The following is a 57,671-nucleotide window of genomic DNA, read 5'->3' as shown; positions in this document are numbered from 1 at the left end:
GCCGCCTCACGGAACCCTAGAAAACTATGTATGTCATATATCATTACTTGCACTTTGAAAAGTGAGAACCATGATGTCGAAATGTTAACTATGCGTGATGCATGTAAGTTAATATAACACAACATTGATGGAGTGGGAAGTATTTTGAGTAAAAAAGGAAAAAATGCTTGAAACGATTGACACATTCATTAGTCGGTGTTATGTTTAATAACACAAACGAATACGATTGTTTACTAGGGTTCCGCGAGATAAGGCCACGAACGATTGCCTTCTGTCTCGGGCTGGTCCGAGAGTAAACCGTTCCTGTAACGGGAGCGACACGGAAGGATAAAAACCTGGGAGATATCATCAAGACGATTTATGTCTTGTGATGTCTCCCTTTTTGTTTAACCAGATAACGAAGGAGATGGCAGAGATGGCGAACGTGTGGCACAAGACGATAAGCCCGGGAGGTAAGTGGTCGGGAGTGATTGGCAAGGGGAAGTTGATCCGTTTTACGGCGCTGGACGCGGGTGCGAACTTGGCGATACAGCTGTTCCATGCGAGGGATTTGACGGAGCGCTACAATATGCCGGATACGCTGAAAGCCCAATACACCGCACATCTGACCCGAGGACATGTGCTCATGAGCGATAACGGCAGGGTGCTCGCAAGCATTGTGGAGGATAGCGTCGGCTGGCACGATCCGCTCGGCGGGTACACGAGCCGTGCAGCGACGGACGCCAAATACGGGGCCACGAATTATCAGCAGCGGCGCAACGAATGGCTGCGGAGCGGACAAGAGAACTTCGCCGTGGAGCTTGTGCGAAGCGGACTTAGCATGAGAGATATGATGCCTGTGCTGAATTTGTTTTCCAAAGTGTACTGCGATGAAGAAGGGGATATGCATTACGGTTTGGATCACTGTCCGGCGGGAGCGACCGTGACGCTGCGGACGGAGATGGATACGCTGCTCGTTTTGTCCAATACGCCGAATCCGTTGGATCCCAGGAAGGTTTATCCTTCCGTGCCCGTTCGAATAGAAGTGCTGCAAGCCGAACCTGTAGGTGAGGACGATGTTTGCGTTAACTTCCGTTCGGAGAATCGCCGGGCTTTTGAGAATACATGGGAATACCACGCATTGCTTGGACAGTGAAAACACGGAGGAGGAACGGTTATGGCGGTATTTAATCGAGTGGAAAGCCCTCGCGGCGTCGAGGAGGCCATCTATAGCGAAATCATTCAAGCGGGGGACGGGTGGATGCGCGAGCTGAAACCGGGCCAAGTGCTGCGTATTGTCGATCTGGAAGGGAATCAGGCGGCGGATACGCTGTTCTACGATGCCGAGAATCCGGAGGATCATTACAGTGCGACGGCGACGATAGCGGGTCAAGGGAACATCTATCTAACCGCAGGCTCCGTGCTGCGGGCGGAATCGGGCAAGGAGCTGCTGCGTATCGTAGCCGATACGTGCGGACGTCATGATACGGTCGGCGGCTCGTGTTCGGCGCAAAGCAATACCGTGCGTTACGCTCACGAGAAGCTGTCGATGCACAACTGCCGAGACACCTTTATGCTGCAGCTGGCTAAGCATGACGGCAGATATACGAAGCGGGATTTGGCGCCGAATATCAACTTCTTCATGAATGTTCCAGTAACGGCGGAGGGCGGCCTGAAATTCGACGACGGCGTATCTGCACCGGGCTGCTATGTGGAGGTGGAGTCGCTCGGCAGCTCCATGGTGCTGATCAGCAACTGCCCGCAGCTGAACAATCCTTGCAATGCGTACAATCCGACGCCGATTCAGGTGTTCATTTGGGGGAAATAGACAGGACGAAGGGGAGTGGGTTGGATGTTTACCAAAGTGCTTATCGCGAATCGCGGTGCCATCGCCGCTCGTATTGAGCGTACGTTAAAGAAGCTGGGAGTCCGATCCGTGGCGGTATATACGGCTGCGGACCAAGATAGTTTGCATGTGGACGGAGCGGATGAGGCGGTTCTGATCGGTGAGGGGCCGGCGAAGGACAGTTATCTGAATATGGAACTGATACTACGAACGGCGCGGGAAACCGGCGCGGAGGCAATCCATCCGGGATATGGCTTCCTGAGCGAGAACGCCGACTTCGCCAGAGCTTGCCGCGAGCAGGGAATTGTGTTCATCGGGCCGACGCCGGAGCAAATGGAGATGTTCGGTCTCAAGCATTCCGCCCGGGAAATCGCAGAAAGAGCGGGCGTGCCGATGCTGCCGGGAACACCGCTGATTACGGAGCTCGAAGAAGCGCTGTCCCAAGCTGCGCGGATCGGGTATCCGGTGATCCTCAAGAGCACGGCCGGCGGAGGCGGCATCGGAATGCGCGTCTGCGCGGACGAGGCGGCGCTGCGAGCCGCTTATGACGGCGTCCGCCATTTGGCGGAAACGAATTTCAAGAACGGCGGCATGTTCCTTGAGAAATATATCGCCCGGGCGCGCCATGTCGAGGTGCAAATATTCGGCAACGGCTTCGGGGAGGTGGTGGCCCTTGGCGAGCGCGATTGCTCCATTCAACGCCGGAATCAGAAGGTCATTGAAGAGAGCCCGGCGCCGAACTTGTCGGACGATGTCCGCGAGGCGATGTTCGCTTCGGCGAAGCGCTTGGCGGCGGAGGCCGGTTACCGCAGCGCGGGCACGGTGGAATATTTGTACGATCCGGAGACGTGCGAGTTCTACTTCCTGGAAGTGAATACAAGACTTCAGGTGGAGCACGGTGTCACGGAGGAAGTGCTGGGAATCGATCTGGTTGAATGGATGGTGCGCGAAGCGGCGGGTGAGCTTGCCGATCTGCAGTCCTTAGTCCGTAAGCCGTCGGGACACAGTATTCAAGCGCGCATATACGCGGAGGATTGCCTGCAGCAGTTCCGCCCGAGCGCGGGACAGCTGGACCGGGCGGTATTCTCAAGCGGGGCGCGCAACGAAACGTGGGTCAGGGACGGTCTGACGGTCACGACCTTGTACGATCCGATGCTGGCCAAAATTATCGTCCACGGCACGGACCGCCGGGACGCGATCCGCAAGCTGATCGCAGCGTTGTCCGAGACGCGCATGTATGGCATTACAACGAACCTGCAGTATTTGCAGGCTCTCCTGCAGGAACAGGACTGCGTGGACGGCAACGTCTACACGCAATTATTGACTGCGTTCGAGCCTGCCATGCGGGCGCTCGAAGTCGTCGACGGCGGCATCCAGACAACCGTGCAGGATTTCCCGGGGCGCATTCGCCATTGGGATGTGGGGGTGCCGCCTTGCGGACCGATGGATCCGTTCTCGTTCCGGATCGGCAACAAGCTGCTGGGCAACGCGGACGATGCGCCGGGATTGGAGTTGACGCTGCGCGGAGGGTCTTACATATTCCGCAGCGGGATGTGGTTCTGCGTTACCGGGGCGGATATGCAGGCTGAGCTTGATGGAGCTGCTGTCCCGATGTATACCCCGGTGCAAGCGGCTCGCGGCCAAGTGCTCAGCTTCGGCGAGGCCAAGGAAGGAATGCGGACCTATCTGTTGGTCAGCGGAGGCTTCGATATGCCGAAGATTCTCGGCAGCTCCTCGACATTCACGCTCGGAGGTTTCGGCGGGCACGGCGGTCGTGCTCTCCGGACAGGAGACGTGCTCGAGGTGAATGCCGGCGGCAGTCCGGTACAGGAAGCGGCAGTGCTTGCAGGACGGCATCGTCCTGCGATGACCCGGGAGTGGACGATCGGCGTCATTCCGGGACCGCACTGCACGGGAGAATTCCTTCGTGAGGAGTACCTCGAGCAGTTGACGGCAACGAGCTGGGAAGTGCATTTCAACTCCTCGCGAACAGGCGTTAGGCTGAAAGGTCCGGCACCGCTGTGGACGCGGGAAGACGGAGGCGAAGCGGGGCTTCATCCTTCCAATATTCACGATAATGCCTATGCGATCGGTACATTGGATTTGACGGGGGATATGCCGATTCTGCTAGGACCGGATGGTCCTAGTCTAGGCGGGTTCGTATGTCCGGTGACGACGGCTTCGGCGGAGTTCTGGAAGCTGGGACAGCTTCATCCGGGCGATACGATTCGGTTCCGGCTGCTGACGCTTCCGGAAGCGGAGGTGCTGCGCGAGGAGCAGGAGAGCCTGCTTGCGGCTATCGGCAGGGGGCAATTCGAGCAGCTGCCGGCTATCGACCTGCCTGCTGTTCATGGTGACATTACGCCGGAATACCCTCGTCTCTATCACAGAGCCGCAGGACGCAGGTTCCCGATCACGATCCGCTGCTGCGGCGATCAGAACTTGCTCGTGGAGTACGGCGAGCTGGAATTGGATCTGCTGCTGCGCTTCCAGGTGCAGGCTTTGATGCAAGCCATTGTGGAAAGCGGTGTGATTCCTGTCCTGGATCTAACGCCTGGCATTCGTTCTCTGCAAATTCATATTGATCCGTCGCAAATCACCGTCAGCGAGGCATGCGCCAAAGTTGTCGAGATCGACGCCGCGCTGCCGCCGCTGGAACAGTTCCGCGTGCCGTCGCGTATCGTGCGGCTGCCGCTTTCGTGGGACGATCCGGCGACACAGCTGGCCATTCAGCGCTATCAGCAAGGGGTGCGCCCGGATGCGCCGTGGTGTCCGAGCAATCTGGAGTTCATTCGCCGCATTAACGGGCTGGACACGATTGATGACGTGAAAAAGATCGTCTATGACGCCAATTATTTGGTCTTAGGGCTTGGTGACGTTTATTTGGGCGCCCCGGTAGCCACTCCGGTCGATCCGCGTCACCGGCTGGTTACGACGAAATATAATCCGGCACGCACCTGGACGCCGGAAAACGCCGTAGGTATCGGCGGTGCCTACATGTGTGTATATGGAATGGAGGGTCCGGGCGGCTACCAATTCGTCGGACGGACGATTCAGATGTGGAACCGACTGAGGTCCACAGAGAGCTTCAAGGCGGGGAAACCATGGCTGCTCCGGTTCTTTGACCAGATTCAATTCTATGAAGTTAGCGCCGATGAGCTGCTGCAGCTGCGTGAAGATTTCCCTCGGGGCAGGTTCGAAGCCGACATTCAGGAAACGACTTTCGATCTCGGGGAATATCTGCAATTCCTGACATCCATTGAGGACGGCACGGAAGAGTTCCGCAAGAATCAGCAATCTGCTTTCAGGGAAGAGCGTGAAAGCTGGAAAGCGCAAGGTCTCGCGGAATACGTATCCGAACAGGAGAGCGTCAGCGTGCAGCCGGAGAATGAGCTGCCGGCAGGCACGGTCGCCGTGCGGGGCATCATGCCGGGCAGCGTGTGGAAGGTGCTTGTTGCTCCAGGTGAGCAAGTGAAGAAGGGCGACCAACTAGCGATTCTCGAAAGTATGAAAATGGAATTCCCGCAGCATGCGCCGTGCGACGGGTATGTGTCGATGATTCAAGTGAAGCCGGGGGATCAAGTCCATGCCGGGCAGCTGATTCTCGGCATCGCCCAATCTGCTTAAGGAGAGGTGTTCATAATGACGAAAGCCGATGAGAAAGAACTTCCCGAGCAGCTGACGATCGCATGGCTTCGGGATAACTATGAGCTTGGCGCATGGTCGCCGCTAGAGGTTGTCGCTGCGATCATTCAGCGGGCGGAGAGTGAAAGGGAGATGAATATCTGGATTACGCCGCCTTCCCTGACGCACATCCAGCCTTACTTGGACCGATTGATCGATATAAATCCGGCGGATGCGCCGCTCTGGGGCATTCCATTCGCCATCAAGGACAACATCGATCTGGCCGGCGTGCCGACGACGGCAGGCTGCGCGGCCTACGCCTATACGCCGGAAGAACACGCCGGCGTTGTGGAGAGATTGATTGCCGCAGGAGCGATCCCGGTCGGCAAGACGAATCTAGACCAGTTCGCGACGGGTCTGGTCGGTGCGCGCAGCCCTTACGGAGATACGCATAACGCGCTGCGTCCCGAATTGATCAGCGGCGGCTCGAGCTCCGGCTCCGCCGTTGCCGTGGCACGCGGCCAAGCAGCCTTCTCGCTTGGCACGGATACGGCAGGCTCGGGCCGTGTGCCGGCCGCATTGAACCGGCTGGTTGGCTATAAGCCGAGTCTCGGCGCTTGGCCAACCACAGGAGTCGTGCCGGCCTGCGCAAGTTTGGACTGCGTCACCGTCTTCGCGCACAGCCTGGAAGATGCGCTTGCCGTGGACGAAGCGGTGCGCGGTCTTCATGCTGACGATCCTTGGTCGCGCAGCGTTGACAGGGAAGCTTCACGACTGCCGCAAGCTTTGCTGCTGCCGGACGGGCCGCTTACCTTCTACGGTCCATATGCTTCTGAGTATGAAGCGGCATGGGGCCGCGCGGTGGCTCGACTGAAGGAGCTGAATCTGCCCATCGCTTACGTGGATGTCGCTATGTTCGCCCAAGCGGCGGCCATCCTGTACGAAGGGCCGTGGGTTGCGGAACGTTGGGCGGCGCTTGGTGCATTCGTCGATGAGAACCCGGACGCCATCTACCCTGTGACAGAGCGAATTCTACGCTCCGGCGCGGCTGCTGAACACGATGCCGCATCGGTATTTCGGGCGATGCACCGGCTTCAGCGGATCAAGCTAGAGACCCGCAAGCTGCTGCGCGGAGCCGTGCTGGCCATGCCGACCTGCGGAGGGACGTGGACCCGCGAACAGGTGCTGGCTGACCCGATTGCGACGAATCGGGATATGGGGCGCTATACGAATCATTGCAACCTGCTCGATTTGTGCGGGGTGGCCATACCGGCGGGCGAGGCGGCGCCGCACACGCCGTTCGGCATCACCCTCTTCGGGCTTGCCGATGAGGAGAGCTTGATCTGCGGCGCGGCCGAGCTGATCTTGGCGGACGCGAGCGCATCGGCGGAGGCGGCAGCAGTCGCATGTGCGAGCGCTGCTCCGGCGACGACTCTCGTCGCCGTCTGCGGCCTGCATATGCGAGGCTATCCGCTGGAGTGGCAGATGCTAGGCTGTGGAGCGCGGTTCATCCGTGAGGATGAAACCGCCGCGAAGTACAGCCTCGTGAAGCTGCCGACGACCCCGGCGAAGCCGGGGCTCGTGAAGCGGGAGCAGGGCGGCGCGGCGATCGCCCTGGAGGTTTGGGAGATGCCGCTGGATGCCTTCGGCGGCTTCGCGGCGGCGATTCCGGCTCCGCTCGGGATCGGCAAGGTTGAGCTCCGGGACGGTACGGAGGTCCCGGGCTTTGTGTGTGAAGCTTACGCGGCTGCGGGCGCGGAAGATGTGACGGCGCTTGGCGGCTGGCGCCAAGTGGTGCCGCTTTAGGCCGGCGGGCGGGACCGGTCCGCTTCCTCTAACGGACTTCACGATGGTCACTTACTGGTTTTGTGCTGAGTGCAGCCGATTTCTAATGAAAAGCCTCCATATCCACGAACTGTGGACTTGGAGGCTTTTGTCATAAGGTCCAGAGCTTGTGTTGCTTCGACTGCGACGGACGGGCGAATGACATAACAGGTTAGGCTCAAGGTCAAAATAAATGAAAAGAGGTTGGAGTGCGGCATTATTATTTAAGTTGACACTTAATTAAGTATATGCTAAATTAATGCCATGATCGATAAAGCCATCCACGCAATAACGGAGCCAAGGCGCCGGGACATTTTACGTCTCGTCCGTGAAGGGGAGCTGACCTCCAGCGCCATTGCATCGCATTTTGACATTTCAGCACCGGCAATATCACAGCATCTCAAAGTTCTTGAAGAGGCCGGACTCGTCGTTGTCAGACGGGCCGGTACCAAACGATTCTACGGCATTAGGAGGGAAGGATTCGCCGAATTGATGCAATATATCGAGAGCTTCTGGGACGACAGCTTGCTGCGTCTGAAGGAAGCCGCGGAAGAGGAAGAGAGGAGAAAATATGGAAACAACGAGCAGTCAAAACACGATTAAGAAGGAGATTTTCATCGAATGCCGGCCGGAGACTCTGTTCTCTTTTTTCACGGATCCGGAAAAATTGGTTCGTTGGATGGGCCGCCACGTATTGCTCGATCCAAGTATCGGAGGCAAATACCGGATCGATGTCAATGGAAGCGACATCGCGATGGGAGAATACAAAGAGATTATCCCCAATGAGAAGATTGTTATGACTTGGGGGTGGGAACGATCCGGAGTCGTTCCTCCCGGCTCCAGCACCGTTGAATTTCGGCTGACACCCCAAGACAGCGGCACACTGCTGGTTTTGACGCACTATAACTTGCCTGCGACAGAAGTTGCTTCTCACGTACAGGGTTGGTCGCATTACATGCCTCGCTTGCAGTCGGCGGCGCAAGATCAGGATCCGGGTAAGGATCCGTGGTCTGAGAAAGCTATGCACTAAACACTAATAAATTGAATGTGGAGATAAGGAGAATGAATAGGATGAACACATTAGTTTGTAACTGCGGATTTCAAATAACGGACGATAACAAATATAAAGTCGAGGCCGCGATGTGGCACCACGCTATCCAGGATCATGGCGATATGTTGAAGAGCATGACGGTTGAGATGCTGGAACAATGGCTGATGAACAAAGACGAGCAGCTCAAAGTCGGTGCCTAGGACGTACGTGGTCGACGTTTTTACGGAAATCAGGATTAATCGCCCTGCCGAACAGGTCGCTGCTTTCGCCTCGGATCCGGATCATGCTCCAGAATGGTATGTTAACATTCAATCAGCCGAGTGGCGAACGCCGAAGCCATTGAGAGCAGGCTCGAAGGTTGCGTTCAAGGCAGCTTTCTTAGGCAAGGAGCTGTCTTATGTGTATGAATTTGCCGAGTATATACCTGGCAGCAAGCTCGTGATGCGCACGGTTGACGGCCCTTTTCCGATGGAAACGACGTATACGTGGGAACCGGTTGGCGAGCGGATTACTCGAATGACGCTGCGCAACAGGGGGAATCCCTCGGGGTTCTCGGCCGTCTTCGCTCCTTTCATGTCTTTGATGATGAAGCGAGCGAACAAGAACGATTTGCGAAAGCTGAAGGCTTTGCTGGAGAATTAAAGAACTTGCATCTCATCATTAAACAGTTGGGAGGTTCACGTGCCGCCGCAAGGTGTCGGGTGCCTCCCTCTTTTTCACGTTTCGACGTTGATGTTCGCCGCACATTCAGTTTCCCGCACTTGCCTCCGCATCTTCGCTCCTTGATGTACGTTCACCGCCTCCCCTCCTCAGGGCCTTCAACAGATCACTCCAACCTGCCTGCTTCCTCCCTCTTTTTTCCGGCTCCACTCACAAGCTATACACATTTATCCACAAAGTTACTCACAGTATCAACAAGTCCACAATCCCCAGTACGGAAAAGGTGTGAGCCGCGTTGTACACATATCCACAGAAAGGGTTATCCACATGGGGGTACGTGTTTTTCGGGAATTGCGAACAAGCGGTTTGCATGCGTACGAACGACTCCGGTTACATTAATAACCAAATGCCAAGGGATGGTGGAGCGCGATGAAAAAAGTTTGGAGCATCTATCGGACAGATTTGACCAACTTGTGGAGGGTGCCTACAGGTCTTCTCCTCATCGTTGCGCTTGCTATTCTGCCGTCTGTGTATGCATGGATTAACCTTGAGGCGATGTGGGATCCGTATGCGAATACATCGGGAATCCGAATTGCGGTAACGAGCAACGACAAGGGGGCAACGGTCGAGGGCAAGACGATCAATATCGGTAATGAGGTTGTGGATAATTTAAAAAGCAATCATACGCTCGGCTGGACCTTCGTGGACGATCAGACGGCGCTGCGCGGCGTGGAGCACGGCGATTACTACGCCAGTCTGATTATTCCGGAGGATTTCTCGCGCAAGATCACGAGCATTATCGACGGATCGTTGGAGAAACCGGAAATTGTATATACGGTGAATGAGAAAATCAATGCGGTAGCGCCCAAAATCACAAGTAAAGGCGCATCCAGCGTCACGGAGCAAATCAGTGAGAATTTTATCAAAACGGTAAGCACTTCGATTCTGACGCGCATGAAAGAGATCGGCGTCGATTTGGAGAAGGAGCTGCCGACGATTCGGAATATAGAGGGCAAAGTCCTGGAGCTGGAGAAGCGCCTGCCGGATCTTACAGCAATGGGGGAGAAGGCGCTGGCGCTGGAGCAGAAGCTGCCTGAGATTCGCGAGAAAGGGCAGAAGATCGTCCAGCTCGAGCAGAAAATCCCGGATATCAACCGTGCGGCGGACACGGTGCTGAAGATCGAGGAACGTTGGCCGAAGATTGCGGCTGTCGCACAGGAGGTGCTGGTGATCCAGCAGAAGCTGCCGGACATCCAGAAGGCTGCCAGCCGCATCGCGGAGCTGGACCAGAACTTCGGCCAAGTCGAGGAGGTGCTGAATACCGCCGTCGACACCTCTCGAAGAGCTGACGAAATCGTCAGCTCGGCCTTGAATACGCTGCCTAGAATAGAGGCGATTGCGGAGCAAGGGGGCGCTTTTGCCGAAGGGCTCGCGAATTTTTTGCAAAAGAATGAGGGCGCCTTCCAAGCTTTGATTCCGGTGGTCAAGCAAAATTTGATCCTGCTGCAGCAAACGGCGGACGCGGTCACTCAACTGACAGGTGTTCTCCAGGATGCCAATGTCGACCCTCAGAAGGCGCTGGCTGCGCTAGCTCTGGTTACCGAGCGATTGTCGGCAGGCTCATCTGTACTCGACAGCATGATTGATCTGTTCACACGCTTGAACGCGTATTTGCCCAATAGCCCGTTCACCGATGCGATCTCACGGCTTAAGAGTGTGCAGTCGAATATAGCGAACCAGATTCAAGCTGTGGATAAGCTGCAATCCGCCATCAGCCGCGGCGAACAGCCGGCCAAAGAGCTTGTGAATCATTTGAACCTGTTATCCAAAGAGGCGAGCGCAGCTCTTGGCGGCCTGCTCGCCAAGTATGACACGGAGATCGTGCCGAATATGACCAAGGCGCTGGCTCAACTGCTGAGCATCGCCCAGAACGCAGGCAGCACGCTTCAAACGTTGAAGGGGCAGCTGCCGAACATCAAGCAAATTTTGACGGATGCGCAGAACGGCATTCATTATGCCCAGACCCAGCTCGATGCCCTGCAGAAAGAGCTGCCGCAAATCCGCGCCAAGGTGCACGAGGCGTCAACGGCGCTTCAGAGCAAGCTGGACGCCTTCGTCACCGGTATGAACGAGGCGGCCCCGTTCATCCGCATTGACTTGCCCCGCATTGAGCAGAAGCTGCATGAAGCCGCGAATTTCATTCGAAGCGATCTGCCCGCAGCGGAGGAAGACATCCGCAGGGTGGCGGATCTTTACCGGACGAAGCTGCCGGAGGTGGAGGATGCCGTGCATCTGGCGGCCAATCTCGTGCGCAGCGATCTGCCGGAGTTCGAAGCGGCCGTGCACAAAGCGGCGGATCAAATCCGCAAGGTGCAGGGAAGCGGCAGTGTCGAGGAGATTCTCCGGCTGCTGCAGAACGATATCCAGAAGCAGAGCGATTTTCTTGCGAGTCCGGTGCTCATTAAGGAGGACAAGAAATTCCCCATCCCGAACTACGGCTCGGCGATGTCGCCTTTTTACACGACATTATCCCTGTGGGTGGGAGCGATGCTGCTCGTCTCTCTGATGAGAGTCGATGTGGATAACTTGGATGACTCGTTCAAGACGCACCATGTATATTTTGGGCGGATGATGATTTTCCTTACGGTCGGCTTTTTTCAAGCTCTCATAGTCACCATTGGGGATATGTATCTGCTGGGAACGTATGTTGTGGATAAGGTTTGGTTTGTTCTGATCGCGCTGCTGGTCAGCGCAGTGTTCATCACGATTACGTACACGCTTGTCTCCGTGTTTGGGAATATCGGCAAAGGGATCGCGATTATTTTCCTTGTCCTGCAGTTCTCAAGCTCGGGAGGGACGTTCCCGGTAAGCACGGCTTCGCCTTTCTTCCAGAAATTGAACCCCTTTGTGCCGTTCACTTATGCGGTCGGGGCGATGCGTGAGGCTGTAGGCGGAATGCTGCTTGGGGTTGTACTGGAGGATATCCTCTATCTCTGCCTGTTCATCCTCGTCTGCTATGTGTTGGCGTTAGCCCTGAAAAAGCCGCTCAGCGGCTATACGAAGCGGGTTGCCGAGAAGGCGAAACGAACCAAACTGATTTCTTGAATATCCTGCCCTCACCATGCAACAAAGCGTGCCGGATTGCGTCTTTGATGGTAGAGGACGGTGATGTGATGAGAATGAGATTCCACATGTTGTTGATTGCGATGGTCATCTGTGCCGCGCTGCTGCCTGACCGGGCTTTCGCCTTATCCTGCGCGGCTCCGCGCTCCATTGAAGAAAGTTATGCGTACTATGATGCGGTTGTGGTGGCTAATGTCGATGAGGTGCATGAGCGGCGAAGCGGCAAAGAGCTGAAATTGACCGTGCTCGCCAGCTTCAAAGGGTTGGAAGAGCGAAACATTACCGCCATGGAGGATCTTACTTGGGGAACGAGCCGGCGGGGGACGCAGTATCTTTTCTTCTTGAAAAAGAAAGACGCAGACTGGGAACATCCCTTATGTTCGCCGACCAAAATGACGGCAGATGCTGCCCGGGAGCTGGAATATCTGAAGGAGAGGGAAATTCCCATTCCGGACGACGCCAAGCAAGGAACGGCAGATGGGAATACGCCTATGAATGGCGCTGTGGTGCCTATCGTTGCCGCATGCCTGCTGGGGGCGCTGTTATATGGAGGTGTGCGTTTCATCAAGCGAAAGTAAGGGAAGAATGGTTAGCGAGAGCACGGAATAACCCGAGGTATGTGCCTTGGGTTTTTGCTATGCGAAGGCTGCCTATATGACTTGTCCGGGCATTTAGAACTTAGCCTTTGGTCTAGGTTTTATCAAGACTTTTGGCTAAAGAAAGACAGTACCTTAGTGCGTTTAGATGGCGGCGGTTCTCCTTTATCATGAAGATAATATGAAGGAGAGCGAGTGATTGGAGTGAGAATAAGTTCGTTGTGGTCTTATTGCTTGGCCTGCAGCATGCTGCTGCTGATCCCGTTGGTAGGCCTGATCTATGTGGAGCTGAACCACGGCGGGGATGGTGCTTACAGCCTGGTCACGGACCTGGATCGGCAAATCCCTTTTCTGAAAGCTTTTGTTGTCCCTTATTTGTCCTGGTATCTGTTCCTGTTGGCCGGATTTCTGTATATGGCGTACAAGGATCGCCGGAATTACTATAGAACAGTTGTAGAATTCGTGATAGGCTTATTGCTTTGCTATGGCGTGTATGCCATATATCAGACTACTGTACCTCGGCCGGAGCTAACCGGCAGCGATTGGCTGCTGCGGATGGTAGAGTGGGTGTACCGGGCGGATCAGCCGTTCAACTGCTTCCCAAGTACGCATGTGCTGACCTCGTACCTGATGATGAAAGCGTATTTGCGATCCAGACAGGCGGCGAGAATTTCAAAAATAATAGTTTCTTGTATGGCGGTGCTCATTATCCTATCCACGCAATTCGTGAAACAGCATGTTCTGCTGGACATTGCAGGAGCCATTCTTGTAGCGGAAGGCGTGATCTATATCTTGGAACGTGCAAGACGAGGCTGGCTGGCACAGCCTTCTATTCCGGCCGCAACACGGCAAAGCAAGCTTGAAGGAGGACTAAGAAGATGAAACGCAGGGACAAACTCTTGATCCTGACAGGCAGCCTGGGGGACGGACATAATAAAGCGGCGCAAGCTATTCTCGAAGCGACTCGCTTTCATAGGCCGGATGCGGATGTGAAAGTCGTGGATTTCCTGGAGTGGACACACCCTTATCTGCATGGGGTAGGCAAATACTGCTATATGCAGTGGGTGAAGAGCCTGCCGTCGCTCTATGGCTTCTTGTACCGCAAGACGCGCGAGGATAACACCATCTCCCATCTCTTCAAAAAAATGAAGTCGTTCAGCACGGATCGCATGCTGGAGCTGCTGCACGAAGAGGAGCCGACGGAAGTGGTCTGCACATTTCCTGGAGCCGCCGCGGCGATGTCGTATTTGAAATGCAACGGATGGACTACGGTACCCACGGTGACGGTAATGACCGATTACACGGATCACAGTTATTGGGTTCATCCGGGAACGGATCGCTACCTGGTCGGAGCGGAGCATGTGAAGAAAGCGCTGTTGCGCTACCGGGTGCCGGAGCAGCGAATTGTCGTGACGGGCATTCCGCTGCGAATGCCGTTCACTCGCGAGTACGACCGGATGGCGCTCCGCGACAAGCATGGGCTGCACCGGGAGATGCCGACTGTGCTCGTCATGGGCGGCGGACACGGCTTGATCGGCAAGCAGTTCAAGTCCGTGCTGCAGTCGGAGGAGCTGACGGCGCCGGTACAGTTTATTTTCGTATGCGGACGCAACGAGAAGCTCAGGCTGCACCTGGAGGAGGAGCTGGGCAGTATGAAGATGCGCCATCATGTGAAGATAACGGGCTTCGTTGATTACGTTCACGAGCTGATGGCTTTATCGGACCTCATCATCACGAAGCCCGGAGGCCTGACGATTTCTGAAGCGATGGCGCTGGAGCTTCCGATGATGCTCTATAAGCCGATCCCCGGACAGGAGCAGGAGAACGCTGCCTATCTGGTTGGCCTCGGAGCGGCGATTCAAGCGAAGAACGCGGAGGAATTGAAAAACCAGCTGCTTGAAGTGATCGCGAACCGGTCCTTGTTGTCCAAGTTGAAGGAGAACGTGAAGATGAGCCAACAGCAAGGGGATGCCTTGCATATGTTGAATGCGATCTTCGAAACCCGGCACCACTTCATTCCGCAATCGGAAGACATGCGCTTCTCCTATGCCAATGGCTGATCATTGACTTTTTGGTGGTTCCTCCCTCTTTTTGTCCTGCAAAACGATGCGAGATGTTGGCGAAAATACTCGGTTGCTTGGTGCTGTCAAGTTTGCTGTCAACAAGTCATTGTGGGGCGGGAAAAAGAGTTTGCCGGGAATCGGCGGCTGTTGTACTTGACGATTATAGGTCGTAAAGCTTATTTGTCCTCATGCATCGAGACGACGATATCCTGTGCGTAGTTGCCGAAGCTTTTGCCGAATAAGGTGATGCCTCCGCAGTTGGCGGAGCTCTCCAGCGACGCGATGCGGAAGGTGATATCCTTGCCGAAGGCGACGGACAGGTCTTGGATCGTCGTGTCCGATATTTGGGTGCCGTCCAGATAGGAGCCTGTGGGGCTGACGGTGATCACTTTGAACAGACCGTGCTGCGTATTGCTGCTGCTCCACCAATCGGGCGTCAGAATTCCCCGCTGCGCCCCGAAATCGCCCGGACTCGTCCAGTAACCGAGGGGAACGTCATTGATATAGAACGAGATGTCCGACGGCCAGTTCTCGTTGTACCCCGGTGCTTCGGAGCAGATTTCGAAGGAGATCTCCAGCGTGCGCAGCTTCTGATTGCTGTGCAGGAAGTTGGGAATGCGGTACTCCACGTAGCCGCTGGCGAACCACAGAATGCCGGCGTGCACATGACCGGGATCGGCGAAATACCGCGGATCGTCCAAGACGCCGATCAGTTGGGTCGAAGAGGCGAGTCCGCAGGTGGGCTTGACCTCGAAGGAGGCGTACTGGCCGACCGGGATGGCGATCGTGTTGGTCGGGAGCTCGCTAGGCTTCTTGGGCCTGAATTGCAGGACCGCTTGCTCCAGGTTAAGGTGGCAGATCTTCTGGGTTCCTCGAATGCCCGTCGTATTCTCGGAGACGAGGATGCCGGCTTGCTCGAGCTTCTGAACGTGCTTGGTTACGATGGCCGAGGAAATATCGAGCTTCTGCGAGAGCTGCTTGATATTGAGAGACTCGTGCTGCAGGAGCTCGATCATTTTTACGCGTGTTTCCGAGGAGAAACATTCGAGAAAAGCCATATTTTTGGTAGAGACTTCGATATGCATAGAGATAACCTCAATCTTAATGTTTTAGTTTATTGTATAACTTGCAGGTTAATTTAACAATGGCCGAGGCTTTAGAATCACTGCCCCAAAAAAAGAACGTCCCCCGCGCATAGCCCGAGGGACGTTCTTCGTAGTCTCCGCCTGACGATCAGATCCGCCGGCAAGAATCCCGCTCGATCAGCTCGCCGAAGACGGCTAGTTTCGCCGGACTGCCGCCATGCTCGAGCTTCCGGATCAGGACGTCCACGGCCTCGCGGCCCAGCTGCTCGCGCTGCACCCGGATGGTCGTGAGCCGGGGCATGATAAGCTGCGCGGATTCGATATCGTCGAAGCCGGCGACGGACACATCCTCCGGCACGCGGATGCCCTTGGCCGATAGCAGCTGAATGAGCGCGATCGCCAGCCGGTCATTCGCGCAAAACCACGCGGTAGGCAGGTCGTCGGGCTTCAGCGCATTCACATATGAAGCCAGTTCCTCTCGCGCTGCGTCCGTCATTTCGTACGCTCTGGAGGCAGAACCGGGATGGCAGTGCGCTTCATCGGCGGCCAGTCCGGCATCGGCGAGAGCGTTGTTGAACCCGTACCAGCGGTCCCTGATGCTCTTCGTCATCGGGGATGCGCCAATGAAGCCGAGCCGCCGGTGGCCGAGCCGGATCAGGTGCGACGTCATCTTGTAGGCTTCTTCCGCGTTGGCGGTTACGACGGCGTCCAGCTGCAGGCCGTCATAGCTATGATCAACCGTGACAAGCGGCAATCCTGCGGCACTGAGTTTGCGAATATAGTCCGGGTGGAAGGCGCCGACGATCAGCATGCCGCCGAACGCGATCTCGTAATAGAGATCAGGCAGGGCAAGGCGTTGTTCCATCTCCTTGGTTACGCCGCTAATAATGGTGGTATAGCCGAGGTCTTTGGCTCTCTGCTCGATCGACCAGAACACTTGATAGTAGCAGCTCTTGTCGTTCTGGATGGATTCGGGCACCAAAACGAGCAGATGGCTCATTTTCTTCTTGGGCTTGGCCTCAGCCGGATAATGCAGCGCTTGGGCGGCTTCGAATACCCGCATCCGCAGCTCCTCGCTGACGCCTGGCTTATGATTCAAGGCCAACGAGACGGCATTCTTGGATATGCCGAGCCGATCGGCAATGTCTTGCATGGAAGTTTTGGCGTTCATATGAATAATAGCCCCTTGAGCAGAAAGATTTGTTACTTGAATTTTATCCGTCATGAGGAATTTTGTAAAGTTGAGTTCTAGGATGATTGCTTTACATTTATTGTATTGTCAATTTAAATGTCAATCTTCCTGGGAACCGATTCTTTTGTCCGTCCCATTCGTCCATCATTTCCCAATAAACGTTTCGAGCTTTGCAAGCTTGTCCGGCGAATACGGTCCCGAGTTGTCAAAATAGAGCAGCGATGCCGCATCTAGCGGCCACTTGATTTCATTTCTCTGCAGCGCAGGCCGGAACTGCTCCCAATTGTCCAGCTTCCAGACGTCCAATGCCGAGCCTCTCGCGCGAATTCGCGCTTGGTAAGCTTCGTCGGATGGAAGGTAAACGTATATGGCCTTCACTTCAACCGCTCCAGCCGCTGCAGCCCCGATGCGCGCAAGCTCCCGGTCGAGCCAAGCGGGATCGCCGATTTCGCGGGTGAAAGGTCCGATCACGATGGCGTCCAAGCCCAGGGCGGCATTCTCAAGCGCAGCGTCCATCGTGATGCGATAGCCCAAATCGCGGCAGTGCTGCTTATAAAACGGGGAATCCCGGTCCTCGGGATCTTTCCCGGCCAAGGTCATAATGGCCGCCGCCGCCGGACGCAGCAGCGTGTCCATATCGAGAAAGGCGCCGCCATGCTTGCGCGCCCATGCCTCCGCCAGTGTCGTTTTGCCTGCTCCCGCAGGTCCTAAGAAAAAGATCAGTTTGCTCATGTCATCCTCCGAAAGGGTTCCCGTGACGGGAAGTCGTTACGCATATTGTAACATAAGAGCGGTTACGGCCATGATTTCAGCTTATGTTCAGCTTAAGTTAAGGTTTTATTAAGCTTTTCGTCATATTTGCTTCATACTTTTCATGTAAGCTAGGAAGAAAAGAAAAAGAGGGTTAAATCCAAACGGAAGGATAGATAGAGATGTCCGGAACCCCGCAACCTACATGGAAGTCGGAAAGTAAAACCATACTGTCATCAAACGCACAAAAGTCGACCGCGGCATATTGGCCGACCGCAGGTTGGAGAACGAGCACGCCGGAAGCGCAAGGCATGTTCTCAGGAACGCTGGCCAAAACGTTGGAGATGTTCGGCAGCCAAGGCGTACATAGTGTTGCTGTGATCCGCAACGGGTATTTGGTTGCCGAGGCTTACAATGCGAGCACGCAGGAGGATGTGCCGCAGGATCTCAAATCCGTAACCAAGAGCGTGACCTCCGCGCTGGTCGGCATTGCTTTACATGAACGGAAGCTTATTAGCGCGGACCAGAAAGTGGCGGAGTTCTTCCCGGAGCTGGCCAATGACCGGTTGAAGTCCAGAATGACGATCAAGCATCTGCTCAGCATGACGTCAGGCATAGCTTGGGATAATACGAACGAAAGCTCCTCTACCGAGATGATGTATTCTCCGGATTGGGTGCAGTACATTACAGGACGCCCGGGCTATGTCGAGCCAGGCTCGCTATTCAATTACAGCAACGGCGATGCGCACTTGGTGTCAGCTGTACTGTACAAGGCAACGGGCCAATCTATGCTGGAATACGCGAAGTCCCGCTTGTTCGGTCCGCTGGGCATCGATCAGGTGAGTTGGAACGAGGATCCGCAGGGCCGAACCATTGGCGCGTGGGCGTTGGCTTTAACGCTGCGGGATATGGCCAAGATCGGCTATTTGTATTTGAAAGAAGGCGAATGGGACGGTCAAACGATCATTCCCAAAGCGTGGATTCGGGATTCGCTGCAGAAGCGTGTCACCCTTAATTACAGCAACGGCACACAGGGCGGTTATGGATTGTATTGGTGGTCCAAAACGCTCGAGAAGGGGCTCGTACGAGGAGGCAAGAAGCCGTACAATCTGTACTATGCCTCCGGCTCAGGCGGCAGACGGATCTTTGTGATCCCCGAGCTGCAGCTCGTCGTGGCGGCCACCGCCAATTCGCCGGACGTGGATATGCCGGAATATTTGCTGCTTCATGTGCTGCAGGCGATCAGATCGGATAAGCCGCTGCCTGAGAACCAAGAAGCCTGTGCCAAGTTGGAGCAGGCTGTGCAGTCTTTTAGACATGAATGAAAAAGGGTAGAGAGAAAACGGAGGGGCTGCCGCGGCAGCTTCTTTTTTATTTGACTAAGCAGAGGCTCGTGTTCTACCAAGATAAAAGTAAGCGGAGCGTGGAGGCGATGCGGTGCAGCCGCGCGTCGAGCGCGATTACGCCATCGACCGCAAGCGGCAGGCGATACTCGGCCACTCGCTGGGAGGGCTATTCGTTCTGCAGACGTTGTTCACAAGACCTCAGACGTTCCAGACATATGTGGCCGGGAGCCCTTCGATCCATAGGAATCCCAGGCTGATCCGCGAGCAGGAAGATTGGTTCCGAATCTATGCGGAGCAAGTCGATGAGAAGCTGAAATCACGGCAGGCGAACTGGAGGGCGCGCACCCTAGCCGTATGACCGAGAATACCAGGGCCCTATACGAGCGCCTGGTGCTGCTGCCGAAGGATGCGCTGCAAGTGGCGTATAAAGAGTTTGAGGGGGAAGGCCATGTATCCGTTCTTCCCGGACTTATCAAGCCGGGCATTGCGGCACATGTGACAGATATGAAGCCATCCGAAGCGCGTTTGCTGCTTCCGGTGGCTTTTTTGGCAAGATTATGAGATAGTTGGGAAAAATAAAGATGATTCCGGGGGAGATCATGATGGATGAATTTACGAAAAGACGTCTCGATAGCATACTAAAAAGATATGTTGACCAGAAAATACCCAAAGCTTATAGAGATCAGATAAGGTTGGCGTACAAGTTTAGAGGTAACAGTGTGACGCTCGTCGAGGAGAGACCTCCTTATATAGGTACGGAGTGGACCAAAAGAGATTTCGCGCAGTTCAGAATGGAAACCGATAAATGGTCGCTTTATTGGAAAGACAGCAAGAATAAGTGGCATTATGTTGATCATATCGCGCCGGATTCTGATTTTGAGAAGCAGCTGCAGCTCGTCGATCAGGACAACACGGGTGTTTTTTGGGGCTAAGGCCAGGTTATAGAAGAAAGGGCGTTCATTCATGGCGGTAAGACGTTTTACAGACTACGGTTTGAGCGAGGAGATCATCCGCGCGCTGCACAGTTTGGGCTATGAGGAGCCGACTGACGTGCAGCATGAGGTCATTCCCGTTGTGCTGCGGGAGAAGGATGTAACGGTCAAGTCGCGTACAGGAAGCGGGAAGACGGCAGCGTTCGGCATCCCGGTCTGCGAGCTGGCGGTGTGGGAGGAGAACCGCCCGCAGGCGCTGATCCTGACGCCGACCCGGGAGCTTGCGGACCAAGTGAAACAAGATATAACCAACATCGGCAGGTTCAAGCGCGTGAAGGCGGTGGCGCTGTACGGCAAGCAGCCTTTCGCCCGGCAGAAGCTGGAGCTGAACCAGAAGTGTCACGTCGTCGTGGGGACGCCGGGACGCGTGCTGGATCATATCCAGAAGGGCACACTGGACCTGGAGAAGGTGAAGATGCTCGTTATCGATGAAGCGGATGAGATGCTGCGGATGGGGTTCATCGAGCAGGTGGGGGCGATCATCGGCGAGGTGCCGGAGGACCGTACGACGATGCTGTTCTCTGCGACACTTCCGCAGGATGTGGAGCAACTGTGCCACCGGTACATGATGGATCCTATCGATATTGAAATTCAGACGCCGGAAGCGGCCAAGGTCCAGATCGAACACGCCCTGGTTCCCGTAACGGAAGGGGAGAAATTTAACGTCCTTAAGGATCTGTTGGTGACGGAGAATCCGGAGAACGGCATCATTTTTTGCCGTACCCAAGAGCGGGTGGACGACCTGTTCCGGCAGCTGGATGGCCTCGGGTATCCCTGCGATGAGATCCATGGGGGCATGGTGCAGGACGACCGCTTCCTCGTGATGAACGCGTTCAAGCGGGGGGAGTTCCGGTTCCTCGTCGCTACGGATGTCGCGGCGCGGGGCATCGACGTGGAGGACATCACGCATGTCATCAATTATGACCTGCCGATGGAGAAAGAGAGCTATGTCCACCGGATCGGAAGAACGGGCCGCGCCGGCAAGACGGGCAAAGCCATCACCTTGCTCACACCCGGCGAGGAACGGTACTTGCCGGAGATCGAAGCTTATCTGGGCTTCGCCATTCCGCGCAGGAACGCTCCGACCGAGGAAGAAGTCGCTGCGGGCAGACCGGCCTTTGACCGGAAGCTGCAGGCGACTCCTGTCAGGAAGCGGGATCGCAGCGATGAACTGAACAAGGGCATCATGAAGCTCTATTTTAACGGCGGGAAAAAGAAAAAAATCAGAGCGGTAGACTTCGTCGGCACGCTAGCCAAAATTGAAGGCGTGACGGCAGCCGATATCGGAATCATCTCGATCGGGGATACGGCGTCGTATGTTGATATTTTGAACGGCAAAGGTCCGATGGTGCTCCAGGTTATGAAGCATACGACGATCAAAGGCAAACTATTGAAGGTGCATGAAGCGAATAAGTAAGGGGAAATATCCGTTAAGCCGGCCTAGGCTTAGCGGATTTTTTGCTGATTAGGTCAAAATAAGATTCGTGCCAGGTTAAAATTTTACTCAAATGAGTCAAAGAATTGACTTACTCGATTCCCGTGCAGAGGGTAGACTAGAGAAAACACGACATTTGGGGTGAATAAAAGATGGCCAACAATACACATACACACTCACACTCGAGCACCCTTTCTACACCAAAAGTAAAAAGGAAAATCTCCATGCAGCAGATTCGTGAGGATCTGACCGGATATGCCTTTGTCGCTCCAATGGTACTCGGGCTCTTCATTTTCACGTTATTTCCTATTATTGCATCCTTCTTTCTGAGCTTTACGGACTGGAACTTCGTTGCCGGCTTCTCCAAGGTGAAGTTTCTCGGATTAGATAACTTTATCAAGCTTTTCAAAGATACCGTCTTCCTCTTGTCACTGAAAAATAACATGATCTTAATGATCGTCGTTCCTTTGACGTTAATTTTCTCGTTGATTCTGGCTGTCCTCATCGACAAGAAAATCTATTTGAAAGATTTCTTTAAAGTCGTTTACTTCATTCCGTACATTTCGAGCGTCGTTGCCGTCGCGATTGTGTTCCAAGTGCTTTTCCACCCGACTTACGGCCCGATTAACCAAGTTTTGATGGACATGGGCTTCGCGAATCCGCCGAAATGGCTGGCAGATCCGGACTTCGCACTGTACTGCGTGATGGGTCTTATGATCTGGATCTCGATCGGGTATAACATGATTATTTTCATGGCCGGCCTGCAGTCGATTCCCAAAGATCTCTACGAGGCTGCGGACATTGACGGAGCATCGAAATTCAAGCAGTTCATGAGCATCACCGTACCGCTCTTATCGCCAACAACGTTCTTCCTGCTCGTGACCGGGATTATCGGCACATTCAAAGCGTTCGATGTCATCTCCGTCCTCACAGGCGGCGGTCCGGCGAATTCCACGAGCGTGGTTGTTTACCGCTTATACGAAACGGCCTTCATTAACCTGCAATCCGGTTACGCGTCTGCCATGGCTATTGTGCTTCTGGTGTTTGTCCTTCTGATTACATTGGTGCAATGGGTCGGACAGCGTAAATGGGTGAACTACTAAGAGGAGGAGGAAAACCCGATGGACAAGAATCAAAAGTTGAAAAAAATTCTCCTTACATTGGTCATGCTTGTAATTGGCATACTATTTATGTCGCCGTTCCTCTGGATGATCTCCGCTTCTATGAAGCCGGAAGCCGACGTGTTCGTTTATCCGATCCAGTGGATCCCGCAGCATTGGAATGTGATTGAAAATTATAAAGCGGTTTGGGAAACAAAATTCTCCCTGTATTATTGGAATTCCATTAAGGTTTCGGTACTGACGACGGCGTTATCCGTGCTGCTGTCTTCCATGGCGGCGTACGCTTTCTCCAAAATCAAGTTCCGCGGCCGTAACGGACTCTTCGTTCTTATCTTGGCGATCTATATGATTCCGAGCCAAGCGATTCTCGTTCCACAGTTCCTTCTGTTCCGTTGGATTGGCTTGTTCGACAGCCATTTCGGCTTGATTCTGCTAGGTTCCTTCAGCGTACTGGGCACATTCATGCTGCGCCAATTCTATCTCGGTATTCATGATGAATACATGGAGTCCGCACGGATCGACGGTGCCGGCCATCTCCGGATTTTCTGGTCGATCTGTACGCCGCTTGTTCGTCCGGCTATCGCGACATATGCGATCCTGCGTTTCATCTGGACATGGAACGACTACCAGAACCCGTTGATCTTCCTGAGAACCAAAGACTTATTCACTCTTCCGCTAGGTATTCGGTCTTTCGCCGATTTGAACGGTGAGTTCTACTCGCTGATCATGGCGGCATCTGTATCCGCGATCGTGCCTCTGCTGATTATTTTCATCATCGGTCAGAAGCAGGTTATCGAAGGAATCTCGATGGGCGGCGTGAAAGGCTAAGTCGAAAGATGTCAAAATATGAGTGCATGAGGTTAAAAAAGTGCCTCGTGTGCTCCCACCAAGTTTGATACGATCGGTCATGTAAAGGTTTTCAAACAAAATGCTTATTTGTGGAGGGGTTCCTATGAAAAAGAGTTTATTAGTACTTAGCGGCGTGTTGGCCATCAGTGCTGCGCTTGCAGGCTGCGGTAATAAAAGTGAAACGCCTGCGGCTAATAGCGGAAATGCTGCGGGCGGAGCGAAAGCTCCGGTAACGATTAAAGTACAAGCTTGGTACACGGAAGCTCAAGGCAACTGGAATGCGACGGTAGAGGCTTACAACAAGCTGCATCCGGAAGTCAAAGTCGTCTATGAAAGCATGTCCGAGAAAGGCGATTCCCAAGAAGGGATGAAGAAGCTTGATCTTCTGGCTGCTTCCGGCGAGCAAATGGACGTAGTGATGTACTCCAGCGCATCCGATTTCGCACAGCGTGTAGGCGCAGGCATCCTGGAGCCGCTTGATGAGTACCTGAAAAAAGACGGTATCGTGGTGAAGGACGAATATAAGCTGGATCCAGTCGTGAACGGCAAGTACTACGCTCTTCCAGGTAAAATGATCGAATGGTTCGTTCTTCTGAACAAAGACAAATTGGATGAAGCGAAGCTTCCGGTTCCAACGGAATGGACATGGGATCAATACGCGGAATATGCGAAAAAGATGACAAAAGGCGAAGGCGCCGCCAAGCAATACGGCTCTTATTTCCACAACTGGAAAGACTACGCCCTGCTAGCGCTTAACAACGATATGGAGAATCCGTACCTCGTGAAATCCGACGGTACCCAAAATATCGACAACCCGAAAGTCCGTTACTCCCTTGATCTGAGAAACAAAATGGAGAACGTGGACAAAACATCCGTACCTTACTTCGAAGTCGTATCGCAAAAAATGGCTTACCGTGACGTGTTCTACGCCGGTAAAACAGCGATGCTTGCAACAGGTAACTGGATGGTGGGCGAGCTTTCCCAGAATGCGAAGTTCAAAACTGTGTTCGCACCGTATCCGAAATCGGATGCGACGGCTGAGAACGGTCTGACTGAAGTAGGCGCTGACTTCATGGGTGTCGCCGCGAACTCCAAGAACAAGCAAGCTGCCTATGACTTCGTGAAATGGTACACAACGGAAGGGATCCAAACGCAAGGTCTGTTCTTCTCCGGTTGGAAAAAAGCCGATATCAACAAGAACGTTGATGCGATTCTGAAAAGCGGCAAACCGGAACAAGTGGCTATGATCGATAAAGACTCCTTGCTGGCTACTTTGAAAGTGAACAAGGCGACGAAACTGGTTGTTCCTCCGACTTATGCTCTGCAGCAAGAGAAAGAGTACTTGACGCAAGTTGAGCTGTTCCTGACAGGCAAACAAGATTTGGAGAAAACGATCCAAACTGCCAAAACGAAGATCGAAGATATCCGTAAGAGCAACGCCAAGTAAGCAATCGCGATTGCTGGTATAATGAAAAGAGGTGGCCCTGGGCCCCTCTTTTTCCCATTTTTCCGAAAGGCAGGCGAACGCGGTGCCGGGCTGGCTTCGAACCTTATCTTTACGCAATAAATTGGTGCTCACGATTCTCGTCTGTCTCGTGCTGCCATCGCTGGTCTCCATGAACGTATCCAACTTCTTCACTCGCGATGCGGTCAGGACGCAGGTAACGGAAACCTCGCGCGAATCGATGCGGATTGTCAGTCAAATCGTCAACAGCCAAATGAAGAATATGATTTATGTGATGAACTTCATTCAATTCGACGAGGAGCTGCAGCCGTCCATTCGGGAATTAGGCAAGGCCAATGAGGGAACAGATAAAGGTGATGTTCTGCAATATAAGCAAACGATCGCCAAGCGAATGACCACCGTCATTGATCCCTTCGGGAACATTAATGTGACCGTGCTGCTTCCGAATCAGGAGTATGTGGCCTCCTATACGACTTTTGCATTTGATCCGAAGGATTTTTTCAAGAAGAGTTGGTTTGGCGATGTGGAGAAAGTATCCGGTTATAATGTAAAATGGATCGGGGCTGAGCCGAACTACAGCCAGGAGACGAATCAGCCGTATTTGCTGTCGGCGGCCAAGCCGCTGCGCAAGAACGACGTCACCTACGGGTATGTGATCGTTGGGCTGGAACCCCGCGTGCTGCAAGATTTATTCAATCAATATCAAAATAATGAAATCATGGCGATCGTCGATCAGAAGGGGCGCATTCTGGTCGATAAGGATTCCTCCACGATCGGCACACCGTTTCCGTATTTCGACCAGCTGCCGAAGGAGGACGGATCCTCGTTCGTCAAGGTGGCAGGCGAAGATTATATTCTGCTGAGCAGCCATGTGACGCCGGAATGGCAGCTCGTCAACATGAGCCCTTACAAAACGGCGGCTCAGAAAATCGAATCGTTCCGCAAGACGGACTTCTTCGTTCAGCTGTTTTTCTTAGTTTTATTTGCCGTCGTGCTGCTGTATATGGTGCGTACGCTTACGAAGCCGATTGCGCGGCTTGTCCAGACGGTCGTACGGATCGAATCCGGGCAGCTGGGCGAACGGTCGAACATCAGCGGTGTCGATGAGGTGGGACGGCTCGGCTATGTGTTCGACCGGATGATCGACCGCATCGAGCTGATGTTGGAGGAGAACCGGCGCGAACAGGAGCTCAAGCGTATGGCGGAGCTGGCGATGCTGCAGGCGCAAATCAATCCGCACTTTTTATTTAACGTGCTGAATTCCATCCGCTTGAAGATCATGATGAAAGGCGATTCGGAGAATGCGGAGCTGATCTCCTCCTTGTCGTCGCTCCTGCGGATGACGATCAATCGCAATAATGAATATATCCCGCTGCATGAAGAGATTGAGATTATCGAGCATTACGTCCGGCTGCTGAATTCCAGGCACGGGGACCGGGTGGAGCTGCGCATCTCGGCGGCTTCCGATACGCTGCTGATTGAAATACCGCGATTCCTGCTCCAGCCGCTGATCGAGAATGCGTACATTCACGGGCTGAAGAGCAAGCCGGGCACGATCACGATCGCCTCGCGAATCATCGAGGACGGACGGCTGCAGCTGGAGGTAAGGGATTCCGGTGTCGGTATGGCTCCTGAGCGTCTGGCGGAGCTGCGCCAACACCTCGTGTCGGTGCCGGCACACCACCCGCATGTGCCGCGCAGCCCGTCCTTATCGGGGATCGGCTTGCATAACGTATTTGAACGGCTGCGTATCATTTACGGCCATCGCTTCGATTATGAGATTGAGAGCGGGCCGGATCAAGGAACACGGATTCTGCTGCGCTTCCCGCAGCAGATTGGGAAGGAGGGGTAACGATGTATTCCGTTATGATTGTGGATGATGATTTGCCTGTGCTTGAATTCCTGAGCACGGCGATTCCATGGGATAAATTAGGGTTTCGTCTGGCGGGAACCTACGAGAACCCGCTGGAAGCGCTGGAGGCGGGCCGGCGGGCCAAAGCGGACGTGCTGATCAGCGATATCGGCATGCCGGAGATGAACGGGCTGGATCTGATTCGCTCCCTCCGTGAGGAGGACCCTCATGTGAAGGCCGTCATTCTGTCCTGCCATGACGATTTTCATTACGCGCAGAGAGCGATGAAGCTATCGGTGAGCGAGTATATTTTGAAGGAAACGATGAATGTCGGGAATATTTCCGAGGTGCTCTCGCGGCTGAAGGAGCAGCTGGATGCCGAGGATAACGTGCTCTCCAAGAGCCGCAAGCTCGAGAAAGAAGCGGCGCTCCACCGGAGCTCGTCGAAGCGTCAATTTATCCGAAGCACGGTGAATGAGCCTTTGTTCGATTCGGAGGAGTGGATTCAGCAGGCGGCAGGGTTCGGCATTCGGCTCGGGCAGCACGGCTTGCTTCCTGTATTCGGTTACGCCAACCGGGTGAAGGAGGCGAATCAGCGCTTCCAATCCAAAGATTTGTTCGACTACACGGTGCAGAATATCATTGAAGAGCTGCTGGTGGACCAGAAGGAGACGACGCTGTTCACGTACGATACGGGTGAAATTGTTTTGTTATTTCCGCACTATGGCAGCATTCACGTTAACAATACCCAGAAGATGGAGCAGACGCTGCGCCATTTGCAAAGCTGCTTGCAGCAATTCGCCAAGATTTCCTTCTCTTTCCTTACCGGCAGCCCGGCCAAAGATGTGCGTTCACTCAAGGATCAGTTGAAGCGAATGGCTGAGGCCCGGAGTTCCCGCTTTTATTTGCCGGAAAGCTCGGTGGTGAAGCTGGAGCATATCCGGGAAGGATTCGGCGACGGGGGGCTGCTGTTGGCGGAATACGCCCAGACGCTGGATGAGTTCCGCAGCGTCGTCTTCGACGAACGGTCGGACTTGATCGACAGCACAGTGTCCAAATGGATCGATTTCATCCAGTATCACCGGTTTCGGCCTATGGAGGTCAAGGAATGGCTGTTGAAGATGATTCTCGATGTGCGGATGCGCCTCAAGTCCCTGCAGCATTACCAGTCGACCTTCTCCTCCGAGCTGCTGCACCATGACGTGCATGAGCTGTCGTCCGTGCGGGAGCTGGAGCTGTGGCTGAAGGATTACTTGCGGCAGGCGATCCAGTGGGCGGGACAGGTGTACCGCGAGTCGCATAACCGCGAGATTCTGGAGTGCCAACGGTTCGTGTACAACCATCTCCATACGAAAATATCGCTCGAAGATGCCGCCGCGCATCTGCACCTGCATCCGAGCTATCTGAGCCGGCTCTTCAAGAAGGAAACCGGCGAGAATTTCGTGGAGTACGTGACGCGGATGAAGATGGAGAAGGCGAAGGAGCTGCTGGAGATTACGGACAAAACCGTGGAACAGATCGCCGACATGCTTGGCTATGAGAATAAAAACTATTTCGGCAAGCTGTTCAAGGCGCATACGGGCATCGTGCCCAATGCGTTCCGGGGGCATAACAAGGGGACTCAGCCGTCGTCGTAGTTTATGATGTCAGGCTGCAGTAATGGTGACAACAGCGGGAACAGCGGGAACAGCGGAAACAAGCGCAACCCATTCCGTTCGTGATCACAAAACTTACGTTCCAGATTGGGTGTGGGGAACCCACTAAGGGGAAATATAAGCCGTTATTCTCCCCAAAACAGCCGATTTGGCGAGGAAGAGGAAATACGATTCGCTATTTGAGCGGTTTCGGCTGTATTCGGCGGCTGATCGGGCTAATAAGGGCCTGTATTTCCGCTCGATGGCTGATAAGAGCTGATTTCGCTTAAATAGCGACCTGTATTTCCGCTTAAGTGAGCGTATGACATATGTGCAAAGCAAAGGAGCCTCTTTGCGTAGAAGCATCTACGCTGGGAAGCTCTTTTTTGCTAGGATGGTAACTCTATCAGTAGTTCGTTCACGTAAAGTCGCGTCGCTCTTCGTTGATGCTGAGCTGGAGGCGTTGATGACTTTGAGTCGGAGCACGAAGTTTGGTCTCAGCTTTATCTTAGATATTCGTGTAAGCGATTATATCTAAATTAAGGTGATATTCGTGAGCTTATACTTGTGCTAAGAGTGAAGTTTTGCGAACGGAAGTCAACTTACTGACGGTTTGCCAACTCGAGCACATCGACAAAAAAACGATTACCTTTGTAGGCTTGCACAAATTCCCTTATCTTTACAAAAAAAATGCACTGTACCGATTTGAACCATGGTAAAATAAGGGGCGGCATACAGCTTGTCTTGTCTTAGAAAAGCTAAGGAGGAATTGTTATGCGTAGGAAAGCAGGGTGGAAAGCAAAAGCGTTAAAAGTCGCATTAGCCTTGACGGTAGCGCTGCCTTTGCAAGTGCTGGCGACGAGCAGTTGGCAGGCGGTCATGGCGGAAGGGCCGGCGGATCCGGCACCTTTCATCGAAGCGAAGGTGGTCAATGAAAACGCAGGGAAGAAAGTGCTCTTCGACAACACCCACGAACAAACGGCCGGAGCGGCGGATTGGGTTATCGACGGAGCGTTCTCCGATTTTGCTAATGCATTAGCGAACGACGGTTATTATGTCAAGGAGCTGCGCAAAACAACACCGATCACACTCAGCGATTTGAGCGGTTACGACGTTTTCGTCGTTGCGGAGTCCAATGTTCCTTACAAGACTAGCGAACAAGATGCCCTGGCGCAGTATGTACAGGGCGGCGGCAGTATTTTCTTCATCGGCGATCATTACAATGCCGATCGAAATAAGAACCGCTGGGACGGTTCCGAGGTGTTTAACGGCTACCGCCGTGGCGCGTGGACGAACCCGGCCAGCGGCATGAGCGCGGAAGAAGCCTCATCGTCGGCGATGCAGGACGTCGCCAGCTCCGATTGGCTGGCCACGCAGTTCGGCCTGAGGTTCCGCTATAACGCGCTCGGCGATATCAACGCGAACCAGATCGTTGCGCCGGAGCAATCGTTCGGCATTACGGCGGGGGTATCCAGTGTAGCCATGCATGCGGGCTCCACACTGGCTATCATCGATCCTGCCAAGGCCAAAGGGATCGTATATTTGCCGCAAACGAACGAAGCATGGGCGAATGCGGTCGATCAAGGGGTATATAACGGCGGCGGCGTGGCCGAAGGCCCGTTTGTCGCCATAGCGAAAGCAGGCGCAGGGAAGGCCGGCTTCATCGGCGACTCTTCGCCGGTTGAGGATGCGACGCCGAAATATTTGCGCGAGGATACGGGCGCGAAGAAGACGACGTATGACGGCTTCAAAGAAGTGGACGACGGCGTCCTGCTCGTCAATATGGTGAATTGGCTGGCGAAGAAAGAAACCTATACGAGCTTCTCCGAAGTGAGCGGCATGCAGTTGGATCAGCCGACAGCGCTGCTTCCGTTCGAAGCGCCGGCTGCCTCCACGGAGCCGCAGCCCGAGCCTTGGGCTGCGCCGAATGCCGGTTACAAATGGTATGACCGCAGCACGTTCAAACCGGGCTCTTATGGCGGACCTGCGGCGACGGCTAGCGCAGCGTACAGCTTCGTACACCAGGCGACGCTGCCGAATGCGGTGGAATTCCCACTGCGGGTGGCCGTGGATAATTTGCCTCCGTCTACGACCGTCTCGGGTTTGAATGTAGGGATTTATTTGGCCGGGGGAACCCAGGTTGGACAGGTCCAGAATGCGGACGGCACATGGCCGACGGCTTACGGCTACAGTACTTCATTCTCCGTGACCTCGGATATCAACGGGCATGCGTCCAAGGACTTGACGGTTCGCGTGAAGGCGGGAACGGCAGGATCGGCGAATTTGCGCCTGCGTCAAGGTTCTACGAATTTGAAAACGGAGACGGTTACTCTAGGCGACGTTCCGGCCGAGCCGCTGCCGGGAGAGGAGAACCCGATTCCGGAGCAGATATCCATCTCGGAAGCCCGCGGTCAATCAACCGGCACTTTGGTGACGGTGGAGGGCGTTGTGACGACGGAGCCGGGTGCGTTCGGCGGTCAAGCTTTTTACCTGCAGGATGAATCCGCCGGTATTTATGTGTTCCAGAGCCAAAGCGGCTTCCATCAAGGAGATAAGGTGAAAATAACGGCTTCCACGGCGGTATTTAATACGGAGCTGGAGCTGGCCGACCCGGTGGCGATTGCCAAGACCGGCGTATCGGCGCTTCCGGTGCCTGTGCCGGTGACGGCGGTTACCAACGATAATCAGGGGCAGCTGGTCGAGCTTAGCGATGTAACGGTGACGAACATCATCAGTGCGACGCCGGCGGGATCTTTTGAATTCGATGCGGTCAAAGGGGATGTGAGCAACCATATCCGCGTAGATGGGCGGACAGGTCTGACCTTGACTTCATTCCCGTATCAAGCGGGCCAAACGGTGAATATCCGCGGTGTCGCTGCGATTTTCAAAGGCGTATTTCAATTGAAGCCAAGAGGGCTGAGCGACTTTACGGCTGCTGCGGACACCACAGCGCCTGTGACAACGGCTGTGCTGTCGGGCGAGCCGAACGGTGCAGGCTGGTATAAAGATGATGTTACGGTTACTTTGACGGCGGCGGACGATCGTGCAGGTGCCGTTACGACGCAATACAGCGTGAATGGCGGGACTGCTGCAGCCTATGAGGCGCCGGTGGTCATTCAGGCAGAGGGAGCGAATGAGCTCGGCTACTTCTCCACGGATGCGGCGGGGAATGCGGAAACTCCGAAAACGCTGGTCGTGAAGCTGGACAAAACGGCTCCGGCAGCCGTGCTGACACAATCCGGTCATGCAGTAGGGGATGTAACGGAAGCGGATGCGTTGACTTTCGTATTGGCGAGCACAGATGCTCTGTCCGGTGTGGCAGAGGAGGCATTGACGCTTGACGGAGCAGCTATTCGCAGCGGTCAGACGCTTGCGGCCGGCAGCTTGGCTGTAGGCACCCACACGGTAGAGTACCGTGTAACTGATGCGGCAGGGAACATGGTGACAGCGGCTGTGCCGTTTCAAGTGAAGACGCAAGTCAAGCTAAACCAAGCGACGCTGGCTGTTGACGCGAATTCGCTGAAACCGGGCGATACGACGTCCGCGCATGTGGCCGGCACGTTAAGCAATGGAGCGCCTGCGGATTTGAGCGGGGCTGCCGTCGTGTACAGCACTAGCAACGGGGCTGTAGCGACGGTCGATGCCCAGGGCAAAGTGAGCGCGGTGGCGGAAGGTTCGGCGGCACTTACGGCTGCTGTTACTTTGAATGGAGTGACCGTGCAAACGAACGCCGTGACAATCACGGTGGTGAAGCCGTTGTCCGCCGGAGTACCCGGCAAGCCGGTGCTGTCCGATAACAGCGGACATGCGACTGGATTGAAAGACGGCAACTACACGGTGACGATGAATATGTGGTGGGGCAATAACGGTACCGTGTTCAAGCTGTACGAGAATGGCGTGCTCATTCATACGCAAACGTTGACTGACGCATCGCCGGCCGCACAAACGGCCAAAGTGGAAGTGAAAGGCAAAGCGAACGGCACTTATACGTATACGAGTGAGCTTACGAATTCTTTCGGCACGACAACCAGCTCTCCGCTGGTCGTGAAGGTAACGGATGCCGCACCGGGCAAGCCGGTATTGTCCCAGGACAACTGGGACGGCGACGGCAGCTACAAGGTGAGCATGAACATGTGGTGGGGGACGAACGCCACCGAGTACCGCCTGTATGAGAACGGCGTGCTGATCGACACGCAGGCGCTAACGGCGGCTACGCCTGGCGCGCAAAACGCGGTTACGGCGATAACGGGCCGTGGCGTTGGCGTGTACGAGTACCGCAGCGAGCTGGTCAATGCGGGGGGCGTTACCTCTAGCGAGAAGGTGACGGTTCGCGTGACGAAGTAGTCGGTCCTTTAGGCAGCGAGGCTGCTGGATGAAGCGGGCCGAGGGAGCCTCTAACAACCGTTGGTTGTTAGGGGCTCTTTTGTCTATTTTTCGAATAGAAAAAACCCGGATGGCGGCTAAAGGCCAAAATGTGTGATATTTTCGAATAGAATTATCGACTTTGCCCTTTTTTGAGGGAAATCTATATGAATTTTCATATAGATTCAGGAGGAGGGGGGGGGGCCATACGCAGCCTGAAGGGATGTGCTTCGTCGCGTTAATCTGCCTAATATCTAGACAAAAATTCACCGCAGTGATAGCTTATATGAACTACACTAAAATGAAAATTTGTGATTCTTATGTCTAATCGAATGGCCTCCCAAGCCGGGCTCGCCAAAGGGCGCAGCGGCCGGTTATGGATGGTGCTCGTGCTCGGAGCGCTCGCGTCCTTCGGGCCGCTCTCGCTGGATATGTACCTGCCGGCGCTGCCGGACCTGGCCGGCGATCTTCACACCAGCACTTCGCTGGCCCAAATGAGCCTCACGGCCTGCATGCTCGGCATGTCCATCGGCCAGCTCATTGCAGGGGCGGCGAGCGATGTGCGGGGAAGAAGGACGCCGCTGCTGATCGGGCTCGTGCTGTACGCGGTCTCGTCCGTGCTCTGCATGTTCGCGCCGTCCATCGGAGTGCTGCTCGGCCTGCGCTTTGTGCAGGGACTCGCAGGTGCGGCCGGCATCGTCATTTCACGGGCGATCGTCCGCGATCTGTATGAGGGGGTAGAGCTGACGAAGTTCTTCGCCCTGCTCATGCTGGTGAACGGGGCTGCACCCATTCTGGCGCCGATAGCCGGGGGGCAGATTCTGCAGTTCACCTCGTGGCGCGGCGTATTTCTCGTCCTCGGCGCCATCGGCCTGCTGATGCTTGCAGCCGCCACATGGGGGCTGCAAGAGACGCATCCGCCGGAGCGCCGCTCCAAGGGCGGACTCGGCAATACGCTCCGCACATTCCGCAGCCTGCTCACTGACCGGCTGTTCATGGGCTACGCACTGACGCAAGGGCTCGTCTTCGCCGGCATGTTCGCTTACATCTCCGGCTCGCCGTTCGTGCTGCAGGACATTTTCGGCGTATCGCCGCAAATGTTCTCCGTCTGCTTCGCCGTCAACGGGCTGGGCGTCATCATCGCCGGGCAGGTGACAGGCCGACTCGCCGGCAAAGTGAGCGACCCCCGTCTGCTCGCCGGAGGGCTGGCCATGGCCGCGTTCGGCGGCCTGCTGCTGCTTATCGCGACGCTGCTGGGCGCGGGGCTGCCGGCTATTCTGATCGCCTTCTTCTTCATCGTATCCAGCGTCGGCCCGGTATCCGTAGCGACGACATCCCTGGCGCTGCAGAAGCAAGGGGAGACGGCAGGCAGCGCCGCCGCATTGCTCGGCCTGCTCTCGTTCATCATCGGGGGCTTGATTGCGCCTGTAGTGGGACTGGGCGGCAGCCATACGGCGGTTCCGCTCGGCATCATCATTGCCTGCATGGAAATCGGGGCTATACTCAGCTTTGTGCTGATGACGAAGGAGAAGAAAGCGGAATAACCGATTTTTTTGCGAAATGGATGAAGCGCTTCAAATTTCCTTCACAATTACCCTTTATACTGAAGGAAAATAGTCCATTTCATGAAAAAGGTGGAGTTCAACGATGAAGCTTATTCCTAAGAAAGTGTTGGTCGGCACGCTCGCAGCTGGATTGCTTATTGGCGGCGGCCTCGCGCTTCAGCATAACCTGGTATTCGCGGACGAAACAAGCGGTACGGCCACACCTGCGCCGCAGAAAGACAAAGGGAAAGAGCGCCAAGATTTCCGCGGTTCCAAAGACTTCCATGGCCACGGCTTCCAAGACCACGGCCGCGGACCGGTCAAGGGCGGATTCGAATTCGGCAACAAAGGCGGCGCAATGGATTTCGCTGCTATCTTGGGCATTGACCCAACTGTGCTGAAAGAGGAGATCAAACAAGGCAAAACGATCGTCCAAATTGCCCAGGAGAAAGCGAATCTGACGGAAGAGGCGCTCTTGACGAAACTAACGGAAGCCGAAACGAAAAAAATTGACGTTGCGCTCAGCAGCGGGAAAATCAAGCAAGAACAAGCGGACAAAATGAAAGCAGGTCTCGCTGACCGCTTGAAGAAAGTCATCGAGATGAAGCCGCAAGTGATGAGCTTCGGCCATTCCGCGCCAGCACCTTACGGCGGCGGATTCTTCGGCAGCTCCAAGGAAATTGCAGAGATTCTAGGCGTTTCCGAAGAAGAATTGAACACGCAGCGCAAAGCCGGCAAGTCGCTTGCCGAGATTGCCCAAGAGGAGGGCATCACCGAAGATCAGCTGATCGCTAAGCTGAAGGACAATTTAACCGACGAGCTCAAAAGCTTCGTCGAACGCAAAGGCGGCGCGCCGCAAGCGAAGCCGGGCCATGAAGGCTTTAAGTTCAAAGGTAAGCCGGGCCAACCGGGTACGCCGGCCCCAGCCCCAACGGCCACGCCATCAACGTAACCGCCCCATCAGTGTAACCGCTCCATATAAAAAGGTTGCCTCTCTCGATCTGACAAGACCAAAGAGGCAACCTTTTTTTTATAACCCTCATATGAACCGTTTCCGCCATTTGAACAAAAGAACCCCCGCCAGCACGGCGCATAAACCGATCATCGCATACATTATGAACTGCTCGACCCATACGAATATGGCATGCCACTGATCTCCGAACACATACCCGATCCCGAAAAAAACGATTACCCATAGGGCTGATCCCGTAAAAGCGTATACCGCAAAAATACGGTACGGAATGCGTATAATGCCTACGAAGTAGAAAATAAACTGCCGGATCCCGGGCAGAAAGAAGCTGAACAGCAGCAGTTTGTTGCCGTATTTCTCGTAATATTTGCGCGTTTTCTCCAGATGGCTTGGCTTCAGAAACAGCAGCTTGCCGAATCGCTCGATGATCGGTGTCCCCAGCTTATATCCGATCCAATACGTGATCGTCATCCCGACGATCGATCCGACCCATGCCGCCGCCATAGCCGGCGCCCATCGGAGCACCCCTTTATAGGCCAAATACCCGGTATAGGTCATGGTCGTGTTTCCCGGCGGGATCGGGAGTGCAATGACGTCCAGCGGCAGTCCGAGCAGCAGAACCAAATACCCGTATTGTGCGAATAACTGTTCGATTAATCCCAGAAATTTCACGGTGATCGTCGCTCCTTCTAAGGGCTAGTATAGAACACGCCATAGGTAAAATGTAGCGTAGGCCTCCCAGCCTTTCCATCCCCCGGCCAGCCGGCGAATCTCCGGCAGGGTCGGTTTGGCCTCCAAGCCCAGCACATGCTTAAGCGCGTTGTGCAGGCCGACGTCCGCAATGGGGAAAGCGGCGGGATTGCGCAGGCAGCGCATGAGCACATAATTGGCCGTCCAAGGGCCGATGCCCCGGATGCTCAGCAGCTCTTGCTCCATAGCTCCATAATCGCCTCGCTCCAGCAGAGCTTCTAAGTTCAAGGTGCCTTCCGCCATCAGGCGGGCGATGCCGATCAAGTACTCGGCTTTCTTCCCCGTGAATTGAAGAGCGGTCAAAGCCTCGGGGGCCAGTCCGGCAATCCGTCCCGGCGCGGGGAACGCCCAGTATGTCCGGTCCTGCCAGGTAAGCGGCGTGCCGTATGCTTCAACAAGACGCCTTTTGAGCGTATAAGCAAAGGTTAGATTGATCTGCTGCCCGATAATGCCCCAGCTCATCGCTTCGAACAAATCGGGGATGCCGAGCAGGCGCAGCCCGTAGAAGTCCTGCGTGACCCGGCTGAGGAGCGGATCGCCGCCCGCCAGCTCGTAGAATGGCGCCAGGTCGGTCTCAAGGTCGAACCACCCCCACACATAGCGGGCTATCGCCTCATGCAGGAGCGGGCTTGAGAGGTCCTCCGGACCGGACAAGATGCGAATGTGCAGCTCCTTATTATCCGGACTGTTGACAGCGATCAGCACGAGGTTATCCCCAACGGGGAGGAGCTTGTAAATATCGGAGTTATCCACATGGAATAGACACTCATTGGTAGAACGGCTTAAGTATCCGAGATTGTGCTCGTAATTGAAAATAGCAGGTAGCGGCAAAGTAAGCGTGCTTGTCTGCTCGCACCATGGCAGTGTTCCTGGCTGATATGACGGCATCGTATATGTCTCCTATTATAGGTGATGGGGGCTTCCCTTCCGCTATTATCGCCGAAAGCGGTTTTCGTAATCTTGCTTTCTCATCTCGCAGCCCTTACAAGAGCGAATTCGTTTGGGTATACTGAGTTTGTAAACATCAAGGTGCGGAAGAGGAGCGGGAGCTATGCAAGAACGATATTGGCAAGCGATTGTATCCAATGATGCGGCTTATGACGGCACATTTTATTATGCGGTTACGACAACGGGCATCTTCTGCAGGCCTTCCTGCAAATCGCGGGTGCCGAAGCGGGAGCATGTGCGTATCTTTGGCAATCGGCAGGCCGCAGCCGCCGAGAACTTCCGTCCATGCAAAAGATGCAGGCCCGACGGCATGCGGCTGCCGGACGAAGAGTGGACGGATCTCATCGCCGGTTATATAGCCGAGTTCTATGCCGAGCCGATTACGCTCGCCGTCTTGGCGGATCATTTCTACGCCAGCATTTATCATTTGCAGAGAACGTTCAAGAGAGTGAAAGGCGTTACGCCGTTAACTTATTTGCAGCAGACGCGAGTGGACGCCGCCAAGCGGCTTCTCCTGGAAACGGAAATGCCGGTGAGTATGGTCGGCGGCCGGGTAGGGATTGGGAACGCGGCGCACTTCGCCACGTTATTTCAGAAGAAAACCGGACTCACCCCAACGGAGTATCGTCAAACGGCTGCTATTTAAACATAACCGAGGAGGTTCCCATATGCAAACGAAAGAAGCCGGACCCGCTTTGAAATCGATCTATTGGGGCAGTGTACGACTGGCGGATAGCGGGTTCGTGATGGCGGCAACGGACGAAGGACTTGTCTATCTGCAATTTCATGAGGGAGCGGCGGAGGAAGGGGCGGTGAGCGAGGAAGCTTGGCGGGATTTATCCACATGGGGACAGCGCCATTTCCCGAATTATCAATGGATCCAAGATCAGGCCATGCTAGCCCCTTACACACAGCAGTTGGAGGAGTATCTGCAGGGGATGCGCGAGACGTTCACGCTGCCGGTCGCGCTGCGCGGGACGGCCTTTCAGCAGGCGGTATGGCGGGAGCTTCACCGCATCCCGCACGGGCGGACGGCCAGTTATACGGAGATCGCCCGGCAGCTCGATAAGGCAAGCGCGGTTCGGGCCGTAGGCACAGCCATTGGCGCCAACCCGGTGCTCATCGTTGTCCCGTGCCACCGTGTCGTCGGGAAGAACGGCGCTTTGACCGGCTATCGCGGAGGTGTGGCGAATAAGGACAGGCTGCTTCGTTTGGAAAAAGGGGGCGTCTATTCTGCAGATCGAGGTTAACCGCAAGACGGCCAAAGGGCTGCTCACGAAAGCAAGCGGCTTCCTAGAGGGTTATACACATACGTTAAATCCGTACACCGGCTGCGCGTTTGCCTGTTCTTATTGTTATGTGCGGCAGATGCCGGTGGCTTTGTTTCGCAGCGAAGCATGGGGCTCGTGGGTCGATGTGAAGGAGAATGCGGCGGCCTTGCTGGCGAAGGAGCTGGCCAAGGCGAAGCGCCGGGGACCTGTGACCATCTTCATGTCCTCGGCGACGGACCCTTATCAGCCCCTGGAGTATCAAGAGCGGCTTACCCGCTCGCTCCTGGAAGCGATGATCGCGGAGCCGCCGGACTTCGTGTTCGTCCAAACCCGCAGCCCGCTGGTGAAGCGGGACGCGGATCTGCTGCAGGCGCTCGGCTGCCGGGTCCGGGTCAGCATGACGGTGGAGACGGACCGCGAGGACATCCGCCGGGCGTTCGCTCCGTCCGCGCCGCCGATCCCGGCGCGGCTGGCGGCGCTGCGCGAGCTGGCCGCACGCGGCATACCCGTGCAGGCCGCGATAGCGCCGGTGCTGCCGAGCTCGGAGCATTTCGCCGAGCGGCTGGTGGGCATCGTCGAGCGGGTGTGCATCGACGATTACTTCATGGGCGACGGCAGCGGAGGCCGCCGCACGGCGCGCATCGGCGTGCGCGCCATCTACGACGCGCTGGGGCTGCCGGACTGGTACGGTCCGGACGCGTTCAAGCGCGTGCACGAACAGCTCCTGCGGCATTTCCCGCAGGAGCGTGTGCTCGTCAGTCAGGAGGGCTTCTTGCCCGGCTGACGGATTAATCCGCTTGCGCGAGCAGGGGCGGCGCCCCTGCCTGGCTGCGCATGCGCTGTTTGAATTCTTTGGGCGAGCATTGATTATGCCGCTTGAACAGCTTGTAGAACTGGGCCATATTCAGAATGCCCACTTCGAAGCTGACATCCATCATGCTGAGGTCGCCTGTCAGAAGGAGACGCTCGGCTTTTTTGATGCGTTTGTAATTGACGTAATCCACGAAGGATATCCCCATCACTTTTTTGAAATACTTTATAAAGTAATGATAGCTCAGATTGAGCAGGGTGCAGACGTCTTCCACGGTAATTCGCTGGCTGAGATGCCGATCGATGTAGTCAAGCGCCGGCCGCAGGCGGGCGATCCCGGACTCGTCGGCATGCGCGGACAGGTTGCGGTTATCGCTGCGCAGCAGGAGCAGGAGCAGATTTTTGACCGCCGCACTGATGGCGAGCTCGTAGCCGATCTTACGTGATTGCGACTCTTCATAAATCTGATTGATCAGCTCATAAGCGGCCTGTTTCACGTCCGTATGGGTACGGAACAGCTCGTTGAACTCCTCCAGCGGATGCGTGAGCTCGGAGAAGCAGTGCAGATAGGGCATCGTACTGAGGTCAAAATGCTGCTTGAGATCGATTTGGAACACGATCTGCCGTAGAGGTCCGGCGGAATATTTGTAGGTCCGGTGCGGTTGGGACGAGCCCAGAACCATGACGTCGCCAGGCGAAAGCACCGTATGCTCATGCTTGGTTTGGATGCCGAGCAGGCCTTCCGTGACGACCAGAAACTCCACCTGCTTGTGCGAATGCCAGCTCCAGGGGCTGGGAGGCCCGAACTGCGAAGAGTCGAAGCTGAGCTCCCAGATTTTCAGGAACAGCAGCGGATTCTGATAGATGACTTCTTCATTAATAATTTCGGTGAAAGAAGTGGTTACAGGTTCCATGGATATGTAGACCTCGCTAGGTAAGGACATTTTTGAATATGTAGAACGTGCATGGAAATAAGATTTATCAACCAAAAGTATAGCATTGTTTAACCGGAAAGGACACTATTGCATAATAACTAAGCACAATCTTGTCTTTCATTCCCGGCAAGGACTGACTATACTCAGAATTAAGAATGAATACGATTTCTTGGAGGGAATAGATGATGAGTCAGAAGCTGAGAGTTACGGTTTGGAATGAGTTTCGTCATGAGAAAGAAAGTGAAATCGTACGCGCTGCCTACCCGGACGGCATTCATACTGCGATCGGCGAAGGAATCAGCGGGGATGTCGCTGTCACTTATGCAACCTTGGATGAGCCTGAGCACGGCCTGACGGAAGAGGTTTTGAATCATACGGACGTTCTGATTTGGTGGGGACATAAAGCGCATGGCGACGTGCAGGACGAAATTGTAGAGCGCGTTCAGAAGCGCGTATGGCAAGGCATGGGGCTTATCGTGCTGCATTCCGGACACTTCTCCAAAGTGTTCAAGAAGCTGATGGGCACATCCTGCGACCTCAAATGGCGTGAAGCGGACGAGAAAGAGCGCATTTGGGTCGTGGCGCCGGGCCATCCGATCGTAGAAGGCATCGGGGAGTATATTGACCTTGAAGCTGAGGAAATGTACGGCGAGCACTTCGATATCCCACAGCCGGATGAGCTGATCATGGTGTCCTGGTTCGAAGGCGGAGAAGTGTTCCGCAGCGGCTGCACGTTTAACCGCGGGAACGGGAAGATCTTCTATTTCCGCCCTGGTCATGAAACCTACCGTACGTACTATAACGAGCAAATTCGCCGCGTGATCTCCAATGCCGTTCATTGGGCTGCTCCTTCTACGCGCGAGTATCCGAAATACGGCAATCACAAACCGCTGGAAGAGATTAAAGCGAAAGTGAAAGCTTAGGTTATGAAATGAAATAAGCTGTTCCGGATGAGGTCTTAGGACCCGACGGGAACAGCTTTTTTATTTGCCTGTAAGAGGGACGCGATAGTAAATGACTAGAAAGACAACGCTTATCAAAGAAACCAGCAAGCCGGCCTTACGCCTCGTATGGAGCAGCCGGATCGTGCCGAACATGGTGAAATAGAAGGCGATTGACCAGTAGATGTTCCATCCATGCTCATAAGCAATGCGGCCAAACGCGTGCCAAATGAATTCAATGGTCGAGAACCCTGCGACCCAGATAAAGTAGTAGATCCTTTTGCTGAGCGCAGCGGCAGGATAGAAATGAAGATAGAGAAGCACGGCGCTCGGCAGCAAAATGAATGTATTTAACAGATCGGCGGTCTTATGACTCAGCAGGAAATCAGGATGAAACGCCCAGATCATATAATCATAGCACAAGAAGTTATATAGCAGATTGCAGAGCGACACAAAAAGCATCACATCATAATACTTCTGCCATTCTTTACGAGCACCTGTCGCAAGTGCCGCAGCCAAAAAGAGTAAATTAGTAATGAGTATCACGCAGAACAAGCCCCTAATAATGAGAGTAGAAAGCTATATGGTTCGTACGGTTAGTGTAACCCCCAGTTGGCAATTCTAATCGACGGCTGGCAGCTATTCTCTTAAGGCCGCGAGTGAGTGTTCAGGGGAGCCGCTCAGCTATATCGATTAACCGCCTAATCCCTTCACGGAGGCGGTTCTCATTCACGAAGGAGTAGCTCAAGCGGATACAGGACGACATCTGCTTAAGAGGATCGCAAATGACGCCGGGAATGAAAGAGACGGACTGCCGCAAGCACTCTTCCAGCAGCTCCTGTACGGGAACCTGCGGCGGGAGCTGCAGCCATAAATTGAAGCCGCCTTTGGGACTCGTCCAGTTCCACCCGGTCCGGCGCAGCTCCTCTTCGGCGATTTCTTTCCGAATCTGCAGAGCGATGCGCAGCTTCTCCAAATGCTGCTGCATGCGATCGGATTGGAAATAATGCAGGAACATCTTCTGGTTGACCAGCGGCGTACCGTTGTCAGCTAACGACTTGGCCGTGATTAGCGGCTTGAGCGCCATGGGTCTGCCCATTACGGCACAGATGCGCAGACCAGGCGCGATATATTTGCTGAAGCTCCGCAAGTAAATAACCCAGCCCTCGGTATCATAAGCGAAGAACGGCTGAGGAGGAGGCTCCTTCAGGTACATCTCGTGAATCGCATCGTCCTCAATCAGCAGGCAGCGATGCCGCTCGGCAAGCTCAACCAGCCGCTTGCGCTGCGGCGCAGGAACGGTATACCCCGTCGGATTATGAAAGGTTGGATTCATATAGAACAGCCGCGGCTTGAACTGCTTCATCAGATGCTCGACCTGATCCAGATCGTAACCGTCCCGCGTGATTTCCACGGGTAGGAGCCGGGCTCCTTGCTGCCTGAAGATATCAAGTGCTGCACTGTACGTGGGCCTCTCTACCAAGACGGGATCCATAGGCCGGAGATAGATCCTTGCAAGCAAATCGATAGCCTGCTGGCCGCCCGTTGTGATGAGCATTTCGTCTGTCGTCAGCTGCAGGCCATGTTGTTTGGCCATATAGCGGCATAGGTACTCACGAAGCTCCTCATCCCCTTGTGCGCCGGAGTAAGTGCCCATCAGTTTGGGATAAATATCGAACACCTGCTTCACATGCTCGGATAGAAACAGATTCGGGAGCAGATTAGGGTCGATCAACGCTTGCGAGAATTGGTAAGAGACAGGAACTTGCTGAATGTCCGAGAGGGCGTTATGCAGAGGGGATGAGATCGGGAGGGGGCTGCTCCCGGAGCCCGGACCGGCATGATCCGCCCATTCCGTTCCTTCCTTCGTTACGTTCGGACTTACATAGTAACCTGACTTTTCTTTCACATAAGCCCTGTTCGATTGCTTTAGCAGCTGATAAGCCCGAAATACAGTCAGCCTGTGTACCTGAAGCTCTTGGGCGAGAACCCGGACGGAAGGGAGCTTGTCATGCGCTCTCCATTCGCCCCGATCGATTCTAGCCGTTATGTGCGCGTATACTTGCTTGAAAAGCAGGTTCTTCTCAGTGGCGGATTGCGTACCAGGCCGTTTCATACGGATTCCTCCCTCCATCTATGTATCTATAACTATAATAACCTAAACCACGGTTAACTGTTCTATAGATTGGCAACTGTTCTGTTCTGTCCCTTGTATGATACTTACCAAGAGGAGGCAGGGCTATGATTATTTTGAACTATTTGCTTGTTTGTTTTATTTTCGGCACGACGTTTCTGGCGATTAAAGTGGGGGTGGATGCATCGGCGCCGCCATTTTTCTCAGCGGGCTTGAGATTTATAGTAGCCGGTTTGATATTATTTGGCTGGATGGTATGGCGGGGGAAAGCCAGGTTCGCTCACCTGTTCCGCCGGGAAATGCTGCTGACGGGAATCGGACTGACCTTCGGTACGTTCTCGACTTTGTATTGGGCGGAGCAGCACGTTGCATCCGGCATTGCTGCGGTATTATCGGCCACGGGGCCGATGATGATTCTCGTGCTGCAAACCTTCGTGCTGCGGCTGAAAGCGACGAGGCTGTCCGTATTCGGCTGTATGCTAGGCTTCGCGGGCATTGTCATTCTGCTGCTTCCGAATGTGGCGATTGCGGCTAATCTCGCTTGGGTGGCGGGATGCGCAGCGATTCTCGTCGGGGAATTGTTCTATTCTTCCGGCGCTCTCTATGCCAAGCGTGTTATTCAGCAATTCCCCGAGGCTTCGCCGATCGCCCTGAACGCTGCCCAGATGATATGGGGTGGAGGCCTGCTCCTCATCCTGTCCTTTTTCACGGAGCCGTTCGACGTCTCAGGCCTGTTGAATGCGAAGGCGGCCGGTTCTCTGCTCTATTTGACCGTCATCGGATCCATGGTCGGCCACAGCTTGTTTTATTGGCTTGTAGCCAAGACGAATCCAGTCTTTCCGGCTACATGGCTGTATGTCTCGCCGCTCATTGCTCTCGCGGTCGGGGTTGTCTTTTATGGGGAAACGATCACATGGCTGACCGCAGCGGGAGTGCTGACGGTGATCGCCGGCACCATTTGTGCCAATTTCGATAGCTTGAGGGCGCTGCTTAGAAAGAACAACCGGGGGAAGCAGGTCGCGAATGCAAGTTAACCACTGTATGATTCATACGAAACAGCCATAAATGGAATACTAAGGTATCAAGCAGATGAGTGAACTTGCAGGAAGTAAAGCTTTATGAATGGAGTTAATCGATGGGTGACGCAGCAGCCTTTTTTCGTTCATCTTTACCTATAGCTATGGCCCTGCTGTGCCTGATTTCGGCGTGGCGTTTCGGGGATTGGAGAAACTGGAGAACCTACTATCCCACTATCTTGTTCGCCGTTAGTGTGGATTTCTTCATTTCTCTGCTCCTTTATAAGCACCAACTTTGGCAGTTTCATAAAACGTCGACTATTCCCAACCATACATTGGCGGATTTCATGATCGCTTTCACGAATCTCCCCTGTATTGTGCTGGTCTATTTAACGCATTATCCTTTGAAGTCGCGGATGTGGAAACAGCTTGTTTATATAGCGGCCTGGTCAATTGCTTTTACCGGCGTCGAAGCGGTGTTCTTCTTTGCGCATTTAATGACTTATCACAACAACTGGAGCTTCGCTTGGTCCATCGTTGTCTGGGTATTCATGTTCCTCGGACTCCGGCTGCATTTCGCGAAACCGCTGTGGGCTTGGTTACTTTGCTTGGTTTGTACGGCGTTCCTGATTGTGTTTTTCCATATTCCGGTTCTGGAGATGAAATAGGCTGCCGCTTTATGGCGGTTCTTGCAGATATGTCTTGCAGAAAGATGTGCAGAAATGTATTGCCAGTTAAACTGTAACATGTTAAGATACACTTCAATAGAAGTTGAACCTTCGGGGCAGGGTGTAATTCCCTACCGGCGGTGAAGATACGTCCGTTGTATCTCAAGCCCGCGACTCCCGGCCTACAGGCTGGGACTGACTTGGTGCGATTCCAAGGCCGACGGTTATAGTCCGGATGGGAGAAGGTGAAAAGCAGCTTGTCAAAAACTTATGTTTTTGGCAGGTCTGTTTGTCGATGCCCCCGCTGAATGCCAGTGGGGGCATCGTCTCTTTTCAGAAGGTTCAATTCAAAAAAATCCTTAGGAGGTTTTTGAATTGGAGAATGCATTCGAGTTGAGAAGTAAAAGCGCGGAGGTCCTGTCTACGCGCAGTCGCGGTATCAGCGGCATCTGGTACGTCGCTCTCGGCGCTACGTTATGGGGGCTTGATCCGCTGTTCCGGATTTTGCTGTTGAAGAGCTTTACCTCTGCGCAGATCGTTTTTGTCGAGCATCTGCTGCTGGCTTTGTACGCAGTGCCGGTACTGGCGAAGTACCGCAAGACACTGGCCGGCAAGCTGACGCTTGCCGTCATCGGCGCCCTGCTCTTTATCTCATGGGGCGGTTCCGCCATCGCTACGATCCTGTTCACGGCGGCTTTCTCGCACGGTAATGCCAATGCCATTTTACTTTTGCAGAAATTACAGCCCTTATTCGCTATCCTATTAGCCCGCGTGCTGCTCAAAGAAACGTTGCCCTCCAAATTTGCTGCCTATATCCTTGTTGCGCTGTTAGGCACTTATCTGTTGACGTTCGGCTTTGCTTCGCCGCAGTTGGGCTTGCATGACCTCGGCACCGTAGCTTGCCTATTCTCCATTCTGGCGGCTGCCCTGTGGGGCGGCTCGACGGTCATGGGGAAATATCTGCTCCATCAAAAGCTGGATTTCCCTGTTGTCACTTCGCTCCGCTTCCTGCTGGCAATCCCGCTGCTGACGGTCGTCCTGCTGTCGAGCGGCAATGCGTGGCATGCTAACGGATCCGGCGGAGCCATGGCGCTGATCGCGGTGAACCTGCTGTTTCAGGCGTTTTTCCCGGGGCTGCTCTCCATGCTGCTCTACTACAAAGGGCTTTCGTCCACGAAGGCGTTCTTCGCCACATTGGCTGAGCTTGCGTTCCCTGCGGTAGGGGTTCTCATGAATTGGCTCGTGTTCGGACAGAAGCTGACGCTTGGCCAGCTCGCGGGATTTATCTTGATTTGGTTCACGCTGTGGGCGATGAGCCGCAACTCCAATAAAGCGAAGGCATAAGAGTTCCTTGCTGAGCGCATGCACAATGTTCCTTTTGTGCGAATGGGAAATAGGAGGCGCTATATGGGCAAATACGGATGCATTCTTATGCCGAGCGGAAATCCAGTATCTTATTAGCCTCGAAAAGCTGCTAGTCCGGTCATTATTGGCAAAATAGAGGATTGTATTTCCCAATGCACTCGCTGCGTGCTTGGTTTCAGACATCATAGCGCACTCTATTTCCTCATCCTACGCATACGACAAAGAAGCTATCCCTACGGTCTGATTATAGACCTTCTGGATAGCTTCTGTTATTATGCCTGCCCTAAGATACTTTCGGCATGGAGGCATCGCTGCCTTTGTCGGGCTCCTCAACCCCCCGCTCAATAAAAAAGGATACGCCGTCACGCTCGTTCGCAGCGCGAACCGTCATGCCGTGATGCTCAACAATTTGCTTCACAATGGCCAGTCCAAGGCCGAACTCACCGTCACCGCCGGAGCGAAACGGCTCGAACAGGCTGTCCGCTACAGCCTGTTCGATAGGCGGACCGTCGTTGCTGAGCCGCAGCAGCGAGAAGCCGTCCGCAGCCGCCGTGCATTCGCCAACTGGATGTGGCGTAAGCACAATCCGTATACAGCTCTTGGCATAGCGCAGCTGATTGTCGAGCATATTCTCGAGTGCGATCTTCCATTGATCGGGATCGCCGGCCAGCGTTACGGGGGAGAGTTCCGTCTGCCACTCGATTTCCGGGCGCCGGTAGCGCAGGCGCTCCATCACATCCTCCACGACCTCCTGCAGCGCAAAGGAACGGAACGGCTTCTCTCTGGCCGTTACATAATTCAGCTTGTTCAACAGCAGCAGGTCGCGAATCCGCTTCTCCAGCCGTTCGCCTTCTTTCATAATGACGCCTACGCTTTCACTCAGGCTGCCTTTGGGGAAAACACCGTCTTGAATCGACTGCGCGTAGCTGCGAATGACCATGACCGGCGTTTTGAGCTCATGCGAGGTGTGCTGCAGGAAAAATTGCTGCGCCCGGTCCTGGCGCACAAGGCGCTGCCGCATCGCCTCGATCGCTTTGGCCAGACGGCCGACTTCATCCTTGCGGTCCGTCTCGATCGGCTCATGCCAGTCGCGCTCGGCCATGCGTCCGACATGCCGCTCCATCTGCACGAGCGGGCGGGTGAAGTAGCGGGCGATGATCAAGCAGGGCAGCCATGAGAGGACGATGAGGCCGACCATCATCAGCATCAGTCTGCCGAACATCGTCATCACCAGATCGTTGCGGTAATTGCCCCAAGCATAGGACACGATGAAGCTGGGCTGGCCTTGGATCAATTCTTTGCGGATGACGTAGAACACGCTTTTGTTATCGATGCTCGTTGAATATTTGGCGACAGGCAGCTTCTGGGCGAAAGCATCCTGCTCCATGGCTTGCAGGAAAGGCTCACTGCTCCCTGCAGCCGTGCTCAAAGTATCTTGAGCACCCGGGGTTCCGATAATCGTAAAATGCCGAATGGCCGGAGCGCTTAATGTCGCCGTAAAGGGTGAAATGACGCGGGCGGCGATTGAGGGAGAATCCAATGCGGCTGCGGGAGCGGGTGCTTCTCCAGATGCGGCCGCTTCGGACATCGGTTGAGGCACGGGCTCAATCTGAGAAGACTCGGTCGCCGTGCTTGCTCCTATGTGGATGCGTCCTCCTTTGATAATCGGAACCGCCTGTACGGCTTCCGTATTCTCCGCCTTAGCGGAGGGTACAACAGGCTTCATATCCGTTACAAGGGAATTTCCTACCTTTGTCATAAGGGTGATGGTGGGGGATGGTGCAGTCAAAGCGGCTGCTTCCATATGGAGCCCGCTCTGCGTATCCAACAAAATATCGTAAAGCTGTTCCGTGAAAAAGTCCTTTAACGTCCAAGGGAGCAGGACGGCCAGCATCGTGAAGATCAACAGCGTCAAGGAGGCAAAAGCGCTCCATAGCTTCATGACCAGCGGCCATTGTCCGAAACGCAGCGTCATAATTTCACCATCCTATACCCGTATCCGTATACAGTTTCCAGACGAAGTTCCGGCAGCTTGCGGCGAAGTCTCCGCACCAAATCGTCCACGACGCGGTCTGTTCCGAAATAGTCGATGCCCCATACGGCTCTAAGCACCTGTTCGCGTTCCAACACCTGCCCGTGATGGCCGGTCAAGTACAGCAGCAGCTCGAACTCCTTGGAGGTGAGCTCGAATTTGCTTCCGTCCTCCCCGGTCACAATGCGCGCCTGCTCATCGATCAGATAGGGGGGCACGTTCAGCTTCGTACGGCGCTCCAGGGAAGCCGGCGCCATGCCGGCGGGATGCCCGGCATACACGCGTTCCAGCAGCTTGCGCGTGCGAATCACAAGCTCCCGGGGCAAGAAGGGCTTGGCTAAGTAATCGTCGCTCCCCATCTCCAGGCCGATAATCCGGTCAATATCGGCATCCCGGGCCGAGATGAAGATGACGGGCTGCGCAGGCTGGTCCGCTTTAATCTCACGCATCAGCTGGTACCCGTCTACGCCGGGAAGCATAATATCGAGGACCCACAAGTCCGGCCGCTCGGTAATGGCGGATCTTGCCGACGTTCCGTCAGCGAACGAACGCACTTGCCACCCCTCTTTCTCCAAATAGGCGCCTAGGACGCCTCTCAAATGTTCTTCGTCTTCGACTAAATAAATGCGGTACATGGGCCGCATTCCTCCTTCGCGATCTGTAAATGGGGAAAGGTGGAGCCGCATGCCTTCATAGGCCAATGCGGTCCACCGGTTTATTGTTACTCTTCTGCTTTGGTCGCTTGATCTTTCAACTTTTTGGCCAGGCTGCGGATATTGTCCGTCTCTTTCTTGTAATCCTCCAGCAGTTGGGGCAGAAGGCTTTGGATTGCGGCTGCGTCATCCGCTTCGACGGCTTCGGTCAGCTTCTGCTGCCGAACGAACGATTCAGGAAGAGGTACAGGCTCGAATTGCATTGACTCCATTATATCACCGGATACGGGAGCTCCCTCAAGAGGGATTGCTTGGATAAGCTTGGTGCTTTCCCCGCTGCCGTCCTTCGAGATGATGATTTTCTTGACTCGAGGCGCGGAAGAAGGTGCTTCGCCATCCGGAACGGCAGCAGGTGCAGCTTTCAGCGTGAATGTTTTCGTTTCCGCCGGATTCATCGGGGCGGCAACAGCTTCGCCTGCTTTCGTCGATGGGATTAGGCCGCCGATTGTAAGCGTAGGTTTCAGCAATTCACTCTCCGCTTGCTTGCGGTCCTCGAGCGCTTGCTTCCATGCATCCAAGCTGTCGGGCGCATAAGCGCCGGCGAGCAGCTTCAGGTAGTTGCGCTCATGAGCCGGCTGAAACAGCAAGCCGGAGCCGATATGTGCTGCGGCAACGCTCTTCACCAGAACCGGCTTCCCCTCGGTGATGGCTGCGGCAGGTGCGGCAGGTGCGGCAGTCGGTTTCGTTTCTGAAGCGGATTCATCGGCAGCCGATGCGCTGACGGCTCCGAATGCTGTGGTTAACATGAAAGCTAATAGAGTAGCTTGGCTTACGCGGCGTTTCAATTGTGTTCTCACGATGGAAAACTCCTTTCGAATTGAAGGTATGTAGGTGAGTGTCTCTCCCTTACATCCTTACTGTACCGAAACATTATGGACATCCTATCGCAACATTGTGGGAAATTATGTGTAAGAATAGCGAGATTGCAGTAAACTGAATGCAGAACGACCAACATAGGGGGAAATGCGATGAAAGAGGTACAGCTAGGCTCGGAGCAAAGCTTCACCAAACTGCCGGCGGAAGTCGTGCATGACAAAAATTTGTTTTGGTTGATCCAAACGGAGGACGGACAAGCATACAAGCTTCTATCGAGCCGGTGTCCGCATGCCGGTGCGATCGTTGAAGCGGAGAAGGGTGAGTTCGTGTGCCCCATGCACGGATGGACATTCGATCTTCATTCCGGGGCGTGTCTGAATGTGCCGACCAAAAGCTTGCTGTCGTACGACGTTGTGGTCAAAGAAGGCCAACTGATCGCGTATATGTAAAAAAGAAAGGGCCTGCCTTGTCCGCGTGCGGATGGCGGGTTCTTTTCGTTTATTGCTCCCAGACCCACATGAGCAGCCGGTTCAAGACATAAACGGCTCCGAGAAGCACAGCCAGCGAGTGTTTGCCGGTTGCGTAAAGCGCAAGGACCGCGACGGTGAACAGCGCGGCTTCCAGGGCCAGCAGGAACGGCAGCGCTATGGCAACGGAAGCTTTGGGGGAAAGGAACATGCCCCAGATGAAGGCAGTTAGCAGCGGAGTGCCGATGCCTAGAACGATTTTGAGCAGAAGTCCCCTGTCCGTATGAAAGCCCCAATAAGAAAGGGAAGCGAGCAAGCATAACTCCAGCAGAAAGCGCAAACCCAGGTTTGCGGCTTGTAAAATGGTTATCATGATCGTCGTACTCCTTTACTGCGAACTAACTACATTAGAATAATAACTAATGATATTAGTTTTGGCAAGAGGATAAAAAAAGAGACCCACAGCAACGGGCCGCGGGTCTAAGTCTATATATTTTAAAGGGGGGTCGACTTTTATTATAGGACGCGTTCATTAAAAACAGATGAAAATCACATTTCATTTTCATTACAAATTGGCTAATGGTAAAATAAAGGGATGAATGAAGACCGGAGGTACGCCTTTGAAGCATTATTCGATGCGTTCGCATTTAACCTTAACGTTCGCCATTATGGCGATGATCCCGATCTTAATCCTGGGTACCTTCCAGGTTTCGCAAATTATGCAAATCACGCAAGAGTCCAACCGGAATCAGCAGGTCACGACGTACCGGCTTGGGGATGCCGTGCAGGATTACATGTACTACCACCGCAACGCCGTGGAAACGCTGGCCGCTACGATTTCAGCCTCGGACGCTCCGTTCCGCACGCGGGAAAGCTTGACGCTTAAGCTACAGTCCTTGCAGCAAAACTTGGCGGGCTTCGCAGGCATCTATGTGGTGGATGCAGGCGGCTTCGTCAAAGCGACGCAAACGCTGGCGGATAACGGTTTGATCGGCATGGATGTGGGGGACCGGGATTATGCCAAGCGGGTGCAGTCCGCGCAAAACACGGTCATTTCCTCGCTGTTTCGCGGGCCCGAGGGGCTGAACCGCCCTGCCGTCGCGATTGCGGTGCCGGTCTACAAGGGGAGCAGGCAGCTCGACGGCTTCGTCCTCGCCGTGCTGGATCTGGCGCCGATCAAGGAGCTTGTGACGAAGTACGATTACGGTCAAGCGGCTTATCCGGTCGTGCTGGATCATGCGGGGAAGCCGATCTATCATCCGGATGCGCAGCTGACCGAGACGTTGGCCGATTTATCCGGGGAGCCGGCAGCCCAAGACGCGCGGCAGCAGCAGAAAGGCGAAGGCACGTATCAGCTGCATACATCCGCCCAGAAAGAGCTGATTACGTACAAAGTCATTCCGGAAATCGATTGGACCGTCTGGGTCAGCAGGTCCAAAGCGGCTGCGAATGCCGCCTTCACCGAATCGCTCAGCATTACCGTGCTGCTGCTAGTCCTTACGCTCATTGTGACGGTCTTGCTGGGCAGTTTGCTGGCCAAACGATTGAACGGCACGATTCATGCCTTAGTCGGCTACACGCAGCGGCTTGCAGGCGGAACCTTCGTAGAGCCGGACAGCCAGGTCGTTCCCAAGGGAGCGCCGTTGGAGCTGCAAATGCTGGCTGATCATTTCTTGCGGATGGCCGGGCAGATCAAGGATAATCAGACGGCGCTGCTCCAGCTTAACAGCGAGCTGGAAGGGCGAGTTGAGGAGAGAACGCAGCGGCTGCAGGACGAGCACGCCACACTGAATGCGGTGCTCGAGAGCATGTCCGACGCGATTGTGCTGATCGATATGGAGCATCAGGTCGTGTACGCCAACCATCGTATGGCCGAGCTGTTCGCAATCCCGATGGGGGAACTGGCTGTGATGAGGGAGGCGGCGCTTTTTGACCGCATTGCGCAGCTGCTTCCGCAGCGTCAGGACGAGCTGAACAAGCTGAAGACGGGGGCGAGCGTGCAAGGAGCCTTCACCGTACAGAGCGGCCAAGGCAAGGAACGGTTCATCATGGTTTCGGCGTTTCAGGTAGCTAGAGACGGACGTGTCTTTGGCCGGGGTTACGTGTGGCGCGATATGACCAAGGAGCATGAAATCGACGCGTTGAAAAATGATTTGATCTCCCTGGCGTCCCATGAATTCAAAACGCCGATCACGAGCATACGAGGCAGCGTCGAAACACTTCTGCGCGTCGATGCGCAGTGGGAGGAGAGTTTTAAGGAGGAGCTGCTTGAGGGCATCCACGAGGATATCGGACGCATCCAGGATCTGATTGATGATTGGCTCGACATATCCAAAATTGAATCCGGTGCGATGCGGATCACCCCGCAGCCGCTGCGTGTGCAGGCTGTGATCGAAGGGGCGATGCGCAGGCTTCCGCAGCAGGCTAGCGATGCGCATACGCAGTTCGAAGTGAGGGTGCCCGGGGATATGCCGCTCATCTATGGAGATAAATTGAGATTGGAGCAAGTGCTCGTGAACTTGTTCACGAATGCCGTCCGTTATAACGAGGGGCACCCGGTGATCCGGGTTTCTGCGCATGCGGACGAGCGGTATGTGCGGGTGGATGTGGAGGACAATGGCATCGGCATTGCCGAGGAGCATCTCGATAAGCTGTTCGACCGGTTCTACCGTGTCGATGTATCGTCCAGCCGGCAAACCGGCGGTACGGGACTGGGGCTGGCAATCTGCCAAGGCATCATGCAGGCGCATGGCGGAGGGATTCACGTAAAGAGCAAGCTCGGCGAGGGGAGCACATTCACGCTGACGATACCGAGATTTGCAGGGGAAAGGGATGAAGAGCGGAAATGAACAAGAAAAAAATCATGATCGTCGATGACGAGCCCAAAATCGTACGCTTCGTCGCTGCGAATCTCAAATCGTTGGATTTCGAAACGATGACGTGCCAGAGCGGAGCGGAGGCGCTGGAGAAGGTGGAGGCTTTCGACCCCGATTTGATTTTGCTTGATTTGATGATGCCCGGGATGGACGGTTTCGAAGTATTGAAGCGGCTCCGCTCCTATTCCGGCGTACCGGTCATCATGCTGACCGCGCGCAGTAACGGTGCCGACAAAGTGCAGGGGCTCAACCTCGGGGCGGATGACTATTTGACGAAGCCGTTCTCCCTGGACGAGCTGTTCGCCCGCGTGAACGCTGTGCTTCGCCGCATGGATGGGCGCATGGCACCCCCTGCCGCAGCCAGCGAGATCACGCTCGGGGCTGTGACCGTGAACCTTGCCCAGCGGCGCATATGGCTTGGCGAGACGGAAGTGAAGCTGACGGAGACCGAGTACAACTTGTTCGCGCTGCTGCTGCAGCATGCCGGGAAAGTCATGACGCACGAGCAGCTGCTCAGCGAGGTGTGGGGCAGCGAGTACCGCGACGAAGTCGAGTATCTGCGGGTCACGATCGCCCGGATCCGCCAGAAAATCAAGAGCGCTGCCGAGGGCCAGGAACTCGCGGCAGCTGAGCTTATCGTGACGTACCCGGGGGTAGGGTACATGGCGAAGCATGCTTGAGGGCGGTGCGGGAGTGGGGGTATGAGCAGCAGCGCAAGAGTAAAGTGGAACAGAAGTAAGAGTAGTAGCAGGACAGAAGTGGGAGAAGTAACAGGAGTAAAAACGGGGAGCGGGAGTAGAGGTAAGAGCAGCAGGGGCAGTAGTAGTAGTAGGAATAAAGTGGAACGGAAGTAAGAGTAGCAGGTACAGTAGTGGAAGTAGTAACAGGAGCGGGAGCAGGACGGAAGCGGGAGTAGAGGTAGGAGCAGGGGCAGTAGTAGTAGCAGCAGGAATAAAGTGGAACGGAAGTAAGAGTAGCAGGTACAGTAGTGGAAGTAGCAACAGGAGCGGGAGCAGCAGTAAGCATCTGCGGTCCCTGCTCTGGTCTGTGACTGGCGAGCAATAGATTACGGAGGATTGTGCAAAAATGCTAGTGGTACATACTCGCACGGTCGTTAGACAAGGCACTGCGCTTGGCTAACGGACAGAGAGGCCCTTATTCGGTGAATAGGGGCCTCTTGAATATTGTAACGGACACCAGCACCGTTATTTGGCTTATCAGGGGCAGAATTCGCCCCATATGAGCCAAATAAGGTATCTGGTGTCCGTTAGCCGCGAAACGTGGCGCTTTTCGCGCGAATAGCGGCAGCTGTGTCCGTTAGATTGGGACGCGCTCCCCGTTGTCCGTTTCGGGAGACGATGATATCCCAAGTTAGGTGACGTTCGCCGCGGATACGCATGACTAACGGACACCAGCGCCGTTATTCGGCTGCGCCCAATCCGCGAGACAAAGCTGGCTTACCCTTCCGGAAGCAGCTGCACATCCAGCGGATAATCCGGCACCTCGAATTCGCGGACCTCGCCCGTCGACAAGTCAACGACGCTCATCCCGTTCCAGCCCGTATCGGCGTAAGTTACACCGCCTGTCAAATAGGCGAACCGGCCGTCCTTGCTGACAGCGGCCATCTGGTGCATGCGGGCAAGCGGGATGATCCGCTCCGCATACGTATCCGCATCGACCACAGTCAAGTTAGGCTTGCCGGTAGCGCTGCCGGCCGCGCCAATGCCGACGATGAACAGCCTCTTGCCGTCAGATGTCATCGCGACGCCTTCCTGATGCGTATTCCCAGTCAACGGCTTCACATCATAGCTGCCGCGGGCAGGGTCAAGGACGACGAGTCCGCGGCCTTGGTAAGGCAGGAGCAGACGGCCGTCCGCGCGAACGGCTGCATAATGCGGCTTCTCGAAGCCGCCTTTGCCATAAGGAGCCGCCTCGAACGTGCGGGTTTGAAGCTTGACTGGATCGACAGCCGTCACGGAGTAGGAGTCATGGTCGATGCTGTAAACTTCCCGGCCGTCCGGGCTCGTCACGACATCGAACGGGCGGATGCCGACGGAGACAGATCCGGTCATGGCGAGCTTCTCCGTATCCAAGATTTCGAGCTGGCTTGCCCTGCCGCGGCCGCCGGTCAAATAAACGCCGACATAAACGAATTTGCCGTCCGGGCTTGAGGCGATCCCCATGCCTCCGGGGCGGTACTCGCCGTACTGCGGCTTGCCGATTGCATCAGCTCCCAGATAAGGCACGAGAGCCAGCCGCTTGCGCTCCCGGGTGTCCACAACAGCAACGCCTTCCGCCGTTGAAACGTAAGCGCGATGATCAGTTCCCACCGCAATAGCGAAGGGCGCCGCCCCGACGGTCAGCTTCTCGAAGCCCCCTGTGGCAGGATCGAGAAAAGAGATGTAATCGCTCTTGGAATGCGTGACAAGCAGCGTCGTTTCAGGGGAAGGCTTCGCAACTCCCAGACCGGGCGTAGCGGCTGGCGCCGCGCTTGTGCCGGGAACGGCAGAGCCGGCCACAGGTGAGGAACCGGCGGCCGCCGGTGGTGACACCGTTTGGGACGTACTGCATCCAACCAGCGCCAGGAACAAGGTTAGCGGGCTGACAATCGCCAAAAACGTTTTATTTCGAATCAGCATCATCATAACACCTCGATTTCGTAGTAAAAATAGGGAAACACAAGGAGCACCCTATTGAAGGTACTCCTTGTGCCTAAGCTTTATTTAGCGGCAATCAGGTTGACGCTTGTTGCTGTGGCCCACTTGCCCACCGGAGCGACGGTGTAGGTCATGCCCGGCACCAACTCGCTGTTATTCAGCAAAGCGAATGTACCGGTAGCGCCTTTGCGCGTAGTCAGCGTATATTCGGCCGTCAGCACGGAACCGTCAGTTCCAGTTAGCGTTACACGGCGTGAAACGAAGATTTCATCCTGCGGATCTTGCGAGAGCGTTACGCTAATCGTCTTCGCATCCACAGCAGAGGCGGATTGAATCGTCAGTGGAGCGATGTCTTTGGCGGTGAAGGTCGCATGCTTCAAAGTCGCCCAATCGGCGGAAACCGTGTACGTAACGCCCGGTTTGAACGTTGCCCCGTCAGGCAGCAGGAACTTAGGCGCTTGACGGCCGTCCGTTGCTTGTGTGAAAGGTAAATATTTGGCGGTCATCGGTGTACCGCCTTCCGGTGTAATTTGCACCTCGCGGTTACGCATGGAAGAAAGAATTTGGTACGTCACGCCATTGTACGTATTGCTTTCATCCACGATGAAGGAGCCCGGACGACCTTTGCTGTAAGCCGCAATGACATAGCCGTAGTCAGCCACGCCATCCGCGAGATGGGATTCAACCTCGAACGAATCGTTGGACACCTGCTGTGTGGAGTCCAAGACAATTCTCTCCGTGCTCGCAGTGAATGTGCCCGCAGGCTGGCCTTTATATGTTAACGTGTAAGTCGTACCCGCTTTCTGTGTAGGCACAGGAACGATGTATGTCGAAGTGGCGCCTGTTTTCAAACGAGGAACGTTATTGATGGCCAGACCGTTGTCAAAAACGAAGTTTTTGGACGCTTGATCAAGCTCCAAATCGGCTGCCGGAAGGGGTGCGGAGAAGGTAACCTGCAGGGTAATGGCATTCAATGCCTCCAGTTTGGTTACATGAATAGAAGCTAATTGCTGCGCCTCAAATACAAACAGTGCGGCCTCCCCGCGGGTGATCGGGCTGCTTGTCAAAGCAGCAAAGCTTGGCAATTGCCGTATAGCGGCTGCGTCAACCTTCAGCACTTTGGCTACGATGTTCGCGAGCTGCTCGCCCGATACGGTGCTGCGGCCTTGGAATTGTCCGTTAGCCCCTTCAATAGCTCCGGCTGCTTCGAGAGCGGCAGCGTAAGAATAGAACCAGTCTCCCGACGCAACGTCTGCGAATTTGGATACAGCTCCAGAGTCTACGTTCACATGCAAGGCCAAGGTGACCATTTTGGCAATTTCGGCGCGAGTAACGGCCTGTTCAGGGTGGAAGCTGTGATCTTCATAACCGGACAGCACGTTCTGCTGAGCTAGCTGTTCAATCGCCGTTTGTACCTTGGCGGAGCTTGCGGAGTCGGAGAACGGGCTGGCGGCCAGCGCGTTGAATGGCAATATCGCGGACAAACCGATGGTTGCTGTGATTGTTAGTGCGGCTAGTTTTTTGTTCGTTGTCATCTATAACACTCCTGTTCGATAGAATGTAGTTGCTCTTGGGAAGAGCGTGAAGTTACGGTGCTGTTGTCTACATGAACTAGCTTACAGGCTGGGGCATTACAATCGAATAAAAAATAGGGCCCGCACATTACAAAATCGTAAAAATTCGCAAATGGTATAAAAAAAGCCTTACCGCCCGCGAAGAATGGGCAGTAAGGCCTTAAGTTACACGCTTAAGTCGGTATTGCGTACAACGCTATGCGATGAGGAGCCGGTAAGCCGGGCCGGCGGAAAAACTTGCCGAACCGGAGCGATAATGAGTGCAGCGACGACAGCTTTGATCGCATCGCCCAATAAGAACGGATAGCAGGCTGCGGCCATAGCTTTGTCGAACG

General features: G+C 54.8%; 50 protein-coding genes and 3 riboswitches (2 of these 53 cut by a window edge). Of the genes, 35 read left to right on the top strand and 15 right to left on the bottom strand.

Going from position 1 to position 57,671, the window contains the following annotated elements; genetic code table 11:
- Positions 1 to 31: riboswitch (guanidine-I (ykkC/yxkD leader) on the bottom strand (it extends 71 nt beyond the left edge of the window).
- A 191-nt stretch (positions 32 to 222) separates the two neighbouring features.
- A riboswitch (guanidine-I (ykkC/yxkD leader) is annotated at positions 223 to 344 on the top strand.
- Between the two features lie 71 nt (positions 345 to 415).
- The 12 genes from J2X61_RS14385 to J2X61_RS14330 all read left to right on the top strand — a co-directional run bounded on the left by J2X61_RS14385 (position 416) and on the right by J2X61_RS14330 (position 14,763).
- On the top strand, positions 416 to 1,135 hold the full coding sequence (locus J2X61_RS14385) for an urea amidolyase associated protein UAAP1 (protein WP_310188528.1): 720 nt from the start codon (positions 416 to 418) through the stop codon (positions 1,133 to 1,135).
- 21 nt (positions 1,136 to 1,156) lie between these two features.
- Positions 1,157 to 1,807, top strand: a complete 651-nt coding sequence (locus tag J2X61_RS14380; protein WP_274467284.1) for an urea amidolyase associated protein UAAP2 — start codon at positions 1,157 to 1,159, stop codon at positions 1,805 to 1,807.
- Positions 1,808 to 1,831: 24 nt separating this feature from the next.
- Entirely contained in the window at positions 1,832 to 5,452 is a 3,621-nt protein-coding gene (gene uca, locus J2X61_RS14375) for an urea carboxylase (RefSeq protein WP_310188525.1), read from the top strand.
- Positions 5,453 to 5,467: 15 nt separating this feature from the next.
- Positions 5,468 to 7,255 carry an allophanate hydrolase gene (gene atzF / locus J2X61_RS14370; RefSeq protein ID WP_310188523.1) on the top strand — a complete coding sequence of 596 codons (1,788 nt, stop codon included), beginning with the start codon at positions 5,468 to 5,470 and terminating at the stop codon, positions 7,253 to 7,255.
- 282 nt (positions 7,256 to 7,537) lie between these two features.
- Positions 7,538 to 7,876 (top strand): ArsR/SmtB family transcription factor, encoded by a 339-nt coding sequence (locus tag J2X61_RS14365; RefSeq protein ID WP_274467280.1) that lies wholly within the window; start codon positions 7,538 to 7,540, stop codon positions 7,874 to 7,876.
- Positions 7,845 to 8,303, top strand: a complete 459-nt coding sequence (locus J2X61_RS14360; protein ID WP_310188521.1) for an SRPBCC family protein — start codon at positions 7,845 to 7,847, stop codon at positions 8,301 to 8,303. The genes J2X61_RS14365 and J2X61_RS14360 overlap by 32 nt, the downstream gene beginning before the upstream one ends.
- A gap of 41 nt (positions 8,304 to 8,344) precedes the next feature.
- Positions 8,345 to 8,524: a DUF1059 domain-containing protein gene (locus J2X61_RS14355; protein ID WP_274467278.1), complete on the top strand. Its 180-nt coding sequence runs from the start codon at positions 8,345 to 8,347 to the stop codon at positions 8,522 to 8,524.
- A 7-nt stretch (positions 8,525 to 8,531) separates the two neighbouring features.
- A complete protein-coding gene (locus J2X61_RS14350; protein WP_310188517.1) occupies positions 8,532 to 8,966 on the top strand; it encodes an SRPBCC family protein in 435 nt (144 codons plus the stop codon).
- Positions 8,967 to 9,413: 447 nt separating this feature from the next.
- A complete protein-coding gene (locus J2X61_RS14345; protein WP_310188514.1) occupies positions 9,414 to 12,089 on the top strand; it encodes a YhgE/Pip family protein in 2,676 nt (891 codons plus the stop codon).
- A gap of 68 nt (positions 12,090 to 12,157) precedes the next feature.
- Positions 12,158 to 12,685, top strand: coding sequence for a hypothetical protein (locus J2X61_RS14340; protein WP_310188511.1), 528 nt, complete (start codon positions 12,158 to 12,160; stop codon positions 12,683 to 12,685).
- 222 nt (positions 12,686 to 12,907) lie between these two features.
- Entirely contained in the window at positions 12,908 to 13,585 is a 678-nt protein-coding gene (locus tag J2X61_RS14335; protein ID WP_274467273.1) for a phosphatase PAP2 family protein, read from the top strand.
- Positions 13,582 to 14,763, top strand: a complete 1,182-nt coding sequence (locus J2X61_RS14330; protein ID WP_310188509.1) for an MGDG synthase family glycosyltransferase — start codon at positions 13,582 to 13,584, stop codon at positions 14,761 to 14,763. The genes J2X61_RS14335 and J2X61_RS14330 overlap by 4 nt, the downstream gene beginning before the upstream one ends.
- A gap of 179 nt (positions 14,764 to 14,942) precedes the next feature.
- On the opposite strand, the gene J2X61_RS14325 is transcribed toward J2X61_RS14330, so the two are convergent.
- The 3 genes from J2X61_RS14325 to J2X61_RS14315 all read right to left on the bottom strand — a co-directional run bounded on the left by J2X61_RS14325 (position 14,943) and on the right by J2X61_RS14315 (position 17,775).
- A complete protein-coding gene (locus J2X61_RS14325) occupies positions 14,943 to 15,851 on the bottom strand; it encodes an ArsR/SmtB family transcription factor (protein ID WP_310188507.1) in 909 nt (302 codons plus the stop codon).
- A gap of 148 nt (positions 15,852 to 15,999) precedes the next feature.
- Complete coding sequence (locus tag J2X61_RS14320; RefSeq protein WP_310188504.1) at positions 16,000 to 17,076, bottom strand: LacI family DNA-binding transcriptional regulator; 1,077 nt, start codon at positions 17,074 to 17,076, stop codon at positions 16,000 to 16,002.
- A 111-nt stretch (positions 17,077 to 17,187) separates the two neighbouring features.
- Complete coding sequence (locus J2X61_RS14315; RefSeq protein ID WP_274467267.1) at positions 17,188 to 17,775, bottom strand: P-loop nucleotide/nucleoside kinase family protein; 588 nt, start codon at positions 17,773 to 17,775, stop codon at positions 17,188 to 17,190.
- Positions 17,776 to 17,975: 200 nt separating this feature from the next.
- On the opposite strand from J2X61_RS14315, the gene J2X61_RS14310 reads away from it, so the two are divergent.
- The 13 genes from J2X61_RS14310 (at position 17,976) to J2X61_RS14250 (ending at position 35,345) form a co-directional block, all read left to right on the top strand.
- On the top strand, positions 17,976 to 19,118 hold the full coding sequence (locus tag J2X61_RS14310) for a serine hydrolase domain-containing protein (RefSeq protein ID WP_274467266.1): 1,143 nt from the start codon (positions 17,976 to 17,978) through the stop codon (positions 19,116 to 19,118).
- Between the two features lie 112 nt (positions 19,119 to 19,230).
- A complete protein-coding gene (locus J2X61_RS14305) occupies positions 19,231 to 19,497 on the top strand; it encodes an alpha/beta hydrolase-fold protein (protein WP_310188500.1) in 267 nt (88 codons plus the stop codon).
- Positions 19,494 to 19,700, top strand: a complete 207-nt coding sequence (locus J2X61_RS14300) for a hypothetical protein (RefSeq protein ID WP_310188497.1) — start codon at positions 19,494 to 19,496, stop codon at positions 19,698 to 19,700. The genes J2X61_RS14305 and J2X61_RS14300 overlap by 4 nt, the downstream gene beginning before the upstream one ends.
- 20 nt (positions 19,701 to 19,720) lie before the next feature.
- Positions 19,721 to 20,071, top strand: a complete 351-nt coding sequence (locus J2X61_RS36580) for a DUF3024 domain-containing protein (RefSeq protein ID WP_483861667.1) — start codon at positions 19,721 to 19,723, stop codon at positions 20,069 to 20,071.
- Between the two features lie 31 nt (positions 20,072 to 20,102).
- Entirely contained in the window at positions 20,103 to 21,548 is a 1,446-nt protein-coding gene (locus J2X61_RS14290; RefSeq protein ID WP_274467262.1) for a DEAD/DEAH box helicase, read from the top strand.
- Positions 21,549 to 21,790: 242 nt separating this feature from the next.
- Positions 21,791 to 22,669 carry a carbohydrate ABC transporter permease gene (locus tag J2X61_RS14285; protein ID WP_274467261.1) on the top strand — a complete coding sequence of 293 codons (879 nt, stop codon included), beginning with the start codon at positions 21,791 to 21,793 and terminating at the stop codon, positions 22,667 to 22,669.
- Positions 22,670 to 22,687: 18 nt separating this feature from the next.
- The gene (locus J2X61_RS14280; protein ID WP_274467259.1) at positions 22,688 to 23,515 is read left to right on the top strand and encodes a carbohydrate ABC transporter permease; all 828 of its coding nucleotides are present in this window, start codon (positions 22,688 to 22,690) and stop codon (positions 23,513 to 23,515) included.
- A gap of 124 nt (positions 23,516 to 23,639) precedes the next feature.
- Complete coding sequence (locus J2X61_RS14275) at positions 23,640 to 24,983, top strand: ABC transporter substrate-binding protein (RefSeq protein WP_274467258.1); 1,344 nt, start codon at positions 23,640 to 23,642, stop codon at positions 24,981 to 24,983.
- Positions 24,984 to 25,065: 82 nt separating this feature from the next.
- Positions 25,066 to 26,853, top strand: coding sequence for a cache domain-containing sensor histidine kinase (locus J2X61_RS14270; protein ID WP_274467257.1), 1,788 nt, complete (start codon positions 25,066 to 25,068; stop codon positions 26,851 to 26,853).
- Between the two features lie 2 nt (positions 26,854 to 26,855).
- Complete coding sequence (locus J2X61_RS14265) at positions 26,856 to 28,490, top strand: helix-turn-helix domain-containing protein (protein ID WP_274467256.1); 1,635 nt, start codon at positions 26,856 to 26,858, stop codon at positions 28,488 to 28,490.
- Positions 28,491 to 29,261: 771 nt separating this feature from the next.
- The gene (locus tag J2X61_RS14260) at positions 29,262 to 32,831 is read left to right on the top strand and encodes an OmpL47-type beta-barrel domain-containing protein (protein ID WP_310188485.1); all 3,570 of its coding nucleotides are present in this window, start codon (positions 29,262 to 29,264) and stop codon (positions 32,829 to 32,831) included.
- Between the two features lie 338 nt (positions 32,832 to 33,169).
- The gene (locus tag J2X61_RS14255) at positions 33,170 to 34,393 is read left to right on the top strand and encodes a multidrug effflux MFS transporter (protein ID WP_310188680.1); all 1,224 of its coding nucleotides are present in this window, start codon (positions 33,170 to 33,172) and stop codon (positions 34,391 to 34,393) included.
- A gap of 103 nt (positions 34,394 to 34,496) precedes the next feature.
- The gene (locus tag J2X61_RS14250) at positions 34,497 to 35,345 is read left to right on the top strand and encodes a hypothetical protein (RefSeq protein ID WP_310188482.1); all 849 of its coding nucleotides are present in this window, start codon (positions 34,497 to 34,499) and stop codon (positions 35,343 to 35,345) included.
- Between the two features lie 87 nt (positions 35,346 to 35,432).
- Here J2X61_RS14250 and J2X61_RS14245 read toward each other — a convergent pair whose 3' ends face one another.
- A complete protein-coding gene (locus J2X61_RS14245; protein ID WP_274467251.1) occupies positions 35,433 to 36,035 on the bottom strand; it encodes a DedA family protein in 603 nt (200 codons plus the stop codon).
- A gap of 24 nt (positions 36,036 to 36,059) precedes the next feature.
- Positions 36,060 to 37,001: a DNA-3-methyladenine glycosylase family protein gene (locus J2X61_RS14240; protein ID WP_310188480.1), complete on the bottom strand. Its 942-nt coding sequence runs from the start codon at positions 36,999 to 37,001 to the stop codon at positions 36,060 to 36,062.
- Between the two features lie 163 nt (positions 37,002 to 37,164).
- Here J2X61_RS14240 and J2X61_RS14235 point away from each other — a divergent pair, with 163 nt between their 5' ends.
- From J2X61_RS14235 to J2X61_RS14225, 3 genes are read left to right on the top strand one after another with little or no spacing between them, the layout of a single operon-like run.
- A complete protein-coding gene (locus tag J2X61_RS14235; RefSeq protein ID WP_310188479.1) occupies positions 37,165 to 37,707 on the top strand; it encodes a bifunctional transcriptional activator/DNA repair enzyme AdaA in 543 nt (180 codons plus the stop codon).
- A gap of 22 nt (positions 37,708 to 37,729) precedes the next feature.
- On the top strand, positions 37,730 to 38,311 hold the full coding sequence (locus tag J2X61_RS14230; protein ID WP_310188477.1) for a methylated-DNA--[protein]-cysteine S-methyltransferase: 582 nt from the start codon (positions 37,730 to 37,732) through the stop codon (positions 38,309 to 38,311).
- Entirely contained in the window at positions 38,295 to 39,116 is an 822-nt protein-coding gene (locus J2X61_RS14225; RefSeq protein ID WP_310188678.1) for an SPL family radical SAM protein, read from the top strand. Before J2X61_RS14230 ends, J2X61_RS14225 begins: the two co-directional genes overlap by 17 nt.
- A 4-nt stretch (positions 39,117 to 39,120) precedes the next feature.
- Here J2X61_RS14225 and J2X61_RS14220 read toward each other — a convergent pair whose 3' ends face one another.
- Positions 39,121 to 40,056 carry a helix-turn-helix domain-containing protein gene (locus J2X61_RS14220; protein ID WP_274467246.1) on the bottom strand — a complete coding sequence of 312 codons (936 nt, stop codon included), beginning with the start codon at positions 40,054 to 40,056 and terminating at the stop codon, positions 39,121 to 39,123.
- A 206-nt stretch (positions 40,057 to 40,262) separates the two neighbouring features.
- On the opposite strand from J2X61_RS14220, the gene J2X61_RS14215 reads away from it, so the two are divergent.
- A complete protein-coding gene (locus J2X61_RS14215) occupies positions 40,263 to 41,000 on the top strand; it encodes a ThuA domain-containing protein (protein WP_274467503.1) in 738 nt (245 codons plus the stop codon).
- A gap of 60 nt (positions 41,001 to 41,060) precedes the next feature.
- Here the strand turns inward: J2X61_RS14215 and J2X61_RS14210 are convergent, their stop codons facing one another.
- Together J2X61_RS14210 and J2X61_RS14205 are read right to left on the bottom strand one after the other, a co-directional pair.
- Positions 41,061 to 41,564, bottom strand: coding sequence for a CBO0543 family protein (locus J2X61_RS14210; protein WP_274467245.1), 504 nt, complete (start codon positions 41,562 to 41,564; stop codon positions 41,061 to 41,063).
- Positions 41,565 to 41,685: 121 nt separating this feature from the next.
- A complete protein-coding gene (locus J2X61_RS14205) occupies positions 41,686 to 43,134 on the bottom strand; it encodes an aminotransferase-like domain-containing protein (protein ID WP_310188475.1) in 1,449 nt (482 codons plus the stop codon).
- Positions 43,135 to 43,259: 125 nt separating this feature from the next.
- Here J2X61_RS14205 and J2X61_RS14200 point away from each other — a divergent pair, with 125 nt between their 5' ends.
- The 3 genes from J2X61_RS14200 (at position 43,260) to J2X61_RS14190 (ending at position 46,180) form a co-directional block, all read left to right on the top strand.
- Positions 43,260 to 44,186 (top strand): DMT family transporter, encoded by a 927-nt coding sequence (locus J2X61_RS14200; protein WP_274467243.1) that lies wholly within the window; start codon positions 43,260 to 43,262, stop codon positions 44,184 to 44,186.
- A gap of 101 nt (positions 44,187 to 44,287) precedes the next feature.
- On the top strand, positions 44,288 to 44,836 hold the full coding sequence (locus J2X61_RS14195; RefSeq protein WP_274467242.1) for a CBO0543 family protein: 549 nt from the start codon (positions 44,288 to 44,290) through the stop codon (positions 44,834 to 44,836).
- A gap of 103 nt (positions 44,837 to 44,939) precedes the next feature.
- Positions 44,940 to 45,087: riboswitch (FMN riboswitch) on the top strand.
- Between the two features lie 124 nt (positions 45,088 to 45,211).
- Positions 45,212 to 46,180: a DMT family transporter gene (locus J2X61_RS14190; protein WP_274467240.1), complete on the top strand. Its 969-nt coding sequence runs from the start codon at positions 45,212 to 45,214 to the stop codon at positions 46,178 to 46,180.
- A 304-nt stretch (positions 46,181 to 46,484) separates the two neighbouring features.
- Here the strand turns inward: J2X61_RS14190 and J2X61_RS14185 are convergent, their stop codons facing one another.
- From J2X61_RS14185 to J2X61_RS14175, 3 genes are all read right to left on the bottom strand, one after another.
- Positions 46,485 to 48,176, bottom strand: a complete 1,692-nt coding sequence (locus tag J2X61_RS14185) for a HAMP domain-containing protein (RefSeq protein WP_310188468.1) — start codon at positions 48,174 to 48,176, stop codon at positions 46,485 to 46,487.
- Positions 48,173 to 48,868, bottom strand: coding sequence for a response regulator transcription factor (locus tag J2X61_RS14180; RefSeq protein ID WP_274467238.1), 696 nt, complete (start codon positions 48,866 to 48,868; stop codon positions 48,173 to 48,175). The genes J2X61_RS14185 and J2X61_RS14180 overlap by 4 nt, the downstream gene beginning before the upstream one ends.
- 86 nt (positions 48,869 to 48,954) lie before the next feature.
- Positions 48,955 to 49,743, bottom strand: coding sequence for a hypothetical protein (locus tag J2X61_RS14175; RefSeq protein WP_310188466.1), 789 nt, complete (start codon positions 49,741 to 49,743; stop codon positions 48,955 to 48,957).
- A gap of 171 nt (positions 49,744 to 49,914) precedes the next feature.
- Between J2X61_RS14175 and J2X61_RS14170 the strand changes: the two genes are divergently transcribed.
- Positions 49,915 to 50,211, top strand: a complete 297-nt coding sequence (locus J2X61_RS14170; protein WP_274467236.1) for a Rieske (2Fe-2S) protein — start codon at positions 49,915 to 49,917, stop codon at positions 50,209 to 50,211.
- A 49-nt stretch (positions 50,212 to 50,260) separates the two neighbouring features.
- Here the strand turns inward: J2X61_RS14170 and J2X61_RS14165 are convergent, their stop codons facing one another.
- On the bottom strand, positions 50,261 to 50,602 hold the full coding sequence (locus tag J2X61_RS14165) for a YrdB family protein (protein ID WP_310188462.1): 342 nt from the start codon (positions 50,600 to 50,602) through the stop codon (positions 50,261 to 50,263).
- A gap of 247 nt (positions 50,603 to 50,849) precedes the next feature.
- Here J2X61_RS14165 and J2X61_RS14160 point away from each other — a divergent pair, with 247 nt between their 5' ends.
- Positions 50,850 to 53,078 (top strand): sensor histidine kinase, encoded by a 2,229-nt coding sequence (locus J2X61_RS14160; protein ID WP_310188459.1) that lies wholly within the window; start codon positions 50,850 to 50,852, stop codon positions 53,076 to 53,078.
- Positions 53,075 to 53,785 (top strand): response regulator transcription factor, encoded by a 711-nt coding sequence (locus J2X61_RS14155; protein WP_274467233.1) that lies wholly within the window; start codon positions 53,075 to 53,077, stop codon positions 53,783 to 53,785. The genes J2X61_RS14160 and J2X61_RS14155 overlap by 4 nt, the downstream gene beginning before the upstream one ends.
- Positions 53,786 to 54,562: 777 nt before the next feature.
- On the opposite strand, the gene J2X61_RS14150 is transcribed toward J2X61_RS14155, so the two are convergent.
- From J2X61_RS14150 to J2X61_RS14140, 3 genes are all read right to left on the bottom strand, one after another.
- Positions 54,563 to 55,744, bottom strand: coding sequence for a beta-propeller fold lactonase family protein (locus tag J2X61_RS14150; protein ID WP_310188456.1), 1,182 nt, complete (start codon positions 55,742 to 55,744; stop codon positions 54,563 to 54,565).
- Between the two features lie 80 nt (positions 55,745 to 55,824).
- Positions 55,825 to 57,297: an S-layer homology domain-containing protein gene (locus tag J2X61_RS14145; RefSeq protein WP_310188453.1), complete on the bottom strand. Its 1,473-nt coding sequence runs from the start codon at positions 57,295 to 57,297 to the stop codon at positions 55,825 to 55,827.
- A gap of 204 nt (positions 57,298 to 57,501) precedes the next feature.
- On the bottom strand, positions 57,502 to 57,671 hold the final stretch of the coding sequence (locus tag J2X61_RS14140; protein ID WP_310188451.1) for a biotin transporter BioY. The gene runs 433 nt beyond the window's last position; 170 of the gene's 603 nt are visible here — the last part of the coding sequence; the start codon falls outside the window, past its right edge; its stop codon occupies positions 57,502 to 57,504.

The sequence above is a fragment of the Bacillus sp. 3255 genome (assembly GCF_031456485.1).
In the GTDB taxonomy this organism is placed as follows: Bacteria; Bacillota; Bacilli; order Paenibacillales; family NBRC-103111; genus Paenibacillus_E.
The sequence above is the reverse complement of the archived record's forward strand: the minus strand, read 5'-3'. Positions and strand labels throughout refer to the sequence as shown.

What these genes read in the sequence shown, in the direction of transcription:
- J2X61_RS14275 (WP_274467258.1), top strand. Translation starts at nt 23,640, where the DNA reads ATGAAAAAGAGTTTATTAGTACTTAGCGGCGTGTTGGCCATCAGTGCT.
- J2X61_RS14285 (WP_274467261.1), top strand. Translation starts at nt 21,791, where the DNA reads ATGCAGCAGATTCGTGAGGATCTGACCGGATATGCCTTTGTCGCTCCA.
- uca (WP_310188525.1), top strand. Translation starts at nt 1,832, where the DNA reads ATGTTTACCAAAGTGCTTATCGCGAATCGCGGTGCCATCGCCGCTCGT.
- J2X61_RS14265 (WP_274467256.1), top strand. Translation starts at nt 26,856, where the DNA reads ATGTATTCCGTTATGATTGTGGATGATGATTTGCCTGTGCTTGAATTC.
- J2X61_RS14250 (WP_310188482.1), top strand. Translation starts at nt 34,497, where the DNA reads ATGAAGCTTATTCCTAAGAAAGTGTTGGTCGGCACGCTCGCAGCTGGA.
- J2X61_RS14215 (WP_274467503.1), top strand. Translation starts at nt 40,263, where the DNA reads ATGAGTCAGAAGCTGAGAGTTACGGTTTGGAATGAGTTTCGTCATGAG.
- J2X61_RS14300 (WP_310188497.1), top strand. Translation starts at nt 19,494, where the DNA reads ATGACCGAGAATACCAGGGCCCTATACGAGCGCCTGGTGCTGCTGCCG.
- J2X61_RS14155 (WP_274467233.1), top strand. Translation starts at nt 53,075, where the DNA reads ATGAACAAGAAAAAAATCATGATCGTCGATGACGAGCCCAAAATCGTA.
- J2X61_RS14205 (WP_310188475.1), bottom strand. Translation starts at nt 43,134, where the DNA reads ATGAAACGGCCTGGTACGCAATCCGCCACTGAGAAGAACCTGCTTTTC.
- J2X61_RS14220 (WP_274467246.1), bottom strand. Translation starts at nt 40,056, where the DNA reads ATGGAACCTGTAACCACTTCTTTCACCGAAATTATTAATGAAGAAGTC.
- J2X61_RS14340 (WP_310188511.1), top strand. Translation starts at nt 12,158, where the DNA reads ATGAGAATGAGATTCCACATGTTGTTGATTGCGATGGTCATCTGTGCC.
- J2X61_RS14310 (WP_274467266.1), top strand. Translation starts at nt 17,976, where the DNA reads ATGTCCGGAACCCCGCAACCTACATGGAAGTCGGAAAGTAAAACCATA.
- J2X61_RS36580 (WP_483861667.1), top strand. Translation starts at nt 19,721, where the DNA reads ATGATTCCGGGGGAGATCATGATGGATGAATTTACGAAAAGACGTCTC.
- J2X61_RS14145 (WP_310188453.1), bottom strand. Translation starts at nt 57,297, where the DNA reads ATGACAACGAACAAAAAACTAGCCGCACTAACAATCACAGCAACCATC.
- J2X61_RS14235 (WP_310188479.1), top strand. Translation starts at nt 37,165, where the DNA reads ATGCAAGAACGATATTGGCAAGCGATTGTATCCAATGATGCGGCTTAT.
- J2X61_RS14230 (WP_310188477.1), top strand. Translation starts at nt 37,730, where the DNA reads ATGCAAACGAAAGAAGCCGGACCCGCTTTGAAATCGATCTATTGGGGC.
- J2X61_RS14180 (WP_274467238.1), bottom strand. Translation starts at nt 48,868, where the DNA reads ATGTACCGCATTTATTTAGTCGAAGACGAAGAACATTTGAGAGGCGTC.
- J2X61_RS14345 (WP_310188514.1), top strand. Translation starts at nt 9,414, where the DNA reads ATGAAAAAAGTTTGGAGCATCTATCGGACAGATTTGACCAACTTGTGG.
- J2X61_RS14320 (WP_310188504.1), bottom strand. Translation starts at nt 17,076, where the DNA reads ATGACGGATAAAATTCAAGTAACAAATCTTTCTGCTCAAGGGGCTATT.
- J2X61_RS14255 (WP_310188680.1), top strand. Translation starts at nt 33,170, where the DNA reads ATGTCTAATCGAATGGCCTCCCAAGCCGGGCTCGCCAAAGGGCGCAGC.
- J2X61_RS14165 (WP_310188462.1), bottom strand. Translation starts at nt 50,602, where the DNA reads ATGATAACCATTTTACAAGCCGCAAACCTGGGTTTGCGCTTTCTGCTG.
- J2X61_RS14170 (WP_274467236.1), top strand. Translation starts at nt 49,915, where the DNA reads ATGAAAGAGGTACAGCTAGGCTCGGAGCAAAGCTTCACCAAACTGCCG.
- J2X61_RS14365 (WP_274467280.1), top strand. Translation starts at nt 7,538, where the DNA reads ATGATCGATAAAGCCATCCACGCAATAACGGAGCCAAGGCGCCGGGAC.
- J2X61_RS14290 (WP_274467262.1), top strand. Translation starts at nt 20,103, where the DNA reads ATGGCGGTAAGACGTTTTACAGACTACGGTTTGAGCGAGGAGATCATC.
- J2X61_RS14185 (WP_310188468.1), bottom strand. Translation starts at nt 48,176, where the DNA reads ATGACGCTGCGTTTCGGACAATGGCCGCTGGTCATGAAGCTATGGAGC.
- J2X61_RS14385 (WP_310188528.1), top strand. Translation starts at nt 416, where the DNA reads ATGGCGAACGTGTGGCACAAGACGATAAGCCCGGGAGGTAAGTGGTCG.
- J2X61_RS14380 (WP_274467284.1), top strand. Translation starts at nt 1,157, where the DNA reads ATGGCGGTATTTAATCGAGTGGAAAGCCCTCGCGGCGTCGAGGAGGCC.
- J2X61_RS14280 (WP_274467259.1), top strand. Translation starts at nt 22,688, where the DNA reads ATGGACAAGAATCAAAAGTTGAAAAAAATTCTCCTTACATTGGTCATG.
- J2X61_RS14195 (WP_274467242.1), top strand. Translation starts at nt 44,288, where the DNA reads ATGGGTGACGCAGCAGCCTTTTTTCGTTCATCTTTACCTATAGCTATG.
- J2X61_RS14325 (WP_310188507.1), bottom strand. Translation starts at nt 15,851, where the DNA reads ATGCATATCGAAGTCTCTACCAAAAATATGGCTTTTCTCGAATGTTTC.
- J2X61_RS14200 (WP_274467243.1), top strand. Translation starts at nt 43,260, where the DNA reads ATGATTATTTTGAACTATTTGCTTGTTTGTTTTATTTTCGGCACGACG.
- J2X61_RS14240 (WP_310188480.1), bottom strand. Translation starts at nt 37,001, where the DNA reads ATGCCGTCATATCAGCCAGGAACACTGCCATGGTGCGAGCAGACAAGC.
- J2X61_RS14260 (WP_310188485.1), top strand. Translation starts at nt 29,262, where the DNA reads ATGCGTAGGAAAGCAGGGTGGAAAGCAAAAGCGTTAAAAGTCGCATTA.
- J2X61_RS14150 (WP_310188456.1), bottom strand. Translation starts at nt 55,744, where the DNA reads ATGCTGATTCGAAATAAAACGTTTTTGGCGATTGTCAGCCCGCTAACC.
- J2X61_RS14315 (WP_274467267.1), bottom strand. Translation starts at nt 17,775, where the DNA reads ATGAGCAAACTGATCTTTTTCTTAGGACCTGCGGGAGCAGGCAAAACG.
- J2X61_RS14330 (WP_310188509.1), top strand. Translation starts at nt 13,582, where the DNA reads ATGAAACGCAGGGACAAACTCTTGATCCTGACAGGCAGCCTGGGGGAC.
- J2X61_RS14355 (WP_274467278.1), top strand. Translation starts at nt 8,345, where the DNA reads ATGAACACATTAGTTTGTAACTGCGGATTTCAAATAACGGACGATAAC.
- atzF (WP_310188523.1), top strand. Translation starts at nt 5,468, where the DNA reads ATGACGAAAGCCGATGAGAAAGAACTTCCCGAGCAGCTGACGATCGCA.
- J2X61_RS14360 (WP_310188521.1), top strand. Translation starts at nt 7,845, where the DNA reads ATGGAAACAACGAGCAGTCAAAACACGATTAAGAAGGAGATTTTCATC.